Here is a 57,671-nt window from a genome sequence, read left to right on the forward strand (position 1 = left end):
CGACCGAGAAGATTCATATCAACGAATTCTTGCGCGTGTGCCAGAAGAAATAAATGTTCGTGATTCCCGCGCACTGCGAGGAAAAATGGTTGGGAAAGTAGATCTAAGACCTTGTCGGAGTTCTCACCCCTATCAATGAGGTCCCCAACTGATATGAGGAGGTCTTTGCTCTTGTTGAATTCAACAAGGTCGAGTGCTTCGTCAACTAAATCGTAGGCACCATGTATGTCACCCAGTACAAAGACTCTGCGCCCAGGCGGGATGCAAAGCTTTAACACTGGCTGTGGGATGATCTCACATATATTCATGGCAGTAGACTTTTACTCGAGATACTGCCGTCTCATCTTCTCTAATTGGATCATCAGTGAAGTCCCCATCAGCAGTTTCCACGACAAAAGATGTACCGCCCTGTGAGGGGAAGGTCGCTTCAAAGATGTTGAGGACTTTTTTACATTCCTGCTTCGGTTTTTCCTCCTCGTGTGAACAAAACAGGACGTAGAGTTCGTGAGCTTTCCAGATCGGGTCGGTCGCCAGGTTTACCGCATCGGGCAAAGATCGGATTAGGTAGGTTCGCCATATGCTGGAGTGCTCGTCTACAGCTCGTAGTAGAAAACTCCATTGCGATCCCTCAATTTCAACGATCCGGTAGCAGGCACGATTCAGTCCTCTGTTGAAAATTGCGCCTCTAAATTCTGCATCGGCATCACGAAAGGCCTCTAGAACACTAAGGCTCATCAGTCATTACCTCCCTCATTGGGGGCTTTACGGCGAGACGCCCGTTTGGGTAGCCGATCGTCCTGCAATTGACGTCCGTGGTCGTCATTCTGCGCCCACAGGTCGATGTCCCCCGCCAGTCCCAGTACCTCCAACACTCGTGCGTAGCTGCCCAGCGCAACCCCCGGATCGCCGCGCTCGATCTTGTTGAGGGTCTCCCTCGAGACCCCGGCCTCCTCGGCCACGGCCACCATAGATAGGTCCCGTCGCAGGCGGGCTAGACGGATGCGCTCGCCGAATCCGAGCAGCAGGCGCTCCAGCATTGGATACAGGTGAGGACGTTCGCGGCCCATTGCATACTCCGTTCAAAAGTGCTTTTAATGGCTATAGTATTTGGCATTAATCGACTCAAGGCAAGCCTGCCAGCTTGGGAGCTTGGGAGCTTGGGAGCGTAGAGGGGAGTTCGTCGTCATGACAGCAGTGCCATACCCGCCAGAGATCGTCCGAGCATTGCGCCTGTGGCCAGCACTAGACGAGAACCCTCCAACCGCCTACCTCGCCGACGTTGGCGAGGTTTTCGGCTATCTCGTCGGTCGAGTGTATGGCGACATTTATTGCCGATTCCTGGACGGGCGCCAGATAAGCACCTCGCCAGTCGTGAGCCTGAGTAGCCAATTTGGCTATTTAGTTGCACACACGCTTTCGGGAAATCACTACGTAATCGCTACCTACCGGCAGGAGCAGTGCGGGCTATTTGAGGGGTATTTACGGAGGCTGCACGAGGTGGAGCGATGAAAATATTGATCTTGTCGGATCTTCATAATGAGTTTGATATGTACCGGCATGCTGGTTGTGGTGAGGATGTGGTAATTCTTGCAGGTGATATCGATATCGAGACGCGGGGCATTCGTTGGGCTGCAGAAAACTTTAGTTGCCCTGTGATTTATATCTGCGGTAATCACGAATTTTATCATGGTCATCTCGATAAAACGGTCTTGAAAGTAAAAGGCGTGGCGCAGACTAGGGTGCACGCTCTTGATAACGAAGAGATAATTATAAACGGCGTCAGATTTCTGGGTGGGACGGCGTGGACTGACTATAAGGCGACCTCCAATTTGTATGAGGCGCAGGAATTGGCAAGGTGGCGCATGCGCGATTTTCAACTGATCCGGGCTGAGAATTACCGAAAGATACGTCCGCATGATCTGATGCGGCGAGCGGTTGACTTTAAGATTTGGCTAGAAAGTAAACTCAGTGAGCCGTTTCCGGGAAAAACAGTTGTGGTCAGCCACCATGCCCCTTTGCTCGCCTCGCTGAATGGTAGTCCGCACCGTGGAACTCACCTAGATGCGTCATTTGCAAATGATTGGAGCGAGTTGTTCGCGTCAAGAATTGACCTGTGGGTGCATGGGCACACACACCAGTTCTGCGATTACGTTCATGGTGCTACACGGGTTGTATGCAATCCGCGTGGATATCCCGGCGAGTTGACTGGTTTTAGGTCTGACTTCCTGGTGGATTTATAGCGTGTATATGGTGATGGCCTTAAAGATCGGCGACTTGCCTGTGGAGTGATATGGGGCTGTCTTGGCTCAACGAACCCTGTACATGAGCACTTGGGGAGGGCCAGTCGCAGGTGTTTTCACCGTCGTCATAGGAGGGAGAGTTAATGAGCGAAAAAGAGCATCCGCCAGCGGCCAATACAGGTGACATAGATCGGGTCGCCGCGCTTGTTGGGGTTGTATCTGGGGATACGCCCCAGTACGAATCTGTTGCAGGAAGCGGGCTTTCCGATGACGAGGCCGTTGCTCTTGCCAAGGAAGTATCTCCGCTAAAGCGCTACTGCCTGGTTAGGGACTGGGTTCTGGTGGACGTTACATTTTCGCGGGGGGAGAGGCTACCAGAAGGAGTTAAGTCGCGAGTCCTCTATTCCGGATGCATTGTTCGTGATCAGGCCGGCCGATTCCCAACGGGTGGTTGGGTACGAAGTACGTTCGAAGTCAGTTTTACTCGCGGCTGCCTTTTTGAGACGCGAAATACGATTTACGTTTTGTCTGGTGATGGTAGACGGGCTACTTGTGATTGGCAGCATCTTGCTGCGCTGTTCTAGTGGCTGTGGCCAATGCAATCTTTGCTCTGTATGGGAGATTGAAGATGAAAGTTGGTGATGAAGAAGAGCCTGCACAAGCGGTGAAAGCTTATTGTGACGCTTGCTGCAGGACAGCCGCCGCTGACGGGCATGAGCTGCAGCTGGCTGTCCTTCAAGCCACTTGGGGGTTAGGCTCAATCCATGATGGCGAGAGTTATCACATTCGTCTTTGTGAGGAGTGTTTTTTCCGAGTGCTTGGGGATCTTCGGTTTCAGCGAGCGATTCAGGAACCCTTTGATGAGCCGGCAGAAGTCCTAAGAACCTTTGGGCGGGTTATGGATAAAGAGGTGAGAGACAATTAGGAAAGGGCGAATAAAGTGAATAACGCAACTCTGCAACAGGCTATAGAGCATTGGAGTTTCGTCGAGCCGCTACTGGCGCCGCCGCAGTCTGAGTCTCAATACGACAAAGTCGTGGCTATGCTAGATCAGCTGCTGACGTTGATAGGCGATGAAGAAGGCCATCCTCTGTCCACCCTTGCTCAGGCTATAGGAAATTCGATAAGCATCTATGACGCCGAGCGCTTTCCGATCTCAGACGTATTCCCCCATGAGGTGCTGCGCTATCTAATGGAGGAGCACCGAGTCGCCCAAGATGAGCTTCCAGAAATCGGAGGTCGGTCGGTTATATCGGAAGTCCTAGCTGGGATGCGACCACTCAATATGCAGCAGATTCGTGATTTATCGAATCGCTTCAATGTGCCGGTCAAGGTGTTTTTCTAGAGAAATGGCAATAGACCTGCAACGATATCAGCGTGTGGAGCATGCTCTAACCTCCGCACGCCTTTCCAGCGCTCGACCTAGCGCAAAATTCCTAACGCTCGCTGATCAATATCGACGGGGAGAAATTTCCGCCGTTGAAATGGTTCTCAAGTTGAAGAGGCATTACGAACATCTGGTTGACTAGGTTTTGTAAAGAAACTCGAGGGTGAGCGATGGGCTGGAAGCTAACGTGCCGTGATGCTGGTGATGGCAGCGGCGACATGATTGTCGATCTACCCGACGACTTGCTCCAGGCCACGGGATGGGAGGAGGGCGATTCTCTGGAACTGAAGCAAGACCCAAGCGACAGCACGGTGCTTCGGCTGAGCAGGATCGTGATATGCGAAGTATGCGACGCAACTACGACAGAAGCAGGGCACGGTGTCCTGCAAGCAGAGTGGCGCGACGGCGCGACTGAGAGGAAGTGTTTGTGTAAACCTTGCTTTAACTACCTGATGGCCACGCTAAGGAGAGCGCATCAGGTGAACCATCTATTCGACGACGATGGACCGGAACCGTAACGAGAAAGTGCAAATTCTGCGCATGCGTGGCGAGTTCTGATCCTCCCACGTTCAGCTGACGCTACTTGAGGCAATCAGGAGTCTAGGAGCCTCGACCTCGGGTTGCGCTTCGTGATGCGCTGCTTGGTCCGCTTTCATGAGCATGGTTTAGCTAAGACGAACCTTGGTCATGGCCACTGCAAGGGCAGCTATTGGCGGGGAGTCGCCGGCCTTGACCGGCAGAGATCGGCCAGAAGCGGTCCTTCGCATAGCTGATTGGATCTCTTGTGTGCGACGACTTAGTGCCGCTGCCGCATCCATTAGTTCGTAAGCAGTCGCGGGATGGTCAGAGCTCCCCCGAATCTCCCCAAGAGGTAACCAGACTCGATTACCGCTTCACCACGTAGTGGCCTGATCGCGGCCTGATTTAGATCAAAGCCCCCGCTAGCAATAGGTAGAGGATTGCCAAGGAACGCACCGTAGTTTTCAGCCATTCAGGACACGGAGAGAGCTTTCCATGAGAGATCATTCGATTGCCTTGGCAACGGCCTTAGTGTTCAGCCTTGCCCTTGGGCCAGCCATGGCGGCAGACAAGCGCCCCGCCAAGGCCGAAGAGCAGGCTCAGGCGCAGGCGCCAAACCCGGCGGAGTTTGACAAGCAACTGGAACAAATTCAGAAGCAGCTAGCGACCATGCAGGAGCAAATGCAGAAGTTCCAAGGCACTCAAGACCCTAAAGAGCGCCAGAAGCTGCTGGACGAGCACTGGGTCAGCATGCAGAGCGCCATGGCTTCGATGCATTCGCTATGGGGGCCAGGAATGATGGGCTATGGCGGCATGGGACCAGGCATGATGGGCGGCGGAATGATGGGGCCGGGGATGATGGGGGGCGGCTGGGGCCATATGCGTGGCTACTACTCCAACCTTACCCCGGAGCAAATTCGCCAGCGGCAGTACATGATGGATCAGTACCTGAATATGCAGCAGATGATGATGAACAACATGATGTGGAACCAGCAGTATCGCGGTAGCGCGCCAACTCCAAATCCGTAGATGTGAAGCCCCGAGGCCCCGCCAACTGGAGGGGCCTCTTCGTCGCATCGGCCACGCTGCCTTACCCTGTCGTTCGGGTGCATTGAATTGATGGGCAGCACACCCGCACCCACAACCCTCGCCCGTCAGGCCCCGAATGCAGTGACAAGGTCGCGCCATGTTGCTCAGCGATTCTTGCGACGATGGAGAGCCCCAGGCCACTGCCCTGCGCTGACTTCTCGCCGACTCCCCGATAGAAACGTTCCAGCACTCGCGCCCGCTCAATTTCGGGGATGCCTGGACCGTTGTCGCGAACCTCTAGAATGACGGTCTCACCTTCGCGGCGAACCGACAGGTCGATGATGCCGCCCGGGGCATGACGAATAGCATTTTCGACCAGGTTATTGAGCAGAATTCGCAAGGCACTTGGATCGCCCGTGATTTCAACGTCGTCTGCATCGGTCAGGCCGAGGTCAATCCCGTTCGCCTTCGCCGCACGAATGCGGTCAAGGATTACGGATTTGCATAGGTCCAGCAGACGAACCGATTGCCAGGGAGCACTCTGCGCTTCGGGTTCCAGTCGAGCCAATGTCAGCAGTTGCTGCGCCAGATGTGCCAACCGCGTTGCACCTGTCTGCAACTGCCCCAGGGCCAGTGCCCGCTCTTCGTCATCCTCGGCGCGCTGGGCCAGTTCAGCCTGAAGGCTCAGGGCCATGATTGGTGTACGGAGCTCATGTGCTGCATCAGCAATGAAGTCCTTCTGCATCGTGAACGACTGCTGCAGACGCTTGAGCAGATCATTGAGCTCGGTAACCAGCGGCTTTACTTCGCTTGGAAGGCCGGCGTCCTGAATCGGCACCAGGCTATGGACATTGCGCTGGGCCAGCTCTTCGACGATCCGGTGCAAAGGCTTCAGCCCATAGCCAATACCAAACCAGAGGAAGAATGCCAAAAGCGGCAGTAGCGAAAGCACAGGCCAGAGCAGGTGTACAGCCAGGCCGGCCAGAGCCTCCCAGCGCGCATCCTGGGCCTGGGCCACGCGTATCAGACGATCACCGCGCTGCTCGACAAAGGTGTGCCATATCTGATCCCGGTACGGCACGTCCCCCACTCCGGTGTCAGTAGGTGCGGGCAGCCCCAGTGCAGAGTCCGAGCTGTAGTGCAGTTGCCCGCGCCGATCCCAGACCTGCAGCAACACTTCGTCAGCCTTTCCCACGTCCGAAAGACTGAGCTGGTGGTCCTGCACATCAAACGAAACCTGTTCACCTGACAGACTGAGATGCCTGGCAACGTAGCGCATCTGGTCGTTGAGCAGATCATTCAGCTGAAGCACCGCCCCCCAGTAGGTGCCGAGGCTGGCCAACGTCCCAGCCAGGAAGGTGGCCGGCAGCAACCAGAGCAGCAAGCGTCGGCGCAGCGAGCTCACAGGTCTTCCCCAATGTGATAGCCAACCCCACGCACCGAGCAGATGACATCAGCGCCCAATTTCTTGCGCAAGTTGAAGATACGTACCAGCACCGCGTTGCTATTCACTTCCTCACCCCATCCATACAAGCGATCCTCCAACTGCTCGCGAGACAAGACTTTCTCAGGACAGCGCATCAGCTCATGCAGCAAGGCAAACTCCTTGGGCGAAACCGTCACTGGCTCGTCGCGCAACCACAGCAGGTGGCGAGCGGGGTCCAAGCGCAAAGGCCCAACACGCAACTCGCCATGCACCTGCCCGGCTTGCCGGCGGCTAATGGCACGAATGCGGGCAAGCAATTCCTCCATGGCGAAAGGTTTCACCAAGTAGTCGTCAGCACCCGCATCCAGTCCAGCAACTCTTTCGGGCAAGGCGTCACGAGCAGTAATGATGATCACCGGTAGCACCTCACCATTGCGCCGGATGCGCCGCAGCACGTCCATGCCATCCTCCCGGGGCAACCCGAGGTCGAGCAGCAGCAAGGCGTACTCGGTCGTCTCGATGGCCAGCAGCGCGGACTTGCCATCCTGGACCCAATCTACGCTGTAGCCTTCATTGCGCAGCCCGCGCTGCAGTCCCGCGCCGATCATCGCATCGTCTTCCGCCAGTAACAGGCGCATAAGCCTCTCCGTACAATGCCAAGCAGTCTCAAACAATTCGTGCCCGATCAGGCGTGCCACCTCTCAGAAAAGAGGACCTGCCTACCGTGAATCATCCCTTCTCTCGCCTCGAATGCTGCTTGCCTCGAGAGGTGCCGAGCGGAGAGATGTGGGCGGAACCACCGCGTATAATGCGGCGCCATTCATCCGGTAGGCGTTCGGAGGCGATTGGCGGTATGCGTTGCAGAGTTGAATTGCGGAACAGCTCACTTCTTTCCATCGCGCTACTACTCGGCGGTTTGGCGGGTTGGTATGTCGGCCGATTGATTGGTTTAAATGGTGACGAATGGTTTTCAGAGCCTGAATCCAAGTTCGAGATTTTAGCCGCCGCCTGCGGAATTTTGTGCGGGGCATTGTTTTCCTATACGAGCAACAAAGAAATTCTGCCAAGGATGGTAGGTTTTTTTATTGGTGGCGCATTTGTCCTGACCATGATTGGCTACGCCCACTTCTCCACCGACATGCCTTCGTACAAATTTGAGACCGCTGTATACCTGCGCGACTTTGTTCTTCAGACTCTGGGAATCTGGCTTTCACCGATTATCGGTGGAGCAACGATTTCATTGCTTCGCGTAATATTACGCTAGGCTAACATTTCTTTAACGGTGGCTGGTGTAGGATTTCATCATCACCCCGACCGGTAGAGCAAGATGTACGCAAAAGTCAAGCAATGGGCCCGTTCAATCAAGCGACAAACAATGATTTTGTGGTTTTGCTGCAAAAATCCGGAAACACCACGGCTGATTAAATTACTTTGTCTCTTTGTCGTTTCCTACGCACTGAGTCCGATTGACTTGATACCAGACTTCATACCCGTGCTCGGGCTGCTCGATGATTTGATAATCCTGCCGGCATCCATCTGGTTGATCATCCGCCTCATGCCGTCGCATGTATATGCAGCGAGCAAGATTCAGGCGGAAGCCTTCGAGCTAGCCCACACCCAACGCCCCAGCAGCATCTTCGCAGCTGTCGTTATCTTCGGCATTTGGCTCGTGCTGGCCGTACTGTGCTACCGGTGGTTCTGGCACTAAGTCAGACCTTGCAATCGGGCTCCTGCGTGAACTTCCGCCGAACGTCAACGGGCCCGACATGCTCAAGCGTCTTTCGCCCAATCAAGACCGGATAGATCATTTTCTTACGATCCCTAAGAGAAAACTCCTCATCCAGCAACTGCTTGCCAATACAGACTTTCATCAAGACTACTGGTCGATGATCCACTCCCCCGGCGCCTCGAACTTTTACCTTCCTCAGCACGGGCCGCTCAAATTCATGGCTTGTCTCTTCATTTGTATCGCTATTCTTCGCGACGACCTTGAATCTCACCCACCTCTCTGAATCCTTTTCAAAGTATTCGATATCCTTGGCATCCATCGATGATGTCAAGGCGCCAGTGTCAAGTTTGGCTTTAACTGGAAAAGCTTCGGGGTAGATCTTTGCTTCCTCGATCCACCCCTTGATCGGCAGGTCTTCCGAATGGGCTTCCAATGGTGTTGCCAGTGCAAGCAAAAACATAGCAACCGAAAAGGCATTTATTTCCATGAGGGCATCCACTTTAGTTTTTTTAAAGGCATTCATAGCACGTCAAGCTTGTTTCAATTCTGGGTGAGACTCGGCAAATAGTGGACTTTGAATGCTGCCCACCTTGCCTTTCGAGAGAACAACAAAGCACTCCCGCTAAAAGCGGATAGGTACTTTTGATTCATTAGTTTTGTTTGATCACCGAAGTCGTCGACAAGTCTGTCTCCCTATCAATACCCAGAACGTAATAGGCACGCTTACCCACCACCTGTTTCTCAAGCACCTTCAGCGGCGGCGGCGGCGTGCTCAGGCTTTCCATGATCGCCACGTGGCCGGGCGACTGGCGGAGGAACTGCAGCAGCTCGTCCTGGTCGTTCAGCGCGGGCAGGCGACTGCGGCTATAGAAAACGGTCGCGCCGGCGAGCCGCTCGCTGGGTTGATAGAGCATCACGTCCTGCCCTTGCGCCTGGCGCGCCTGGATCTGCGTCACCAGGGACTGCAGCGACTCTTTCCGATCCGCGCGCGGCTGCACCCGGTAACCCACGCCCAGATACGCCAGCAACAGCACGGCAAACACGCCGACCTGCAGATTGCGCACCGGCAGCCCGCGCTCGCGCCAGCGGGCCAGCCAGATGCCGGCGTACTCGGCGGCGATCACCGCGGCCGGCGGGCTCAGCGACATCAGGTAGACCATGCGCTTGCTCGACGCGAGGGTGAGCAGGAGGAACTGCGCCGCCATCCAGACATAGAAGAACAGCAACTGACGGTCGTCGCGCACGCGCTTGCGCAGGTGCCAGAGGCCGAGATAGGTCAGCAGGTTCCAGGGCAGGAAGGCTTCCGGCAGCTTGCCCAGGTAGTAGTACCAGGCCTCGTAGTGCCCGGCCTCGGTGAAGGAGCCGCTGAAGCGGCCGACGCTGTTGGCCCAGAGAATCTCACGCAGCCCTTCCAGGCCTTGCTGGTTGTAGAGCGCGCCCAGCCAGAACAGCAGCGGCAGCACGCCGAGCAGCGTCCAGGCGAACGGGGTCAGCCAGGCCTCCAGGCGGAACCGGCGTTGCTGCCAGGTTTCGACCAGCAGGAAGGCGAAGACCACCACGCCGGGCAGCGCCAACCCCAACAGGCCCTTGCTCAGGCTGGCGATGGCGATGCCCAGGGCGAACAACGGCCAGCCCGGCGAATCGCCCCGCTCATGCAGGTGCGCGCGCAGGAACGACAGCAGCGCCAGGCTAACGCCCAGGCACAGCAGCGCATCCTCGCCGACCTGACGCACGTTGCCCCAGTAGCTGGCCATGGTCGCCAGCATCAATCCGGCCAGCAGCGCCATGGCGGCCGAGCGGCCGAGGTAGCGAAGCATGCCGTACAGCACCATCACGCAGCCCAGCCCGGCCAGCGCCGAAGCCAGGCGCACCGCGAGTTCGGTGGGGCCGAACAGGCGCATGGCGGTCACGTCCAGCCACAGGCTCAGCGGCGGTTTCTCCAGGAAGGGCTGACCATTCACCCGGGGCGTCACCCAGTCGTGATCCAGGTGCATCTCCATGGCGATGCCGGCCACCCGCGGCTCGGTGGAGCCCTGCAGCTGGTGATTGCCCAGGGCCAGGAAGAACAGCACGGCACAGAACAGCAGAAGGAAGAGGGTCGTCCGACTTTGACGCATGGGGTATCTCAAGAGTTGTCCGAGACTCCTGAGTCTTTCACCCTTCGAATTAATAGAGCGTTAGCGGACAGCGCATTGCTACGGTTCGACTTCCGACGATCGCAATTGCCTGCTGAATGGCCGCTACGGGTCGGCAGCTGCCTCCCGTCAGGGGCTGAAAGCGGCCAATAGCTTCCAGTGACCATGGTTGGTCTAGCTAGAGACGAACCATGGTCATGTCCACCGCAAGGCCAGCTATAGGCGGGAAGTCGCCGGCCGTGACCGGCAGAGAACGGCCGATTCTGTTGAAAAAGTAGCTGCCGCCCCATGCCGCCGGCAAAATCACGCGCTCAGTGAGCGTGGGGGCAAGCAGCATGATGGGGCAGTTACCGGGAGGACAGCAGCGGCTGTTCTACTCGTTCAATCTGGAAGACCACGTCCCGCCCCAACACCTCCTGCGCAGCATCGATCAGTGCCTGGATCTCAGCGACCTGCGCGCCCACCTGGCCGACTTCTACAGCCCTATCGGACGCCCCTCGATTGATCCGGAGTTGATGGTGCGCATGCTGGTGGTTGGCTACTGCTACGGCATCCGTTCCGAGCGGCGGCTATGCGAAGAGGTGCATCTGAACCTGGCCTACCGCTGGTTCTGCCGGCTGGGTCTGGAGGACGAAGTCCCCAATCACTCGACCTTCTCGAAGAATCGCCACGGCCGCTTCCGTGACAGCGGCCTGTTCCGCTGGCTGTTCAATGAGGTGCTCCGGCGCTGCATGGCGGCCGGCCTAGTAAAGGGTGCAGGCTTCGCCGTCGACGCCAGCATCATCAAGGCCGATGCCAGCCGGCAACGTGGCGTGGCGGGAGATGAGGTCGACTGGCGCGATCCGGCGCTCAGTACCCGTGCTGTGCGCGAGTACCTCGACGCGCTCGATGAGGAAGCGCTGGCCGAAGCTCTGCCCAAGAAGATTTCGCTTACCGATCCGCAGGCGCGGTGGACAGCAGCACCAGGTGGGCCGGCCTACTTTGCCTACTCCACCAACTACCTGATCGACACCGAGCACGGCGTGATCGTGGATGTGGAAGCGACCCCAGCGCACCGCGCCGCCGAAGTCGAGTCGACCAAAACGATGGTCGAGCGCGTCGAAGCGCAATTCGACCTCACACCTGCACGCCTCATCGGTGATACCGCCTATGGCACGGCCCCGATGCTGGCCTGGATGGTCGAGGAGAAGGACATCGAGCCGCATGTGCCGGTGTGGGACAAGACCGAGCGCAAGGACGACAGCCTCTCCAGCCACGACTTTCACTGGAGTCCGGAAGCGAATGAATACCGCTGACCGGCCGGTAAACCGCTGCGTAGTGAATGGCGTGCCTTCACTCAGAAACGATCGCGGGTAACCAAGGCCAACACCATCATCTACCGCGCCAGCCAAACCGACTGCGTCACCTGTCCGTTGAAAGCAAAGTGCTGCCCCAACACGCCGAACCGGAAAATCGTCCGTAGCATCCATGAGGCTGCCCGTGACGTGGCTCGACGCATCGCCAAGACATCGGAATACCTGGTCTCTCGTTGCGAACGGAAGAAGGTGGAGATGCTCTTCGCCCACCTCAAACGGATCATGAAACTCGACCGTTTACGACTGCGTGGAATGACAGGTGCGGCTGACGAATTCACCTTGGCCGCGACGGTGCAGAACCTGCGGCGCATGGCCAGGCTTTTGCCTCAAGGGCCACCGCTCACGTGATAGGTGCGCCTGCAGCGAGCAAAAACCCTCGAATTAACCCGCAAACCTGAGCCCGATTGCTCAGTGCCACGCCGAAAGGCAATTTGAAGTGGCTTGCAGCCACTTCAAAAGCTGGTGCACCTGGCCAACTGGCTGCCGCAGAACCGCCTTTTTCAACAGAATCGGCCAAAAGCAGCCATTGCAGGCTGCTTCCTACTGAGTTTGCTCAACTGCAGCTAGTGGAAGAAGCCGAGCAGAAGCGTTGCCAGAATTACAGTAGAAGCACCGCCGATACGGGTGTTCGTTCTGTTCACTATGGACGAAAAGCCCCAGGAGCGCGGGCGACTCCTTGAGGGGATGCTCAATGACCTGTTCCGTGCCTACGGCATCCACGTTCAGGATAACTTCGTGCGCAGGTCGCCAGACAGCTCGGCGGCACTGGAACAAATTGACGGGGTGATAGAGCTTAACGGCACGATCCACCTGGTGGAGATGAAATGGTTGAAAGATCCTGTCGGAGTGGGCGACTTCGCATCTCACCTGATAAGGGTAATGAGCCGAGCAGACGCATCAGGAATCTTCATCTCCAGCAGCAGGTACACCGAGGCAGTGATCGAGCAGTGCGCGGACTTCCTGAATCACAGGACAAATTTTCTGTGCACCCTGAAGGAGATTGTCTCCCTACTGAGTCGCCAAGCTGACCTCGCTGATTTTTTGAAAGCAAAATCCCAGGCGGCAATCGTCGGCAAGCAGCCATTCCTGGAGATTTTGAGCTGATCAATGCTCCCCCCGGGACAACCTCAGTTCTGGGCCAATATGGCTCAAAATCGTCGTCGTACGCTCCACATCGACATAGCCTGATCGCCTCTCTGCCGTAAGGCCCGCGCAACAGGATTAGGGACTTTTACAGCGGCCTGGTCAGGCCCGCAGTCAGACGGCAAGGTCATCGTCCATCAGTGAGAGGGCCTTCCGGCCCGCCCTGGTTCAAGGGTTAGGCACGTAGATGTTGATCCAATAATGTGGTCGCACAAATGTTGATGATGGTAGCTTTACGCCATCTAGTGATGCACCTCGCAGCCTGAGCAACACGGGAACGACCGGCATCAGTCATTTTCACAGGTACAAGGAAGTCATGGTTACTACTCCCCGCCCATCAAACAAAGGTGGGCCTGCGGCTCGGCAAGGGTTCAAATACCAGGATCACGTTGCCGTTAGCTTCATATTGAAAATGCTGGCCGACAGCAGCTACGTGCAGATCGAATGCGAGACAGCCGACGACATCGTCGCGGTGAAGCAGTCAGCAGGTAGCACTATCAATGAATACATCCAGGTCAAAACCACCGAAAAGGATGGGAAGTGGAACCTGAAGGAATGCACCCAACTGGAGAACAGGAAACCCGATAGCTCTCTGATCCAAAAGTCGCTCAAATGCGACGTAAGGCCGGGGCCAGCCTGTTTTCGGATCGTCTCCAAACGTGATGTCGCGAAGGTACTGGAGGACTTCACTCAGGAGCTGGACAAGCGTGTCACCCCGGACGGGGCAACGGCTCAGGGCATCAAGCTGGCCAAGCGTTTTCCAAAGTCGATTTCGGCCATGGGCCGGAACCTGTCGTACTGGGCCGACCACTTCGTTTGGCAGGTATGTGGCAAGGTCAACGCTCTGGAATCTATTAACCTGCGCCTGCTTTCCGAAGTGATTGAGTTTTATGGGGAGAACCCCTCCCACCGCCAGTTGAAAGAAATCTACGCGTATTTTCTCGGCTGGGCAGATGACGCAGCAACTGCCGATGTCAAAATAGCACCGCAGGACAAAATCATCCTGCGTGCCGATGCATTGGCCCGATTGAAAGCGCTTCTGGACTCGGCGTCCAAGCAAGCCAACACCTTCGCTAAACCTTACAAATCAAAACCTGATCCGTTTCTCGTGGAGTTTCATACAGCCACCGAGACGGGACTGCTTCGCTCCATTTCTGGCTTCGACGTGGAGTACGATTTTGAGGAGTGGCGCAGCGATCAGTTTGCGGAGCACCTGGTGCAATGGCTTCCCGAATTTTGCTTACGTGCCAGCGAGATTGCCAATTTCCAGATACACCAGCTCTCAAGTTCGCTCGCGAAATCCATCAGCATGCTGGATCAAACGCCTGGCTCTCGCGACCGCTTGATCGCCGAGCTGATTCTCCACGCCATCCTGCGTCACCGAGAAAACAGCGAGCCGATCGCATGCAAAGCGTTTTACACCGTCAACGGCAAACTTTCCGAGTTCGGCAACGCCCACGTAGTCCAATCCGAGGGTGAGGCAGACCAGCTTTGGCTGGGAATATCGCGAATGATCTATACCGGCACGATGGATCAGACGCTGAAAGATATTTGCAATGTGTTGGACGCGACGATTTCCAGAGCCGCTTTGACCGAAGAGCGCGAGATCATCGTGACCCTGCGCGAGCCTCAACATCATCGGCCCAACGCCGAGGCGTTCAACAAGGCGCTACACAAGAATGCACCGACCCAGGACATGCTGAAGGTGCTCTGCTTTCCAGTCCTGTTGGCATACGACAGTGAAGCGTTGGCCGGCGGCTTTCTCGCTGACTACGTGGCGAACCTGAAAACTGAAGTGACGCAGCATTACAAGACCTTGCTCAGCACCTTGCCTTCGAAGATCCAACAGGTTCGGGTGGTCGTGTTTCTGGTACCAATGGAAAGCATTCGGCAGCTTGTCCAGAAATTCAACTCCCTGTGCAGGGCTGCTAGCTAATGAAATACGAGATCATCAAACAGCAGCTGGAATCGCTCGGCGGCAAAGATAGCGACAAGACTGGACTTCTTGCAGGCGTGACCCAGATCGTGAACAGGGGGAAACCTGAGTGGGAGGGTCGCGACCTGGTGATCCGTCTCCTAGATAAATTCGCGTTCTTGGACGAAATAGAACAGTCGCTTTTACTCAGCCTGGTTCGCACTGTTGGTCTGTTCCCCTACATCACAGAGCACGTCGAGCAGGTGTCCGACGCAGACCGCCTGGCCTATGAAATCCACCGGGTCGAGGGCGTGGAGAAAGGCTTGGTCTTCCACCGGCTTCAGGCAAATGTGTTTCACCTACTTATGCAAGGGCGCAACGTCGTGCTCAGCGCGTCGACAAGTGTCGGCAAGAGCCTTGTCATTGATGCGGTGCTGGCGCAAGGCAAATTTCGCAAAGTGGTGGTGATCGTACCAACCATCGCGCTGATTGACGAAACGCGTCGCCGGCTGGTGAAGCGCTTCCGATCGGTTTGCAATGTCATCACTCACCCGAGCCAGGAGGCGAAGACTGGCCTCATCAACGTCTACCTCCTGACTCAGGAGCGGGTGCTGCAGCGCGATGATTTGGACGACATCGATTTCTTCGTCATCGACGAGTTCTACAAGCTTGATCTTGCTAGTGACTCTGAAGAAAAGAACCGCTCCGTTGACCTCAGCCTCGCCTTTCACAAACTAGCGAACCTAGGTGCCCAGTTTTATCTGCTGGGCCCGCACATCCATAACATCCAAGGTCTGGATGGGTATGAATACAATTTTATCCCCTCGAACTTCTCGACGGTGGCAGTGGACGTGACCTACTTTAACCTGCGCACCCGTGGTGAGGAGCGCAAGGAAAAGCTGTTGGAGCTGTGCGAGCAACTCACCTCCCCTACGCTAATCTACTGCCAGTCGCCTGCGAGCGCGAACCGGGTCGCACAGCTTTTGATTGATAGAGGTAATTTCCCTTCGCTTCCCGAGACCAAGGACGTGTCGGACTGGATTTCCAGCAACTACCATCCTGACTGGAACGTGGCCAAAGCCATTTCTCTGGGAATCGGCATTCACCACGGCGGCGTACCCCGAGCGATTCAACAGTACTTCGTGAAGCTGTTCAACGAGAGAACCATCCGCTACATCATCTGCACGTCCACGATGATCGAAGGCGTTAACACCTCGGCTGAGAACGTCATCATCTACGATCGGCGAATCAACAAGAACACCTTTGACTTCTTCACCTTCAAGAACATTTCCGGGCGTGCTGGTCGTATGAACCAGTATTTCATTGGCAAGGTGTTCATGCTGGAGGAGCCGCCCGAGGAGGAGAACCTCACCGTCGAGTACCCGATCGGTTTGCAGGACGGCACCTCCCCCATGGGACTGTTGATGAAGCTGGAACCAGAGTACTTGACCGACCAATCCAGGCAGCGTTTGGAAGTCGTCTATTCAACACCGCAACTGTCCTCCTCAACGCTGATCGAGAACCGGCATATCCCGGTAGACCGTCAAATTGAAGTGGCTGACAGGATTCGTCGCGAGCTCGCAATCAGCCACATATGTCTGACCTGGAAAGGAAATCCTGAGCAGAAGCAGCTCGAATACCTCTGCACCCTCATCTACGATCACCTCCCACACAAACTGCAGGAATTCAATATCCACTCCGGCCCGCAACTGGCGTGGCACATCAATGCGCTCAGGGCACAGAAGGATTTCCAGGCCTACCTCCAACAAGCCATTGATGAAGACCTCACAGATCGCACCCCAAGCGAGTCGATTGGCCAGCGCCTGAAGTTTATTCGGAACGTGATCTCGTACCGCCTTCCACGCGACATCATGGCATTGAGTAAAATTCAAGCTGACGTTTTCACCCGAATAGGTATTGAACCGGGTGATTTCGGCTTCTTGGCTGAGCAGCTTGAAAACCTGTTCAACGACCCTCTTCTCACTGCGCTGGACGAGTACGGGATTCCCACGCAGATTTCGACGAAGTTCAAAAGCGCCATACTGCCCGCCGAGGGCATGACCCAGCTAATGGAAAAGCTCAAGCAATGGGCACCACGACTGGAATACTCACACCTGAGTCGGTTTGAGAAAAGCATCGTCAAGTGGGCGATAGAGGATATGTGAGTCACCCATGGATTCGAACAGCATAAGGCCGGGGAGAAATTGAAATCGATGGCGTGCGGATTCCATCGTAAATGACCGCTCCTGGCCGATGGCTGCCTGTCGTGAGGGCCAGTCACTGATTGAAGGCGGGCTAGGGTTCGTTGTATGCCAACTTCACCTGATCATTGGGCTGTCAGGTCGCGCAGGTCGTCAGTACGGGGCTCGCGCATGTATACAGCCGACTGGTTAGCAGCGCGCGGATTGACGTAGATACCGCTCATGCATTTGGTCTCTAGGCTGTGGTGGAATGGGCCGGAAAACTGAGTTTTGTCGCCCCACTGCCGACAGCTTTTGGGCAGACATAGAATGCCTGGAAGCGGCTAATTACGCGGCTTATCGAGATCCTGTTAACCATTTTTCGACTGTAAACCAATCAACTTTACAGTCGAAAAATAGGTTAACAGGTAGGGGAGCCGAAGCAGAGGCTCACGTTTAGGTCCAATACGACACACAAAAAAAACCGCCCTGCTAATGGAGTAACTGGGCGGTTAAGCATGGATGTGTGCCGTTTCGGGCAGTCTTCAGATTAGCTCGTCGTCGAGAACATTGCAGAAAAGAAAAAGGCCGCATTGCGGGATGCGGCCTTACGCTTTCAGCCTCCGTTCTGAATGGCGCTCGCTAACATAGCAGCTAGATGCAAGGGAAAAAAGGTTCCCACTAGCGCGCAGCCAGCTTTTGGGCGAACTACAGAAGGGGAGTGGGCCAAAGACTGAAGCAAGGTAGGTTTAGGGTAGATATCAGGGGCCGTTGCAGGTCAACGGCCCCTAGTCTCGATTGCCGTAGTTAATTGATGGCGATGCCCTTAGTTGCTTCTGTAGTACTGCTCGTAAGCAACAGCGTCGTCCGCTTCACGCATCAAGTTGTCGAGTTCCTCCTGAGCTGCGCGGGCGCTTCTCGCCTTCAGTCGAATTCCGTGCCAGTCGTAGTTGCGGGGTTCGTAGCATAAGAGGTAGTAGCGCCGCATATGCGAGCTGTACCAAATCCCCCAATCCTCGGAGTGGACGTCGGCGTCATCGCCTACTGATCGCAGATCGGTAGGGAGGCGCAACCCGTATCCGGCATCGCGGTCGGGTCCAACCCAATACCCACGGATATGGCGGATTTGAGTGTTTTCGCCGGTCGGTCCTTGTATGAACTGCATTAGGTCTCCAGTAGGGTTTGCTCACTGAGCAGGCATCCAGATTCGCCATAGCATCCAGCGGTAGGCGAATCGTCACCACCGCGCCCTCTCTACGGGCGTGGCGAACCCCTAGATAAATATCCAGTGATTTCTTGGTCGTCAATAGGCTTGAATGGCCTGCGGCGCGGCCTCCAGGGGCGATTTGGGGACTTCGCGCGATGCCATAGGGGGCTGACTGCTTTTGCCTTAATTGTGACTGATCAGTCACTTGTCAGTCGATGAGGGATTTTCGACCACCTGCTCATCGCCTGGCTCACATGAGCACGGTTCGTTCATCTAGGGTGAACCCTGATCGACCCGACGCATCCGTCGGCGAAGGGCTGCATCCGACCCTAAGCGGACTCTCAGGCACTTCGCATTCGCCTCCGATCCGCTGCGGATAGTAGTCATTCAAACCTGATCTATACGTAATTCGATGAGCGTACGTATGGCAAACCTGAGCCTGCGCCTCGGCCCAAGTGCGGACGACGCTACGCGCGAGCGACTGGACACTCAGCGCAAGCTCAACCAAAAGAGAGCCGCAGCGGGCCAGGGCTCAATCTGCTGCGGTCGTCGATTAGGTCGGCATTTGTGTAGCTGCTCGTAGCTGTGCGCGATTTTCGGAGAATCTAAGACAGGCAAAGGCCAGTCCAAACAGGAGCAGCGAAATGAGCAGCAGCCCTTGGTAGCCGTATTTGGGGTAGACCCAACCCGCTATGGCCGAGCCGACACCGATGCCGCAGAACATGAACGAGGCGGTCAATGCCAGGGCGATGCCGCGTTGCTCGCTCATTAGTTCGACGATTCGTCGCTGCTGTGAGGGCCAGACAATATCGGTAGCCAGTGCCCAGATGACCAAGGCCAGCAACAGGGCGTTCAGATGCCGCGGTATCAAAGCCAGGAAGAAAATATCCAACGTCAGCAGGCCGATGCCCCACATGAGCAGGCGTTCGGCGCTCATCCGCAATGCTAGGCGGGTGACCAGCAGATTACCCAATACGCCGGCTACGCCCAGCACCCCGAGCGCCAGGGTGATGCCATTGGCGCTGCTGTGGAAATCGTTGCTGATGATCGGGGCAAGGAAGGCATAGGTGGTGAATACGCCGGAGGTGATGAGGAACACCACAAAAAAGGCGCTAAGCGACGTGGCTTGCGTGAGTAATACGATCACATCGGTGGGCGAGACGCGTTGTCCCGCTACACGATCCGGCACCCACAACAGGATCATCGCCGCGGTGAGCAGGCCACTGACACCTATGCCTAAAAACAAGTTGCGTGCACCGAACTCATGGGCGATCCAGGCGCTGATCGGCATACCAGCAAGGCCCGCGACACTCAGCCCGAGCAACACGATGGCAATGGCGCTGCCCTGTTGGTCGCGCGCCACAATGTTCGACCCCAGAGCGCCGAGCACAGGTCCGATGAAGCCTGCCCCCAGCCCCATAAGCACCCTCGACAGCACCAACGACTGGTAACTTGTCGCCATTGCAAACAGCAGCGCAGCCGCGCTGAAAATCGACAGTCCCAGCAACACTTGCGAACGACGTCGCAGATGACCCAGGGTCATCTGCAGCACCGGCGCGGCAATCGCGAAGGTCACGCCGAACACGGTTATCAACAGCGCGCTCTGAGCGCTGCTCAATCCCCAGGTGACGGCAATCCTCTCGAGGCTGCCAACCACCGACAAGGCACCGACCGCCTGGACGAAGTAGGCCAGGCTGAGCAGGCGCAAGGCGATACGATCAGGCAAGGAGATGGGGCTATGCATGGTGCTCTCCAGGAGTCCACGAACACGCCCGACGCTCTGGCGAGGTCGGGCTCGGGCTTAGGCAACCGGGATGGGATTGTCGATGATCGACTGGTTGAACTGGTTCACCAGCGCATGCTCGTTCGGTCCGACATTGGCACGCAGCGCGGCGATACCATCGACGATCACCTCGGTCGTTGCGCTCTCCAGCTTGGCCAGGGTCTCAGCGATGAAGGCATCCAGCGGCATGGCGCGCGGATCGCCACTTTTGTGGATCAGGTCGGTATCGACCCATGGCGGCGCGATCTCCAGCACCTTGACACTGGTATCACGCAGCATGAAACGCTGCGACAGGCTGTAGGAATGGATGGCCGCCTTGGTCGCCGAGTACAGCGCGGTGACGGCAATCGGAATGAACGCCAGCACCGAGCTGTTGTTGATGATCGTAGCGTCCGGTTGGCGCTTTAGGTGCTCGACGAAGGCCGCGCTGACGCGCACAGGGCCCAGCAGGTTGGTGGCCAGCAAGCCAACCGCCTGCTCGTCATCAAGATCACCCGAGGCAGCATTATCGAACGGCATGATGCCGGCGTTGTTGATCACCACATTGAGGTCGGGGTGACGCTCAATCACTTGCTCGGCCACCTGCTTTATCTGCTGAGCATCGTTGATGTCCAGCACCACAGTATCGATACCGGGGTTGGCGCGGGCGACCTCCTCCAGCAAGGCCTGACGGCGACCCGCGATGATCACCTTGTTACCGCGTTGATGGAAGGCTTCGGCCAGTCCGCGCCCGATGCCCGAGGTGCCGCCGGTGATGAAGATGGTATTGCCGCTGAGCTTCATGGTTGTGCTCCTGATTTGAGGGTCGATCAACGCTGGGCGCTGTAGCGCGGCGCGGGTTGGTTGTTGGAAAGCAGGTTGAACATGGCCTTGCGCGCCGACTCGTAGGCGTGCCACCGACTGGCGTCATGCAGCGAGGGGATGGAGATCAGTTCGCCGTGATCGAAGTCGATCAGCGCGGCGTCGACTAGGGCGCTGGCCGGCATCACTATCGTCGGGTCGAGGTGTTCCAGCGGCAGGCCGCCGTTGTCCCAGAACTCGGTGGCGGTCGCTCCTGGCAACACGGCCTGGATGCGCACGCCCTTGTCGGCCAGTTCGTGATGCAGCGACTGGCTGAATGCCGTGACGAAGGCCTTGCTGCCGCCGTAAACGCCGTTGAGCACTTCCGGGACGATGCTGACGATGGATGAGATATTGATAATGGCGCCGTTGCCCCGCTCGACGAAGCCGGGAATGGCGGCATAGCTCAGTCGCATCAGCGCGGTCACGTTGAGGTCGATCATGCGCGTCATCAGACCCACGTCGCTCTCGAGCAGAGGCGTATGGGTGCCGATACCGGCATTGTTGACCAGCAGGGTGATGCTCGCGTCTTCCTTGAGCTTGGCCTCGACAGTGGCCAGGCTCTGGGCATCGCCCAGATCGGCTTGCAGCACCTCTACCACGCGTTGGGTGTCGTCGGTTATGCGACGGGCCAGTTCATTCAGGCGCTCGCGATTGCGTGCGACCAGGATCAGATCGTAACCACGGCGGGCCAGCCGTTCGGCGTAGAGGGCACCGATACCCGACGAAGCGCCAGTGACAAGGGCGGTGCCTTTCGTTGCGTTGCTCATGCTGTGTATCCAAGTGGGGTGGGCTTGGGACACATCATGGCGAGGACTGGAGAAGACCTAAATGACGTATATAGTCATGTTTTAGGACATGCTTAGCGCGAGGTTTGATCATGCACAGGATAGGCTACCTGCTTTCCGACGACTTCCAGATGCTGTCGCTAGCCACCCAGACCGTCTTCGAGTACGCCAACGTAGTGGCCGAGGCGCCCTTCTATTCCATCGGGTTCTTCTCCATCGGCGGCGGCATCGTGCGCTCGTCGCTGGGCTTGGGCATCGAAACCCAAGCCCTGAACAATCCCGGTCTGGCCGACACCTGGATGATTGCCGGGGTCAACAAGCCCCTGGAAATGCCCGCGAGCGAAGCTGCCTTGGCGTTCGTGCGACAGGCCGGGCGACAGGCGCGCCGCGTCGCCGGTATCTGCACCGGGGGCTTCGTGCTAGCCCAGGCTGGCCTGCTCGATGGGCGCCGCGCGACCACCCACTGGGCCTACGGTGCCGCTTTGCAACACCTCTATCCGCAAATCAGTGTTGAGGATGACCGTATTTTCATCATCGATGGCAGCGTATGGACGTCCGCCGGCATGACCGCCGGCCTGGATCTGGCACTCGGCATGGTGGAGAAGGATCTGGGCCCGGAAGTGGCACGCTCGGTGGCGCACAAACTGGTCATGCACCAGCGCCGTTCGGGCGGGCAATCACAACACTCGGAGATGCTCACCCTCGCACCGAAATCCGACCGTATTCAGAACGCACTGAACCATGCCCGGCAGAACTTGCACAGGCCACTGAGCGTCGAGGAACTGGCCGAAGCCGTGCATCTCAGTCCGCGTCAGTTCACCCGCGTGTTCACCGCAGAAACCGGACAATCCCCGGCCAAGGCAATCGAGCGCCTCCGCCTGGAGGCCGCGCGGGTAATGATCGAGCAAAGCCGCCATTCAATGGACGTGATCGCCAAGGAAACCGGATTCCGAGATCGCCGCCATATGCGCGAGGTGTTCATTCGCGGCTTCGGCGTTCCTCCTCAGGCGATACGCCGAGAGGTTCGTGGCGTGAGCTGAGCTATTGCCCCAAAGCCAGGCTTCACGAGTCTTTCCGTTGTATCCACTCACTTGGACTGCTTTCCAACCTTGCGACGGAATGTAAACGCCAAAGCCGGAGAGGCTCGCGTAGCCAACCTTCGTGGCAATCAGGGCAGTGGGCCGATTAAATCGGCCCTGGTTTCGCAGGAGCCCCAAAACCTCAAAATCAAGCCTTGGTGAACGTCCGCTTCTGGCCGCTTTCAGCCCCTGACGGGAGGCAGCTGCCGACCCATTGCGGTCGCTCGTGAATGACCTAAGCCGGTCAAAGGCGGCCATCGAGCGTCTACAAACGCAAGGGCAATTCACTCGTGGGCTAGCAGCACGCGACCGTCCCAATCGGGGCTGGAATCTGCTGCACGGCCAATCCTGAGCGGTCCCTCTTCGAGTCCATTGCTCAGCCAATTCAGCGCGTCGTTCACGTTCGCCAGGCGCCACTCCAGCGTGTAGAGCGAGGAATAGTGCACGAGGCGCTCCTCGACGACCGAACCGACCCAGAGCGAGGGCGATTCCGGCTCTTGGAGCCGTGCGTCGGTGGCCCAGAGGCGCAGCACGAATCGCGAGTCCTTGGGGGCGTTCGGATTGGCCAGGGCCAGCGTCAGCTCTGGCAGGCGTCCACCGGCGAAGACGGTAATCAGCGGGCGCTCTGCCGGCGCGGCGCCAGGGGTCAGCCAGGCCAGGGCGCTGCTCGCGCTCCAGGCGGCCGGACGATACCAGCCGTGCCGCTGCAGGCGCTCCCGCAGGGCGTCCGGGTTGCCCGCCCATTGCAGCGCCAGGGGTTCCTCGATTTCCCCGGTGATTTCCACGCGCCGCGCCGGGAGCTGCTGCCAGCCGGTGCTCCACCAGGCCTGCGCGGACAGGCTCTGGGTATGCACGGGCGGGGCGTAGCGGGCGATATCGAACGCGTACTGGCGATGGATATGGAAACTTCCGGCCACGCCCAGCGTGATCAGGGCGACGATGAGCAGCCCAGCCGCGCCCACCGCTTCGGGCGGTTTGCGCCTGTACCAGAGGCCCAGGGCCGTCAGCCAGGCCGTGGCGAAGGCCAACCCGCCGGCCACATCGGAGAACCAGTGGGCACCCAGGTACAACCGCGAGACCGCGATGGCGAGTACGAGCGCGACTGTGCCGATGACCAGCGGCAGGCGCCAGAACGGTCGCAGCGCGGGAATCACCAATACGGCGATAAAGCCATAGAGCAGGGTGTTGACGGTGCTGTGGCCGCTGGGGAAGGAAAAGGCGCTCCAGCCCGCGTACAGCATCTCGCCCGGCCGGGCGCGGTGCAGGGTGAACTTGATGACGCTGTTGAGCGCCGATGCGCCAGCGATCGCGACCAGCCAGTACATCGAGGTGCGCCAAGCCCGCTTCCATACCAGCCACAGCAGCACGGCCAGCGTCACCGCCAGCACCACGGAGGTGTCGCCCAGCTCTGTAACCGCGATCATCCAGGCATCGCCAGGAGCCGTGCGAAGGTCCTGCAGTATCTGGTAGATGGCCGTATCGGCCCGTACCAGAGGGTCGCCCGTGACGACATCTTCGAGAATGCCGAAGAATAGCCAGGCGGAGCCGACCAGCAGCATGGCCAGGCACCCCAGGCCGCGCGCATCGGGGCGCGTCGGGTCCAGGAGGTTCTGCAGGAGCCTTGCCCAGCGGCCATCGCGCGCCAGCGCCCAGCCGTGAAGGCGCTCCAGGCTCGCCACCAGCAGCGGCAGGCCGCGTCCAAGCGCCAGGCGCACGAGATGGATAGCGCCCCAGGCCAGGACGACCAGCAGGACGAGGAGGGAAGCGAGGGGCTTGGCTGCGCTGCCGAGCAGGCCCAGCGAAGCGCCGATCAGCACACCGGGAACTATGTGCGCCGGAGCCCAGGCCAGTGCCGAGATTACGTTGGCGGTGTAGAAGCGGCCGGGCGGCATTTTCAGGATGCCGGCCATGAGGGGGATGAACGCGCGCACGCCTGGCGTGAAGCGCGCCAGGAAGACGCTCTTGCCGCCGTGCCGGTCGAAGAACCGCTCGCTGCGCTCCAGGAAGGCGGAGTAGCGCTTGAGCGGGCGGATCTCCAGGACCTCGCGGTGATAGCGGTGGCCCAGCCAGTACGACAGGCCATCCCCCAGGACCGCGCCGGCCACGGCGGAGGCGAGCAGGGGCCAGAGCGTCACCGCGCCACTGGGCACCAGCGCGGCGATGGCAATGATGATGGCCGTGCCGGGGACGACGGCGCCGATCACCGGAATGGATTCGGAGAGGGCCAACAGCAACACCGCGGCGTAGGTCAGCTGGGGGTGCTCGAAAATGAAGGTGGTGAAGGAAGAGAGCATCCGGCTGTCCTGGTGAATGCCGAAGGGCCCCGTGCCCGTGGGAGTAGGCACCGGCACGGGCAGGGCGGCTATCGTCGCAGCGATTCCGTTTACCGCGACTGAGTCCCTGTCGACGGATCGGCGTCCTGCTCTGAGAGTAGCTCCGTCGTCTTGGCGAACCGGCCGAAGTGCAACGCCAGGGTCGGCAGCACCAGCAGGTTGAGCGCCGTCGAGGTGATCAGGCCGCCGAGGATCACCAGCGCCATGGGGCCCTCGATCTCGTTGCCGGCGGCGCCACTGGCCAGCGCCAGGGGCAGCAGGCCGAGGGCTGTTACCACGGCAGTCATGAGGATCGGCAGCAACCGCTCGGCAGCACCGCGCCGCGCGGCCTCCGGCCCCCAGGGCATGCCTTCGGCGTCGACCAGGTGCTGGTAGTGCGAGACCAGCATGATGGAGTTGCGCAGGGTGATGCCGAACAGGGTGACGAACCCCACCAACGAGCCGAGCGACAGGTCGCCGCCGCTGGCCAGTACCGTGAGCACGCCGCCGACCAGGGCGAAGGGCAGGTTGATGAGCACCAGCAGCAACGCGCGGGTGTTCTTCAGCGCGAGGAACAGCAGGAGCACCACGCCCAGGGTGGCGAGCAGGCTGTACACGAGCAGGTCGTTTTCCGACTGACTGCGGGCCTGGTCTTCGCCGGCGAACAGCACGTAGACGCCGTCGGGCAGCTTGACCTGGCTGGCGATGCGCTGCCGCGCCTCGCTGACGAAGTCGCTCACCGCGCGGCCGCGCACGGCGGACGACACCGTCTGCATGCGCTGGCCGTCGCTGTGCATGATCTGGTAGCGGCTGCTGGTCTGGCCGATCTGCGCCAGTTGCCCCAGCGGCACCGTGATGCCGGCCGGGCTGCGCAACGGCAGGTCGGCGATTCGCGCCAGGTCCTGGCGCGCCACCGGGGCGAGGGACACGTTGACGTCGTAGGCCTGGTTGCCTTCGTACACCTGGGCGACGTTGACACCTTCATAGGCCGCCTGGATGGCCTCCAGCACGTCCAGCGGGGCGAAGCCGTAGCGCGTGAGTTGCTCCGGAATCAGCCGCAGGGTCAGCTGCGGGGCGTACTGCGCGGCCTCCACCCGCACGCCGATGGCGCCGGGGATGGCGCCGACCAGCATGGCGATTTCATTGGCCTTGTGTTCGATCACGTCGAGGTCGGGGCCGAAGACGTTGATCACTACCGGCGCGGTGACGCCGGAAATGCTCTCGTCGATGCGCTCGGCGAGGAAGGTGTTCACAGATGCGGTAATGCCGGGGAAGCTCGCCAGCATCTGCTGGATGCCGATCAGCGCCTGGCGTTGCTCGGTCGGTGAGCCAGGCTTGAGGTCCACTTCGAACTCGCTGATGTTCACCCCGGTGGGGTCGACCACCTCGCTGGCCCGCCCGGCGCGCTGGGCGACCAGGCGTACGCCGGGCACGGCGTCCAGCGCCTTGCTCAGTTGCTGGCCCACGCGCATGGATTCCTGCAGGGACGACCCCGGTGCCAGGGCCATGTGCACCAGGTAGTGCCCTTCGTTGAGCTGCGGGATGAAGTTGCCGTTCATGAACGGCAGGCTGGAGATGGCGCCGCCGCAGAGCAGGGCTACGGCGACGAGAATGGCCCGATGGTGCGACTCGATCCGCGCAAGCAGGGCCAGGTAGCGTGCCTTCATGCGGCTGAGCAGTGCTGGCTCGGATTCCCGCAGCGGGCGCCGGGTCAGCAGCAGGTAGGCGAGGGCCGGCGTCACCGTCAAGGCCACCAACAGGGAGGCCAGGATGGCCAGGATGTAGGCGATGCCTAGGGGCGCGAAGAGCTTGCCGGCGATGCCGCTCAGGCTCAGCACCGGGAGGAAGGCCACGGCCACGATCAGGGTCGCGTAGACCACCGCGCCGCGGACCTCCAGGGAGGCGCCGAGCACCACGCTGGCGGCCGAGCGCGGGGTGTCGAGCGCCTGGTTCTGGCGCAGGCGGCGGAAGATGTTCTCGACGTCGACCACGGCATCGTCCACCACTTCGCCCAAGGCGATAGCCAGGCCGCCGAGGGTCATGGTGTTCAGGCTGACGCCAAAGCGCTGCAGGAGGATCACCGCGGTCAGCAGCGACAGCGGGATGGCGGTGGCGGAGATGACCGCCGTGCGCGCGTCGAGCAGGAACAGGAAGAGCACCGCTATCACCAGCACGCCACCCAGCAGCAGGGCGTTGCGCAGGTGGCCCATGGCGCTTTCGATGAAACTGGCCGGGCGGAACACGTCAGCGTGCAGCTCGACCTGCTCCCGTTGCAGCTGCGGCTTCAGCGCCGCCAGGGCCTGCTCGACACCGTTGGACACACTCATCATGTCGACGCCGTACTGGCTCTCGATCATCAGCGACACCGCCGGCGCGCCATCCACCGCCGCCGCGCCCACCGCCGGTCCCGCGCCGATCTCGACGCTGGCGACATCGCCCAGGCGTAGCGGCTGGCCGTTCTGGTAGCGCAGCACCACCTGGGCCAGTTGCTCCGGACGCAGCGCCTGCCCCTCGCTGCTCAGCACGATGCGTTGGTTGGCACTCTCGATGAAGCCGCCGCCGCGCACGCCGGTCGCTCGCTGGGCGGCGCTCAGCACGTCCTGCAGGGACAGGCCGTATTGCACCAGGCGATCCGGAAGCACGTGGATCTGCAGCTGCCGTGCATCGCCGCCGAACACGATCACATCGGCCACCCCCGGGACGCGCAGCAGCTGCGGCCGCACCGTCCACTCGGCGAGGGTGTGCAGGTCCATCTGCGAGCGGTGCGCCGAGGTCAGGGCGGCGACCAGAGTGACGCTGGTAGACGAGGTCAGCGGCAGCAGCGCCGGTGCCCCGGCCTCGCGCGGCAGGTTGCCGGCGAGCGCGGCCAGGCGCTCGGCGGTGAGTTGCCGCGCCTGGTAGATATCTGTGCCGTCCTTGAAGGTGAGTGTCACCAGGGATAGCCCCTGCAGGGACTTCGAGCGCAGGCTGGCCACACCTAGGGTTCCGGCCATGGCGTTCTCCACGGGCTGGCTGACTAGCGCCTCCACCTGCTCTGAGGTGAGGCCGGGGGCTTCGGTCTGGATCACCGCCTGGGGCGGGGCGAACTCGGGGAACACGTCCTCGCGGGCTTGGGTCAGGCTGTAGAGGCCATAGCCGGCGAGCAGGCAGGCGAGGGCGATCACCACGCCGCGCAGGCGGATGGCGAAGCGAATGACGGAGTTCAGCATGGTTTATTCGCTACCGGCGGGTCAGTCGTCACATTCGGGGTCTTTGCAGGCGGAGGCGGCGATCTGCGGGCGCTGCTCTTCCGAGAGCAGTAGCTGCGCGCCACGCACGACCACCTGTTCGCCGGCCTTGAAGCCGTTGCCGACGAAGTAGCCCTCCGCCACGGAAACCGCGTCGCTCAGCGGCCGCCGCACGAAGCGCCCGGCCTCGACCTGCGCGTAGGCCCAGGGCATGCCGCCGAACCAGAGCACCGCGCTCTGCGGAATCAGCACCCCCTCGGTCGCCGGTTGCGCCGTCGGCAGGTGGGCCAGCAGGCGGGCGCCGAAGGGCAGGGACGCCGGGCTGCGGTACAGGTAGACGGTGCCGGCCAGGTTCGCATCGCCTTGGGGCGCGGCGGAGAGCAGTTCGGCCGTGGCGCGTTGCCGGGACTCGTCCTCGACGCTGATTCGGGGCGGCGGCGCATCCTTGTCCAGCGTCGGGATGGCGATGCGCAGCAGGCTGTCTTGGTGGTTCAGCAGGCGGCTCAGTTCGGCCGAGGGCTGTGCCGCGACCAGTTGCGCCAGGCGCTCGCCGAACTGCTGCGCGAGCCCAGCGCGCAGGGCTTGCAGGTTGGTTCGGGCGCTTTCCACCCGGGCCTGGTCGGCGGTGGCCGTCGCCTCCGCTGCCTGCAGGTTCTTCTGCGAAACGTTGCCGGCGTCGCGGGCCAGCGCGCGGCTGCGCTGCAACTCCTTGTTCGAAGCGCTGGCGGCGGCCTGGGCCGCCGCTACCTCGCCCTGGGCGGCGCGGTAGCGGTTGCTCAAGTCGGTGAGCGCCTGCAGGTCCGGCACGCTGCCGTAGGCGAGGCGTTCGTCCCGATGCTGGATCGGCGCCAGCGCGGCGGTTTGGATGCCGGTGCGGGCCAGGGTCGCGGGGTCGAGCGTGACCAGCGTGAGGCCGGCTTCGTTGGTCAGCCAGGTGGGCGTGACCGAGACCGGGGCCGGCGGCTGCGCAGGCTGGAAATAGATCCAGGCGGCCAGCGAGGCCGAGGCCACTGCGGCAGCCGTGATCAGCAGGGCCTCCAAGGTGGGGCGTCGTTTCATGGTTGGCGCTCTCCCAGGGTGATGGCGTCTGTGGTGTCGGTGCCCTGCAATGGTCGCTGCAGGGCGTTCTCCAGCTGCAGAAGGGCTTGCTGCACCTGAACCTGCGCATCCAGGTGCGCAAGGTTGTCGAGGCTGGCGGCCAGATCGGCCTGGCGCAGCGCCAGGCGATCCATTTCGCCGGCGGCGAAGGCGCGCTGGTTCGCCTCGTGCGCGGCGGCCTGGCTGTCCTGCAGGCGGTCGAGCAGGGCCAGTCGCTGCCGCGCCGCGTCGAAGTTGCGCAGGGTCGAGGCGCTGTCATTGATCGCCTGCTCCTGCAGCATCTCCACCTTGGCGGCGGCTTCCTTGCGATGGGCTTCGGCCTGGGCGATCGCGCCCTGGTTGTGGTTGAACAGCGGCAGGCTGATGACGCCGGGGGTGAGGCTGTATTTCTCGGCGCCCTGGTCGAATGAATAGCCGATACCGAGCGAGAGGTCGGGGTATTGTCGGGCCACTTCCAGTTGCAGGGCGGCCTGGCTTGCCTCGTACTCGTCCAGCGCCGCGAGCAGGTCGCCGCGATTGAGGATGGCCGCGCGCCGCGCGCTGCCGGGTGGAATTGTTGGCGGTGTGCGCTCGAAGGCGCTCAGATCGGGATCGACGGCTTGCAACGCGGAAAGCGGGACGCCGATGGCGGCGGCGGCCCGGCTAAGAGCGTCCTGGCCGGCCTGACGGGCGATGGCGAGGTCGCCTTCGGTTCGCTGCATGGCTATGCGTTGCTGGATGGCGTCTGCCGTGGCCATTTCGCCGAGCTGGACGCGCTGCTCGGACAATTGCAGCAGCTCCTGCTGCACGGCCGACTGACGCTGCAGGATGGCCTCGCGCTGGCGGCTGGCGAAGAGGTCGAGCAGGGCAGCCCGTAGCCGGCCGCGAATCTGCCAGGCGGTCTGCCCGATGGCCAGTTTCGCCGCGTCGGACAGCTGCTGCGCCTGGGCCACCCGGTAGCCGCGCTTGCCGGCAGTTTCGATGGGAATGTCCAGGGCCAGGCCGTACGTCCAGGGCTTGCTCGCCGCGGCGGTGTACTGCAGCGGCAGGGTCAAGGTCGGGTTTGGCCGCTCGCCGGCACTGTCGACGGCCGCCTGGCTGGCCGAGTAGTGGGCGCGCGCGGCATCCAGCTCGGCGCTGTAGTAGAAGGCGGCGAGGGTCAGCTTGTCGGGCGTCCAGGCGGCCAGGGGCGAGTCCGAGTGGGCCGCGACGTAGTGGAGCAGTTGCCGGTCGTTCAAGTCGCGCGTCTCGTAGACCGCAAGCATCTGCGCCGGTGCGATGGGCTCCGGTTGGTAGGTCGCGCAGCCGGCCAGTAAGGCCAGGCCGGTTAGTAGGGCTTTGTGCATGCTCGTGACGGTGGCTGAGGCTGTTGGGTGTTGCCCGGGACGGCGGAGGCCGTTCGACGGGGCATGCAGACGGTAGACAACGCTGACTTAAAACCATCTTAAAAATCGCCGTGCGAGCATGTGCCTACTGACCGCCGTCGCTGCCCGGCTGCGATACTTACCCGGTAGCCGGGTACACGCCGGTTCTGATGGATTGGGCCGTTCGGAGAGAGCTATGCGCCTGTTGCTGGCCGAAGACGATGCGATGATTGGCGAAGCCCTTCAGCAGGGGCTGCGCAAAGAGGGTTACAGCGTGGATTGGGTGCAGGACGGCAAGTCCGCCCTGCTGGCCCTGGAAACCACCGAATACGCCCTGCTCTTGCTCGACCTGGGCTTGCCGCGCAGCGATGGAATGGAAGTGCTGCGGCGCATCCGTCGCGGCGAAACGGCGCTGCCGGTAATCATCATCACGGCGCGCGACACCTTGCCCGACCGCGTGGCGGGGCTGGACTGCGGCGCCGACGACTACCTGGTGAAGCCGTTCGCCATGGAGGAGTTACTGGCGCGCATGCGGGCGGTCAGCCGGCGCCAGGTCGGGCGCGTGCAGGTCGAACTGAACGTCGGCCCATTGCGCATGGACCCGGCCGGCCATCTGCTATGGCTGCGAGGCGAGCCGGTTAGCGTATCGGCCAAGGAGTTCGCCTTGCTGCACGTGCTGATGCAGGGGCCCGAGCGCATCTTGTCCCGCGAGCAGCTGGAAGACCGCCTCTACGGCTGGGGCGAGGAAATCGGCAGCAATGCGGTGCAGGTGCATATCTTCAACCTGCGCAAGAAGCTCGGTGCGGACGTTATTCGCTCGGTGCGTGGCGTTGGCTATCACGTTGGAGAGGATCAATGAACTCGCTGCGCCGCCGCTTGCTCCTGTGGCTGTTGCCGGCGACCTTCGCCGCGGGCGCCCTGGCCAGTATCGGTACGTACTGGGGGGCGTTCCTCGAACTGGACGACCTGCTCAATGACCAGATGCGCTACATCGCCAGGCACGTGAGCCTGTCGGGAGAAGGGGTTTCTCTCAACGAGCGCGACAACCGGCTCAGCGCCGCCGATGAGGACAAGGCCGACGAGGTGCTGCTGCAGGTCTGGGACGGCAATGGGCAATTGCACTACAGCTCGGACCCGGCCCTGCAGCTGCCGGCGCCCTCGTCGGCGGGGCTCAGCGACTTGTCCTATGGCGAACAGACTTGGCATACCTTCGTCGAGAAGCGCGGAGACCGCCTGATTCGCGTGGCCCAGGCCCAGGATGCGCGCTGGGAGGCCCTGGCCGGGCTGGCGGTGCACCTGCTCTGGCCGGTGCTGTCGCTGCTGCCGCTGCTGGCGTTGTTCCTCTGGTTCGGCATCGGCTATGGGCTCAAGCCGCTGCACAGGATCGTCGCCGAGCTTGCGCAGCGTAACGCCAGCAGCATGGTGCCGATTCCGGACAGTGACCTGCCCATGGAAGTGCGGCCCCTGGTGACCGAGCTCAACTCCTTGCTCAAGCGGCTGGACCAGGCCTTCGTCCAGCAGAAGGATTTCATCGCCGATGCCGCCCATGAGCTGCGCACGCCGATCATGGCCCTGGGGTTGCAGGCCGACCTGGCCCAGCGTGCCGAAAGCGAAGGCGAGCGCAGCGCAACGCTCGTGCAGCTGCAGGCAGGGGTTGCTCGACTGGCGCACCTGTCGCAGCAGTTGCTCACGCTCGCCCGTCTCGAGCCGCAGGCGCAGGACGCGCCTTGGCAGCCGGTGTCGCTGCTGGGCCTGTGCAAAACCGTGATCGCCGATCAGATCCGCCAGGCGGAGGCGAAGGGCATCGACCTTGGCCTGGCAGGTCAGGACGACGTCGAGGTGCAGGGCGACCCGGAGGCCTTGCGCATCCTGCTCAACAACCTGGTCGACAACGCCATCCGCCACGCACCGGGAGGCACCATCGACCTGGCGGTGCGCCGCGATGGCGATGGGGCGATTCTCGAGGTCACCGACAACGGCCCGGGGATTCCGGATGAGGAACGCGCGCGGGTGGTGGAGCGCTTCTATCGCGGTGCCGGCGAGAAGGCTCCCCAGGGCAGTGGGCTAGGGCTGTCCATCGTGGCGAGGATCGCCGAGCGGCATGGCGCGAGGCTGGCGTTGGGGGCGGGGGCCGACGGTCATGGTTTGCAGGTGCGCGTGTACTTTCCTTTGAGCGCGAGTGATCGATTGGACGGCAGAGCCTGTATTTCGGAAGGATGAACCCGCCGCGCTCGACGGTTAGAGCGGGGACACGGGGGTCGTCTGCGAAAGGCTGCTATTGGCCGGTTGCTGCGTGTAGTGGAGGGTCAGATTCTGGCAGGAGGAAACCACTGACGCGGGTTCATGATCTAGCTACGAAGCCTTGTCAGCGTCGGCTCCGACCTCAGGCTGGCTTGTGCCCAGGAGGGTGTCTATTTAGAGGGCTGCGGGTGCTCTGCTTTGGCTACACACCGAGGTTTGCATAGACTGTGGGCATGATCACCTAGGAGGGAATGCAATGTTCTCCGTCTACGACCCTCATGCCTCCAAACGGACAGTCAACCTCAGCGTCAATGGCGACTTGCTTAACAAAGCTAGGGACTTGGATATCAACGTCTCTGAGGCACTGGAGCGGGCATTGATCGAAGCCCTGAAGGAAAGGCAGCGCGAAAGGTGGTTGGAAGAGAACCGCCAATCGATCAAAGCCTACAACGAGCATGTAGACGCTCGCGGGGTGTTCAGCGACGGCCTACGAAATTTCTGAGGCTTAAGCTCGTCGTTCCCAAGATAGAGACCGGTAGACCAGGGAGCGTCGTTATCCAACGCTTCCTGATCATCGGGGGAACTCAACACCAGCGACTCCACTCGCCAAAAAAGCAAAGGGGCCACGAGGGCCCCTTCAGCAGTTAGATTCGATTAGCGCAGAGCGCTCTGCTCGGCACTGGAGACCCGCTTGATCGGGAACTGATTCTGGCGTTTGCAGGACACAGCCTGGAGCGTATTGGCGTCGGCCATGTTGCCCTCGATAGGACCCATCATGAAGTCTTCTCGGCTACGCTGGATCAGCTGTTTCGGCTTGAGTACCACGTGACCGCCGATGTTCGAGCCAACCACGGTGTACTTTAGGTACTGCGGTTGGCCAGCGTAGATCAGATGGTTCTCAACGACACCATTCACGGCGCCCGGCAGATTGCCGTCCTGCAGAGTTATGGTTATCGACTGCTTGCTCATCTGCAGCTGCGGGCAGATGAAATCGCCTTTCCAAACGCCTGCCATGGGCTTCTGTCCCATATCGAGACCCAGCGGAGCGCCTGCGCAACCTGTTAGAAGCAGCGATGCGGCGCCGGTGATGAGAAGGCTCTTGAGTGCGTAAATTCTTTTCAGACTCACTTATTGCATCCTTGTTTTTGCAACCAATAACTGCCTGTGGTTGGATTTTTCTTAGTAAAAGCTCGGCTCTAGCTGTTCATCCAGTTATCGGGCGAATTTCGCTTTGGACTTGAAAATAGAGGCTCAACTTCTTGTGTGAAGTTGTCTATGCTTCCCTGCTGCCAGTTTTCGGGAGTGGAGATTTTGGCAAGGGCTTTTCCGCCTCGAAGCATAAAGAATACGGCGGTAATTATCCAAATCCAGAAAGATGCGGAGTCTTGGTTCCTATGTCCGACCAGAGCAGGCAAGAAAAAGTAAGTGGCGGCCCATGCAATTGAGGCGTTTAGGATGCTGCCGAGTAGAACGCCGAGGCCATCTTTCGCTTGAGACTTTGGTTTGTGAATCTCACCAGCCTCATTCTGTACGGAGATGATCATTATCGGATCTTTCTTCTTCGCCACTACAAACCAGACGCGATGCTCTTTTCCATTGCCCGCACCTTGGAAGTAGTTGTACATCTCTGAACTGAACATGACCTTTGAGGCAGATCTTCCGTTGATCTTCGCACTTGCTGTCACTGTATTTGTTTGAAATGGGGTCTGTGGTTTGCCAATGCCCGTTATGACGCAGTTGCTATAAAAGTATTTGGCCACGTTATCTTCCCTTTAGGTTTATTCGCCTACCAAGGCTGGGCTCATGCAGCTGGAAACGGCTGGTTTGAGTGGGTCCAAACGCCATTGGCAACATCGGCTTTCCCGTAAGCGCCGCAGGTAGAACGCCTGCATGGCGTGTGCTTGTGGCAAAGCGCTACCACGTAAAATATCCGAAAATCAGATATTTGAAAATCAGATATAGGTTGCTGGGCTGACCCTCAAAGGCCGGCCCTATGACGAAAGCGATTTACCGGGAGGAGTACGGCGTCTTCCTCGCTGTCCTGAAGCGACGCCGCCTAGAGGCGGGCCTTACGCAGGAGACTTGCTCGACTGCCTTGGGCCGACCTCAGTCTTTTATGAGCGATGTTGAGCGGGGTGTCCGTCGGCTGGACATCATCCAAATTCGGGATCTGTGCAAGGTAATGGGCTGCGATCTACCCGAGCTAATAGCCGAGTTTGAGTCCGAGCTGCGTAGGGGCTGAGATTACTCTGCGCCCCGGGTTGAGGTCGTCCTAGCGAGTTACGCAGTGCCTTGTCGCTCGAACACCGGCTGGGGCAAAGGACCATGGTTCGTCCTGGTTAAGACGAACCATGGTCACCGACAGCCATCGTCCCCAAACGGCCGGTTGCGACTGGCAACTCCAGCCAGGAGCGGACTCGCCAGCCATGAATTCTGTAGGGCCATCAAGGCGTCTATTTTTCTAGTATGCATTTTTATAGTTCATAGCGCAGGTCCTGAAGTACTAGCGAGAACGCCGGGGATAGTTGTCGTCGGCTGGGGAAATAGAAGTAGTCGGCACATAGGGGCACGCCAATCTTCCACGAGGCGGGGCAACCATCCTTCTTTCAAGTGTGACGCAAACTCTTCCTGGCAACCATGCGACTCCAGATATTTCTCACTTCACGCTCAAAGTCGCCTCGGAATGCATGATGCTATTCCTCATGGACCTCAAAGAATGACGCTGCGCTGATCAGGCGATAAGGACAGATTCAGTCTGACCCTGCCTGATTCAGACCGCGCTGCTTCATGCCATAGGGAAGTGGCTGGTACTCCCAAATGCGGGGACTTTCAAGCAGCTGCCGCGCACGTACAACCTGAATCGGATGCTTTCAAAGGCTGCATGGAATAACCTTGCGCCACGAATTAATCTTGAAACTGTGAATTGAACTATGAGTTTTGAATAACTTGCTATGGTCTGTCCCGGAGCCGGTGTAAAGGTGTCTAGAACTACTGCTCGTATTATGCCGCTTAAATGCGCCGCTTCTCTTCCGTCAGCACTTTGCTATGCGCAGGTGCGAATTGCATTCGACTTGACCAGTAGTTGCATCACACTTGACCACCCATGCCCGCATGCAGGGTGGTTCGGATCAGTCACTGGAACGATAAGTTGGCCTGCGGCGACTACAAGGCGAAATTCGAGCAAAGCATTAATGAAATTACCTGCACGGCCCACTCCCGACGCAAGTTCTTCGACCTGCACACAGCGGGTAAAAACCAATTAGCCGATATGGAACTGTGCTTGATCGCTGGTCTGTACAAAATTGAACGGCAAGCCCGCGACATAAGCAACGAAGATCGACGGCGAAAACGCCAGGAGCAGGCGGCACCAATTCTCGAAGCGCTGCCCACCTGGATGCTCGCCCAACGCCAGTCGTCGCCCTAAGGCTCCGCCATCGCCGGGGCGCTGGACGGTACTGCAAACGCGACTGCCGATGCAGCGGCCTAGTGAGATCGCCCATCTTCCGGCACATCAATGGATGCCTACCTGATTAACGCAAGGTGACTTGGCCCCCGCATACGGGGAGACGGCTTTTGAGCAAAGTCATTCGTAACAAACAGCCCTCTTGTGTTAGTTGCCCCCTCCAACTCTCTGGGCAAGCTCCGAATGAATAATTCACCGAAAGATAATAGCTATCTAGCCGGCGTCCTAGCACGCGCCGTCGAGCACCAAGAAGCTGCCGGGGTACAGGGCTGTGGGACCGCCTGACGCATCACCGCAGCCCAAGGCAAGGGCGAGTTCGTAGTCACGAAGAGGGGCCTGCAGTACTGCACGCAAAGGCAACTCGATGTCCTTCGCCCAGTAGAAGATTTCCAGGCGCTGCATGGAATTTACATCGGCAACAACAACGAACTCATTGATCGCTTCAAACCAAGCGAGTTCATTGAGAAGCTGTGCGTAAGAACCGAGATCAAATCCATCAAAGACCAGAAAGCGAAATCTCTTTCCTGCCTCTAAAAGTTCGGTCACTTCAGTCGCTGAACTACAAAGACTCAGCCGGTAATGACCCAGCGCATTAAGCCGAGTGGAGTAGCCGATCAAAGAGCAAGCATTTCGGCAGTAAACCATCACGCCCACATCTTCTTTAAACACAGTATGTCCCTCACGAAAAACTTGCAAACCTGTGAATCTCGAAGTTCGGCGAATATAGCATCTCTCAGCTCGTTACGTTCCCATGGCTCACACACCACATAGCTCATCCGCCCATGCCAGCTCCTCCACCACTAGCATTTCGCCAGGAGCGCGAATGACGAGCTTTACCGAGCTAGCTCGGACCTCGCCGATCTCGATTTCGATGCCTTGCGTCAGCAGAAGTCGCATTAAACGTTCCCCTGCATGACCGTTCAATATATTCAGCGTCAGCACATCACCAGCGCGCCCCTCACCCTCATGCACCTGCATGTCGATCTCCCAGTTATTCCCGACAAATACGGGCGATAGCCTCGCAACATTCCAAACGATGCGACATAGGACTTGTCTCATTAACCACATGTGACGTTCACGTTCGTGATTCGCCGCGACAGATTGCGACACCCTGCCTGGCCCGCGATGCATTTGAGACAACTCCTGTTCAAGGGGCGCTTCGCCACCAGCAGAATTTCTGCAAGTCAATCCGGACAGCCGACAAGGAGTTGTTCAACCGGACTCCAAGCCTGCCTTATCCGTCAAGGGAGGCCTCATACAGGAAACAGCCATGAAGACCGCAAGTGCACCATCTATTGCCACCGAAGCCTTCGCACTCGCCCGAGAACAGACAACCATCGACGACACGCTGCTTCAATGTGTGTCCTGGATCTGCAATCACTACAACTTGGGCAAGAGCGAGGAGGCCTTGGTCTCGGGACTGCCTCGCGCAGGCATCCTCACCCCGTCTCTCGCCATCGCAGCCTTGGATAATGCAGGTCTAGCAGGTGGCCTGATAAAGCGTAACGCACGCAGCCTACCCGGACAGGTCATGCCCATGATCCTTCTACGGCAAGGGCAGGGCGGCTGCATCCTTCTCCACCGTCGTGAAGAGACGGATGCCGAGGGTAAGCGCCAACTTCGCTACAGCGTGATCCTGCCGGAAGTCTCTGCAGAAGCCGTCGATCTCTCTCAGGAAGAAATCGAAGAGCAGTATGCCGGTTACGCAATTCTGGTGAAGCCTCGCGCCAAGGCTGACAATCGTGCTGGCGAAACCCTTCCCACACCCAAGGGGCACTGGTTGTTCAGCACCCTCTGGCGGTACCGACGCTACTATCGCAGCGCAGCTATAGCCGCTGTGTTGGCGAACGTTCTAGCCCTGTCTGGTATCTTCTTCACCATGAACGTCTACGACCGCGTGGTGCCCAACCAAGCATTCGTGACGCTCTGGTCGCTGGGTATCGGCGTTGTCGTAGCTATGATCTTTGAGGCGCTGATTCGTTACGTCCGCGCTCACTTGCTGGACGTTGCTGCCAAGAAAGCCGATCTGATTCTCGGCTCTATGCTATTCCGCCAGGCGCTATCGGTGCAGATGGAATATAAGCCGGCCTCATCTGGCAGCTTCGCCAACCAGCTGCGCGAATTCGAATCGGTACGGGATTTCGTCACCTCAGCTACACTGGCGACCATCTCCGATCTACCCTTCGTAATGCTGTTCATCGCAGTAATCTTCCTTATCGGCGGGCCGTTAGGCTGGATACCTCTGGCGGTGCTGCCGCTAATTTTAATCATATCTGTCTGCATTCAGTGGCCTCTCGCTCGCACCATGCAGGAGAACCTGCGCGAGTCCTCGCTCAAGCAAGGCGTACTGGTCGAGTCGATAGAAGGCTTGGAAACTCTCAAGGCCACCGGTGGCCAGGCGCATATGCAGCGCCGCTGGCAGCACTTCAGTGCCCTTCAAGCCAGCAGTTCGATGAAGTCGCGTCAACTGTCGAGCGCCGCAACCGGCACTGTGGCATTTCTACAACAGGTGCAGACCGTCGCTCTGGTGATAACCGGCGTCTACCTAATCGACGCGGGAGACCTGACCTTGGGCGCCCTAATCGGTAGCGTGATGCTCGCTGGACGCGCCACCGCTCCCCTGGGCCAAGTGATCGGCCTGGCTGTACGCTTCCAGCAGGCTAAAGCAGCACTGACCTCGCTAAACAAACTAATGGCCTTGCCGGTAGATCGCGATACCGAGCGCGACTATCTAGCCAACCCAACACTGAGCGGACAACTGACTTTGAAGGAGGTTGGCTTTGTCTATCCGGCACCGCCCACGCAACCCAATCCTCCGGTGCTCAGCAATATCAACCTGTCCATATCCCCCGGTGAGCGCGTAGCGATCCTGGGCCGAATCGGCAGCGGCAAGTCGAGCTTGCTGCGGGTCATGTCACGCCTCTACGCTCCGGTCGGAGGCCAGATGTTTAGCGACGGGCTTGATGTTAACCAGATCGATCCAGCTGACTGGCGTCGCATCGTCGGCTATGTGTCCCAAGACGCTCGCCTCTTCTATGGCACCTTGCGCGAGAACATTATGCTCGGGAAGCCCGACGCCAGCGCCGAAGAGCTCCTGCGAGTACTGCGCCTGACCGGCCTGGATCAGATCGCTGCAGCCCACCCACGAGGCATCAACCTGCCAATCGGCGAAATGGGTGATGGCGTTTCCGGCGGCCAGCGACAGCTGATATCGCTAGCCCGCACTCTATTGGCGCGCCCCAAACTTCTGCTGATGGATGAACCAACAAGCGCAATGGATAGCCAGACAGAAGCGCTCTTCCTCGAGCATTTGAAGCGCGCTACCGCAGATCAGACGCTGGTAGTGGTTACCCATCGTCCGGCACTACTAAGTTTGGTCGACCGGATCGTCGTGGTTGACGGCGGCAAAATCGTCGCCGACGGCCCTAAAGACGCCGTGCTGGCGGCACTATCAGGCTCCGGACAGGACTCAGTAGATAGAGCCAGGCAGGCGGTTATCGGGACGCTACAGAAGCAAGCAACGCAACGCCCATTGAAGGAGAACCAGTGATGTTTGGCTGGATGAGTAAACGCAAGTGTACCGAGCGAATTTCCGCTGTCGACGCCGCTTTTATGAATGACGTGCAGGAGTCCCTTCTCTCGCAAACTACGCCTGGCTCGCGTCTGGTGCTCTATATGATCCTGACGACTATTTGCGCCGGTCTAATATGGGCCCATTTCGCCCGCGTCGAGGAAATCACCCACGGCGAGGCAAAGATCATCTCAATGAGCCGGGAGCAGGTTATTCAGAGCCTGGAGGGCGGCATCCTCGAGGAAATGAATGTGCGCGAAGGGGACGTAGTGGACAGCGGCCAAGTGCTCCTTAGAATTGATCCGACTCGTGCCCAGGCCAGCTACAGAGAAACCCTCAGAAAGGTCATTGCCCTCAAGGCAACCATCTTCCGCTTGCGTGCCGAAGCCTTCGGTCTTCCTCTCGAGTTTGACGAGGAGGTTCGCCAGTTCCCCGCGGAGATCGAGCAAGAAACCAAGGCATTCCAAACGCGCAAGCGCGCACTGGATGAAAGTGTCGCAGCCCTACAACATAGCTATGCGCTGTCGACCAAGGAAATTGCATATTCCGAACCGCTGGCTGTCAAAGGCTTGCTCTCGGAAGTAGAGCTACTGCGAATGCGCCGTCAGGCCAACGATATCAAGTCGCAGATCGTTGAGCGCCAGAACAGATATAGGGCGGACGCAAACGCCGAACTCGTAAAGCTGGAGATGGAGCTGTCGCAAACCCAGGAAAATCTGGTTGGACGAGCCGATGTAATGAAGCGCACCACGATCACTGCACCGGTACGTGGGACCGTGAAGAATGTTCGGGTCAACACCATTGGCGGTGTAATTCAACCGGGCGAACACATTCTAGAAATCGTCCCCCTGGAAGACCAGCTGCTTGTAGAGACAAAAATTCGTCCCTCGGACGTAGCATTCCTGCGTCCTGATCTACCAGCCACGGTGAAGATCACTGCTTATGATTACGCAATTTATGGCGGCTTAGATGGTAAAGTGATGCATATCAGCCCAGACACTTTGAAAGACGAGCAGAAGGCGGCCGCTGGTCGTCCGGACGACACCTATTATCGGGTGCTGGTACTCACCGACAAGAATGCACTCACAGCCGGCGGCAAGGACCTGCCAATTATTCCAGGTATGATCGCCTCAGTGGATATTCGTACCGGCGAAAAGACCATCCTTGACTACCTTCTCAAGCCTGTCCTTAAAGCTCGCGAAGCCTTCCGCGAGCGCTAACAAGAAAGGCACGAGAACAAGCATATATCACGAACAGGTGCGTGCTCGCAGCTAGAGAAAGAGTACAAAAGATGCAGTACCTAATATCCGTGAGCGTTATCCGCCAAAAATGGTGCGCTGCCATATTCCTCGTCAGCAGCGCACTTCTGCTCTGTTCGCTGAGCCTCGAACTTCTCGTCGACAATCTGCTGGTTGGCCTGTCGTCTTGCGCATCTGCGCTAGCCAGCCTGGGAGAAGGCTTGCGCCACTCCATTTGCTTCAAGTATCGACCAGTCCCCTACTGGATTGGCGGCTTAGAACAGAGTTTGCCACCACACGAAAACTCCAGATGCTCTGTGATTCTGTTCTGGGTATCGGGCGCTTTCATGCTGACTGCCGGCCTTCGTCTTTTGTGGCTGGCAAATCCATGGGCGATCATTACGCTCATGGCCTGCTGAAAATGAAGACTGGCTTCGCCCACTGCTCCGGCAGTGATCACTGCTTGCTCTTGTAGCAACCTTGCTCAGATATCCGGGAATTTATTAATGAGCGGGAGCTCTCGTTAGCGCTTCGCCCCGATGCGTTGTTCTCACAGTTGGATCAGCCAAGTTAGGTTCAGAGAAGAGCGTGTCAATCGGATTGAACCGCTCCAGTGCTTTGATTGCATGCGGTAGATGTGTGACCAGCCGAATTACGCGGCGTTACGCTGCGTCAGATTCGGCTTCCCTTAGGTATTCCTGCGGCGCCAGCGAAATTGAGGCGACATGACAGTGGATAAAATGCTTAAGGATTGATGCTTATCTCGATTGACGCGTTGAGCTGGCTCACGGATGGGATGCGGGATAGATAGAGGGTGCTCGCATCTTTGAGACGATTCTTGTATTTCGCCGGGTCATTTTAGCGTTCAATAGCGCCACCTTACACGTTGTGTCGAGTTTGGGGAGGCTCTGCCGGGGTGGCCAGGATCGGCTGTTGTAAGGAGGCATCCTCCCACCTATTCGTCTGCCTCGGTACCTTAACTGATGCGAGGAGGCTTTTATCGTCCTCATGCGCCGCAGATACACGCCGACCGCCCGGCTTGATTGCTGAAAGCCATTTTGTGCGTTGATCAAAGGAGTGCTCATCATGCTCAGCTTGACCAGAAACGTTGGTCAGTCCATTCGGGTTGGTGATGATATCCAGGTGAAGATTCTGAGGGTGAAAGGGAGATCAGTCGTGCTCGGCATCCAGGCGGGCGACGACGTTGCAGTGCACCACCTGGAGATTTGTCGTAGCCAAAAGGACTTGGCGCCAGATGCGCCGACCGAACCAGTAGGAAAGCCCTCTCTTCGCTCATTGCTGGCGAAGTTTCTCCGCCGCCGAAAAAACAGGCCGCAATAGGCGCGTTTATGGGGGCTAAGTTGCGCTTGCTATCGATCCCTTCAGGTATACTCAAATACCTGGTTATACGGAGTCGCTTCAATTTCTTCGCCCTCACCTATCAAGGACGTTCAGCTCGATTGCAGCCCATCTGTATCCTGTTAATGGTTATGGACAGCTATACAACCCCGTCAATTCGACACTGGGTAGTCGCGAGATGCAGCGTGATCGCCGGGAGCAAATTCTGCGTGAGCAGTAGTGTTACCTAGAAGAACTGCAGCCACTTCCCGGCAAAGCCCCTGCTGAAAACGTCCAGCCGGCGGTACCGGCTAAGCTCTGCTTCACCATTCGCATTATTGCTCTAGGGAATGATGTGCTCCCTATGGAGGCGGTGCGCAATCGACTTCTTCAGCCGTACCTGAAGGAAGTCCGCCAGGGCTTGGCAAGCACCATTTGCCAGGAACGGCGAAGGCGAAGCCACCGACAGTCCGGTGACCAAGCAATACCGGGTGCACGGGTAGCAATGTTGATGCGCAGTATCGCCTCATCCGCGCCCAGAAGAGATTGAGGGATAGGCTGGACGGCGTAGCGTGGCTTTCTTCTGATCAGCTATATGAAATCCTCGGTGAAAAAGCCTATATCGTATATAGGTGCTAAGTATGGTCTGAAATAGCCCCATATTTCTGACTAGCCTCAGTGTCCGCTAATTTTTGAAAGCGGCCAAACGATCCGAGATATTCAGATCAACCGCTTTTTCCCATGTTTTTGCCATCGCGAGCACCGCGCGGCGGCCATTTCCCTTATTACAGGCGCACCTCGCCTGCGCTGGCCAGCAAATGCCGGCGTGCCATCCACAGGTTCGACAGGGCGAACAACGTGATCATTTGCGCCGTATTCTTGGCCAGTCCACGAAAGCGCACCTTGGTATAGCCGAACTGCCGCTTGATCACCCGAAACGTGTGCTAAACCTTGGCCCGTACCTGCGCCTTGGCCTTCTCGATCCTGCGGATCGCCTTGTACAAGACACTGCGCTTGCCATGCTTCTTGTAGGTGCTGCGCCGAGCCGCGATCTGCCAGATGACTTGACGGCCTTCATGTTCCGGGCGCTTCTCGACCCCGGTATAGCCGGCGTCGGCGCACACTACGTTTTCCTCGCCGTGCAGCAGCTTGTCGATCTGAGTGATGTCTGCAACATTTGCCGCAGTAACCACCACGCTATGGACCAGGCCGGAATCCGCGTCGGCACCAATGTGTGCTTACGCGCCAAAGTAGTATTGGTTGCCCTTCTTGGTCTGGTGCATTTCCGGGTCACGCTTGCCGTCGTTGTTCTTGGTCGAACTGGGCGCATGGATCAACGTCGCATCGACGATAGTGCTTTGGCGCAGCGACAGACCGCGGTCACCCAGGTAGCCATTGATCACCGCCAGAATCCCAGCCGCCAGCTCGTGTTTCTCCAGCAGACGCCGGAAGTTGAGGAGGGTGGTTTCGTCGGGGATGCGCTCCAGACCCAGGCCGGCGAACTGGTGCAAAAAGGTCGTCTCATAGAGCGCTTACTCCATGGCCGGATCGCTGTAGCCGAACCCGTTCTGCATCAGATGCATGCGCAACATCGCCATCAGCGGGTACGCCGGACGGCCCCCTTCACCCTTGGGGTAGTGTGGCTCGATCAGGGCGATCAAACCCTGCCACGGCACCACCTGATCCATCTCGATCAGGAGCAACTCCTTGCGGGTCTGCTTGCGCTTGCCGGCGTACTCGGCGTCGACAAAGGTCATCTGTTTCATCGGATAACTCGGGCAACGGGATCGACGTATTTCAACAAATTCAGGAAGTCTTCTTCAGAGTTTTCCTAAAAGGCGTAGAGTGCTGCACTTGGAAGCGTGGCGAAGAAGCTAAAAACTTGTGTGGATCAATAAGTTTTCCGAACAAAATTAAACCAGCGAGCTAGGGTTTGTGTTGTCTGGCGGGCTGCTAGTGCTTCCACTTCTGCTCATGATCGACCCGACTGGCTAAGCCGCGAGCGGCGCACTCGCGCAGGCGGTACCAGGCGACTGCCTCGCTGCAGGTGTTAACTCCTACTTTAGGGGTGGACTCCCCTGATTATCAATTTCAACGGCGCTTCGAGCGATATCAATAGCTTCGTTTCCGTTTATGTGCGGGAATTGTAAAAGCTCATTTAGTGCAAGTTTGAATCTGAGAGTGCGATCTTCCATATTTGTCTGATGCCAGAAATTCATACGACTATCTCGTCATGTGGGTATGATTGAAGACAATCGTACTTGACTCGGGCTTCACTGAAGATAAGAATTGTCTTGTACTTACACTGTACGGGCTACCCTTGCGAGGCTGGAAGTGGGGGCTATGGCAATGGACGGTATGCCTGTGGGACTGATCAAGAAAAAACAGGCAGGGCATTTGAGATAGCTTTCATGTTGGCTACTTTCTTGACATGAGCACAAGGAACGGTATCACGCCGGGTTTTAATGAAATTTTTATGCAAAAATTAAAGATCTAAATATCTTTAGAGTCATTCCCTTGCGCCTCTCGCAGGGCTTTGGGGGTGGCAGATTCGCTCTTGTGGGATTGTACCGAGCGTTTGGCTCCGCCGCCCATGGCCTGAGCAGGCTGCAAGCTTCCTCGCAACTTTGGTACTGGTTATGGTGGGTTTGCTTATTTTTAGTAATCACTGATTTGGCGTGGCGTGTCGACTAAGCTCTGTGAGTTTGCCAGCCTACTGCCGCTACCTTAGAAATCAACCAACAGAGCACTTGGTATGAGTCCAGCGACTAGGTAGTGCTTGCTGAACATGATTCACTCCTCACCGATATGGATTTTTACAGCGTCGTAGAGTTTGGAGATGTTTTGGATTGCTCGATAACCAAACATTGTGGCGGACATGATCGGCTGTATTGGCGGCAGTGCTCGGTCCATAGCTTTTAGGAAGCCGATGATTTGGTTTGAATGAGCCTGGACAATCTCGACTGCCCTACAGTCGTAATGGTCGGCGGCTCTATAAACTGCGGTCGGAATGATGCAGGATGCATGTGGGAGATTTTCAGTATTGCCAATCCCAGCCTTGTGAGTAGGTCTGCTGCCTCAATGCTCACCGCCTCTTCTAGCTCCTTGAGACTGATCTTTCCAGTGGTGTAGTTACCTACCGAGGCTAAAGCCTCGTCAAGATCTGCAATTGTGATAGCTGAAGTTTTTTTCATGGCGCTCCTTAATTTGTGCGCGATATTGAGTAGTGCAATCTACCGTAGATACTTTCTCAGATAAAATCATTGAGAATCCTCTTGAAGATACTGAGTGGCATTCAGAGGCGGTATTGAGTTCCGTTGCGATGATGTTGCATCACATGACGAGTCGGCGTACCGGCTACACCTAGTCTACTGCTTCGCGTTTGAATAATTCGGGAAAGTGTCGCCTGGCTCGGGAAATGGACACTCTTGGAAGTGGACACAATCCACCTTTAGTAAGTTTCCACTCAGCCCGTGACAGACCATCTGCCAACTCTCGCATGGATCTGTACGTGCGAAATCACAGCATACAGATTTTTCCTTGGGTGCGTGACGCGAATTGTTCCTCAGTGGCTCTGCCAACTTCAGCATAATAAGGGATGACGGGCTACACCTCCTTCATCAAAATATCTGTCGCGACGATGGTGATGGCGATACGCTAAAAAGTTCACCCTTGCCGGTTCTCGCACTTTGCGTGAAGCGCAGACCATTCATTTCGAATCGGCCGCCTTCGGTGGGTAGCGTAAGCAGCCCGAGCAAAAGATCACTTCTGTCCTGCTTAGCCACCGCTGCGGCTAGTCCCGCAGCACCGGCGATCGAAACGGCTTCAGCCGAACGCTCGCTTCTGTCATGAATCCCACTCACGACTAGACTGACCACCTTCTCCGAATGACTTGAGGTGACGATTAACAAGTAGGCGTACCGCCCCATAGGCGCGGAATAGATACAATAATCGCTGAATTTATTCAATGCACGGAACTTTCGAATCTGATACCCTGCTTTTATCTCTGTCAGAATTATATCCAGGCGAGCGCGGTACTCACTAATGGTAAATCCAAGATCAACAATTCGGTCGATTCTTGATTTTTTTAGATATTGATCTGCCTTGCATGGAAGTATTGCAAGAACAAAAGCTAAGGCGCCGATTAAGAGCTTCATCTATTTTTCTATTTAAGGTGCACAGTCTTTGGGTGGGCTGCTTGGCGGAGGATTAAATATTCTTTTGTCAAAGCAACTATGCGCGAGTATTCTGATAGGTCGAATTGAGTATTTCTAGCCAAGAGAAGATTCCTGCAGTATAGCTTCGCATCCTATTAAACTGCGCTGCGCTATATATTCAGCCTGGATGATCTTCGGGCTATAAGGGCTCTGCCGGTGAGCGATGCGTCTGGCTTTGATACTCCCGGACTAGATAATCCAACTGCTCACGAAGGAGGTCTTTGGGGGCATCGTGCCTCAACTCGCCAATGATCATTGGTCTCATAGTCTTCGGCAGCTGATTAGGCGCATCTTGAAACGAAATTACGCCCCCGTCACAAATGGCTTCTCTGTTCGACTCCAATATCCTTAGTACGCGGCGTACTGCCTGCCAGACATTCTGAGGAGTTGTTTGGTGAGCTCTGGCTACCTTCGTCTTACTTTCACCCTCGATGATGACCATGTAGGTCATCCTGATCGTTCGGTCGGAGAGTTTGTTCAGATTAGGCTGCAATGCGTTCCATTGTTCGCGTGTGTACTGCGGCGACTTCATATAGGTAACCTTGCTACTAGGCGAGAGATTCGGGCGCAAACTGCGCCCGAGTGTTTACGACATCTGCTTGGATGATAATGCGGGCAAGTTGCAGATCGAGCGGAATGCCAGGCCGCCGAATATGCCGCCGACGATAGGTGCGAGCCAGAAAACCCATATCTGCTTCAAGAACAGCGAATCGGCAAACAGAGCGACACCAAGGCTGCGGGCTGGATTCACTGAAGTATTGTCGATCGGAATGCTGATCAAGTGGATAAGGGTCAGACAAAGACCGATGGCTAGTGGAGCAAAGCCTGGTGTCGACAACTTCTCGGTGGCCCCCATGATGACAAACAAGAAAACTGCACTGAGAAGCACTTCGGTAATTACCACCGCCTCCAGGCTGTAGCCGTTGGGCGAGCCCTGCTCTCCGAAGCCATTAGCAGCGAAGCCAGCCAGGGCATCGAATCCGGGCTTGCCGCCGGCGATTAGCAGCAGCGTGGCGCCGGCGAGCACAGCCCCTGTCACTTGAGCGCAGATGTAGGGCAGCAATTGACGTGCCTCGAAACGCCCGCCGGCCCAGAGGCCGAGGCTCACGGCCGGGTTTAAGTGACAGCCTGAAATTGGGCCAATTGCGTAGGCCATGGTCACTATGGACAGCCCGAAAGCCAAGGACACGCCAAGCGGGCCGACACCCTGGGCGGCGAATATGGCGCTGCCGCAGCCTGCGAAGACCAGCCAGAAAGTGCCGATCGACTCGGCCGTCAGTTTGCGAAACATGCTTGCTCCTATTGGTTATGAGTATGCTGCCCTCAATCAGGCAGCGCGCATGCTAGGAAGGGCCTGACGCCGAGGACATGGGACTCGTCCCAAAGTAGAGGCATATAGAGCGAGCTCAGCAGAAGCTGAGGTGGTATATCGTCTTGGCTCGGGTTCTGCCCCGTTAGCAAAGACACTTTCGAGTAAGCTCACACTGAACTACGCGAATCGCTGCGCGTGATGGCCCGTATGCAGCTCTTCGGTACGTTGGTGCACGGCGTCTGAATCTCTCCGACTATCGGAGTATCATTTCGGCGCACCGGATTACCTTGAAGTCCTTGGGGCGCCGCTATCTGGAGTTGGACGATGAGATCGCCGATCTCGACGAAATGTTCGCGGCCCAGATCGATGGGCTTGCCCTCGACCTCCTTTCGCGTAACTGCATTGGCTGGGAGTCTGCGTCACAGCTGCTACTGACTGCCGGCGACAACAGCAATTGACTCCGATTCGAAGCCAGCTTCGCTGCCTTGTCTGGTGGTCTGTCCCGGGCTGAGTGGACACTGACTTAAGGTGGATAATGCCCACCGCAAGGAGTGTTCATGACCCAGACCAGACGACGTTTTCCCGAATCCTTCAAACGCGAGGCGGTAGACCAGGTACTTGCCGGTACGCCGCTTCGTCATGTCGCCGAGTCGCTGGGCATCGCTGAAAGCCTGTTGGGCAAATGGAAGCGCCAGTACGAGCAGCAAGGTGACGGTGCCTTTCCGGGCAATGGCAAGCAGCGGGGCGAGAGCGCGGAGCTGCGTCGCTTACGCCAGCAACTGGCTCAGGTCACCATGGAGCGCGATGTTTTAAAAAAGGCGCTCGCCATCTTCTCGCAGCTCACGAAGTGAAGTTCCGCGCCATCGAGGCGTTGGCCGGTCGCTATCCCGTAGCGCCGATGCGCCGGCTGCTGCGGGTATCCCGCAGCGGCTTCTATGCCTGGCAGCAGCGGCCACCTTCGGCGAGAGTGATGGCGAATCGGCGTCTGAGCAAGGAGATCCGCACCATCCACCATGAGGTGAGTGGGATCTATGGCCATCGCCGAATCAAGGCCGAGTTGGCGGCCATGGGGCATGCCTGTGGTCGACACCGGGTTGCTCGACTGATGCGCGAAGCCGGATTGCGAGTTCGCTCGCGCAAGCGCTGGCGGCTGGTTTCCAGCAGTCGTCACGCTCTGCCGATTGCCCCAAATCATCTGGATCGCCAGTTCGCCTCGGATCGCGCCAACCGGCATTGGGTCTCGGACATGACCTACGTGCGGACGGCCCAGGGCTGGTTGTACTTGGCCGTCGTGCTCGATCTCTATTCACGCGCCGTCGTCGGTTGGGCGATGCACCACCGCATCCAGCAGGCCCTGGTACACGCCGCACTGGAGATGGCCGTGGCACGCCGACAGCCGCAGGAAGAGGTACTGCTGCACTCGGATCGCGGCAGCCAATACTGCGCGTACGACTACCAAGCCTTGCTACGGCGGCATCGCATCGTGCCCAGCCACTCGCGGCGGGGAAACTGTTGGGACAATGCGGCGATGGAGAGCTTCTTCCGTTCGCTGAAAGCCGAACGGGTATACCTGACGCGCTATGCCAGCTACCAAGAGGCGAAAGCCGACCTGTTCGACTACATCCGCTTCTACAATCACCGCCGTCGCCACTCGACGCTGGGCTATCTCAGTCCGATGGAGTTTGAGCGGCGAAATACGAGCAGTAGCTCTTAACTACCTGTCCACCAGTTCCGGGACAGACCAGTGGCAGTGTCTATGACGTATTGACGCCGCGCTTACTCGGCTTGGCCAAAATGGTGCCGGCACCAGGAGTCGAACCCGGGACCTACTGATTACAAGTCAGTTGCTCTACCTGCTGAGCTATACCGGCAAAAAGAGTGAGACATGCTGGCAGGCGTGCCCCACTAAAGTGCGTGGGTGTCCGTTAAGTGGACTGCTCTATTAAAACCGCTGAATGGCGCGAATTGCGATGGGATTCGTCTGGAAATGGCTTTCTTGTTCTCCAGAGCCTTGCCTCTGGTCTACCGCCAGGCCGACATCTGATCGCCAGTAGTCCTGACTATAGTATTGAACTCGGGCCTGGCGGTAGCTGCCGATCTGAGACAGTGAATGTTCAACATTGTTGTCTGGAGGGTTCGGCAGAAGAGTTGGAAGCCTTGGCTTTCCAAACGTTCAAAGAGTCCTGGCTGTGGCCTGTGGTGGAGACTTTGCGCACTGGTGTGCCATCGGAGGCCAGAACACTCTCGAGTTGCCTCTCTCGCTCATCTGTCTCGCAAGGAGGGCCTCTGCGTTTTACAGGCGTACCTTCCTCGCAGCAGCCAGCAACTGTCGACGCGCCATCCATAGAGTCGACAGGGTGAACAAGGTGATCAGTTGCGCAGTGTTCTTGGCGAGACCTCCGGAAGCGCACCTTCACGTAACCTAGCTGGCGCTTGATCACTCGGAACGTGTGTTCGACCCTGGTCCGCACCTGCGCTTTTGACTTCTCGATCTTGCGCCTCACCTTGTACAGGGCACTGCGTTCGCTCAACTGTTTGTAGGTGCTGTGCCGGGCGGCGCTCTGCCAGATGATCTCACGCCCTGCATGCATGGAACGTTTCGACGAGCCGGACTGTTGACCTCTGCGAATTTGCAAAGCTTTCAAGGCCCGTGCCGCCTGGAACTTGCTCGGCAAGTTGAAACGGTTCAGGTCAGCCTTGGCTGCGTGTTTTCAGTATGCAAGCGAGTGTGCGATGTTTTGGGACAAGTCTTGTATTTCCCGGGGCCGAAAAGGCTTTTCATGGCCGCCACTTTGCTTGTGCCAAGTTTAGGGGGCTCTGCCAGGGTGACTAGGATCGGTCGCTGTGAGTATGGGATGGCATCCCCCACCTCTTCCGACCAGCAGGTTTTCCGGGCTGGAGGTGCCGCCATTGCTCTCTCTCTGATCCATGGCGGGTTGGCTGGTTGTGCCGTTCGCGGCAGGGTTTGTCCCTGCGTCACTCAAAGGAACTTTCATCATGCTCAGTCTGACCAGATGCGCGGGCCAGTCTATTCAAATCGGTGACAACACTCGTGTGAAGGTTCTGAGGATTGAGGGAGGCACGGTAGTACTGGGGATTCAAGCAAGCGACGATGTAGCCGTGCATCGACTGGAACTCTACCGTCGTCTAAAAGAGCCGGTGCCCAGCGTCACAGTTGTCGATCCTACAGGCAAGCCATCTCTTCGATCATCATTGGCTCGATTTTTCCGCCCGCGAAAAACGGCATCGCAGTAGCCAGGGGTATGGCCTCTGGTCGGCAGGCTTCTTCAAGACAAATCCTAAAGACCCAAACGAGCTAAGCCGCTTAAATCTCGTCGCTATTGCCGATCAAGGACGAAGGAATGCGCGCTTTAGCCCGGTTATTTTCCGCCTGCATCGTGTTGCTGGCTGCGGGCAGTCACGCAGCCCCTGTTATTTCAACACTGGCTGATCGCGAGATGCAGCGTGAGCGGCAGGAGCAACTCCTGCGCGAGCAGCGCCAGCGTCTGGAAGAACTCCAGCAACTCCCCGGCAAGGCCCCCACCGAGGCGCCGCCCCCTCCCGCGCCGGATACCCGCTGTTTCACCATCCGCACCATCACTCTCGAAGGTGCCGAGCACCTCGTCGAGCACGCCCGCGAAGCCCTGCTGGCGCCGTACCGCAACCACTGCCTGGGGGTGAATCAGCTCAACGAGCTGCTCAAGAGCATCACCGACCTCTACCTGCGCCATGGCTTTGTCACCACCCGCGCCTACTTGCCACAGCAGGACCTCTCCGGCGGCGAGCTGAAGATCATCGTGGTCGAGGGCCGCCTCGAAGGCTTCGACGAATCCGCGCTGGCCAGCTCCCGCGAAGTGGCCATGGGGTTCCCCGGCCAAACCGGCGAGATCCTCAATCTGCGTGAGCTGGAGCAACTGATCGATCAGCTCAACCGCTTGCCCTCGCGCCAGGCGCAAATGGAGCTGGTGCCCGGAACCGAGGTGGGGGGCAGCCGCGTGCAGCTCAAGGGCGAGCGCAGCAAGCCGTGGCGTGTTTCTGCCAGCCGCGACAACAACGGCGACGCCAGTTCCGGCGAGCAGCAGGCCGGTGTCGGGCTGGATTGGGACAGCCCGCTGGGGTTGGGCGATCAGGTGGGGCTGCGCTATGGCGAGGACGTGGTCAGCGACCACTGGAAGCACTCCGACAGCCAGAGCCTGTGGTACAGCCTGCCGTACGGGTGGTGGACCTTCACCTACAGCTACAGCCAGAGCTACTACCGCACCCGTAACGAGGGCACGGGCTTCGCCTTCGTCTTCGATGGTGAAAGCCGTAGCCATCAACTGCGCGCCGAGCGTGTTCTGCACCGCGACGACGTCAGCAAGACCGCGCTCAATGCCGGCCTCTCGCACCAGCGCTCGCAAAATTTCATCGACGACACCCTGATCGATGTTTCCAGCACGCACCTGAGCGAAGCCCAACTGGGGATCAACCACGGTCGCCGGGTCGGCTCGGCCTTCGTCAACCTCGATGCCGGTTGGCAACGCGGTGTCGGCGCCTTTGGCGCGCAGGACGACGACGATCCGCAGCCGGGCGACCCACGTGCGCGCTACGACAAATACAGCCTGACCCTCAGCTACCTGCAGCCATTCCGGCTCGGGGACGAGGCCTTCAGTTTCGAAAGCCTCGCCACCGGCCAGCACAGTGAAGACGTGCTCTATAGCCCGCAGCGAATCAGCCTCGGCGGCCTCGGTTCGATCCGCGGCTTCAAGGAGCAGAGCCTGTCCGGCGACTCCGGCTACTACTGGCGCAACCAACTGCGCTGGCGCCGACCGGTGACCTGGGCCGCGCTGCAGCCTTGGGTGCAGGAGTACGGCGTGGCTTACGCCTACGACTTCGGCGCCATCCGGCACGGCAGCTACAACCCCGACCTGCATGGCCGCTTGAGTGGTCATGGCATCGAGCTCAATGCCCGCGGCCAATACGCTTCGGCGTCGGTGACCTGGGCGCGCTCTCTGGAACGCCCGGACGTTCTCGATAAGCGCGAGCACCCGCTGTATTTCCGCGTTGACCTGTACTACTGACCCGTCGCTCTTTACACCGCTCGAGATTTCCCATGGACCTTCGCCACCCCCTGCACCAAGCCATCGCCAGCGCCCTGGCGGGCATTCTTTTCCTCAATCCTCTCGTGGCGGCGGCAGCGCAGTTGACGGTGGACGCAGCGGCGGGGGGCAACACCCAGATCGGTGCGGCGGGCAATGGCGTGCCGGTGGTGAACATCGCCACGCCCAACGGTGCGGGGCTCTCGCACAACAAGTTCAGCGACTACAACGTCGGCCAGCAGGGGGTGATCCTCAACAACGCCACCGGCAAGACGCAGGACACCCAGCTGGGCGGCATCGTCGTCGGCAACCCCAACCTCAAGGGGCAGGCGGCGCAGAAGATCCTCAACGAAGTCACCGGCGGCAGCCGCTCGCAGCTGCAGGGCTACACCGAGGTGGCGGGGCAGGGCGCGCATGTCATCGTCGCCAACCCCAACGGCGTGACCTGCAACGGCTGCGGCTTCATCAACACCCCGCGCGCCACCCTCAGCACCGGCACGCCGATCGTCAACGGCGGGCGGCTGCAGGGCTATGACGTCAACGGCGGCGACATCGCCATCGAAGGCGCCGGGCTGAACGCGAGCAACATCGATCAATTCGAGCTGATCACACGCAGCGCCAAGCTCAATGCCGACCTGCATGCCAAGCAGCTGACCGTGGTGACCGGGCGCAACCAGGTGGATGCGCAAACCCTGAACGCCACCGCCAAGCCCGACGACGGCAGCGGCAAGCCGCAGCTGGCCATCGACAGCTCGGCGCTGGGCGGCATGTACGCCGGCGCGATCCGCCTGGTGGGCACCGAACAGGGCGTGGGGGTGAAGCTGGCCGGCAACCTGGCGGCCAACGCCGGCGATATCCAGATCGACGCCAACGGCCAACTGAGCCTGGCGCAAACCGCCAGCGCCGGCAGCCTGCGCGCCAACGCCCAGGACATCGCCCTGCAGGGGCCGGCTTATGCCGCCGGCAGCGTGGCGCTGAACGCCGCCGGGCAACTGAGCAACAGCCACAGCCTGGCCGCCGGCCAGCGCATCGACCTGCGTGCCGCGCAGCTGAACAACAGCGGCATCGTCGAGGCCGGGGTCAATCCGGACAACAGCCGCAACGTCCAGGGCGACGTGGCCATCGCCAGCCAGACCCTGCGCAACAGCGGCAGCGTGGTCGCCAGCCGCAACCTCGATGTCACCGCCAGCGCCACCCTGGACAACCAGGGCGGCGCGCTCAAGGGCAACGCCGCCCGCGTGGCCGCCGGCACCCTCGACAACCGCCAGGGGCGGGTCATCGCCGACACCCAGCTGAGCCTGTCGGCGGCCCGCCTGGACAACCGCAGCGGCCAGGTCGTCGCCCGCGATCTGCAAGTGGGCGGCGGTCATCTGGATAACCGCCTGGGTCTGTTCTCCGCCGAGCAGGCGCTGAGCCTGGACCTCGACAGCCTCGACAACAGCGGCAAAGGCACGCTGGTCAGCAATGGCACGCTCCAGGCGCGGGTGAAGCAGACGCTCGACAACCGTGGCGAGGGCGTGCTCTCGGCCAAGGGCGACCTGGCCGTGCAGGCCGGCAGCCTGGACAACCGCGGCGGCGCGCTGGTCAGCGACGGCGCCGTGGGCCTGTCCGGTGGCCGCGTCGACAACAGCGCGGGTGGCACCGTCAGCGGTAAGCAGGGCCTGAGCCTGGCGGTAAACGAACTCGCCAATGGCGTGGGCGGCACCCTGGCCACCCAAGGTGAGCTGCGCGCTCGCGTGCAGGGCGCGCTGGACAACCACGGCGACGGCGCCCTGGTTGCCGGCAGCAAACTGGACGTCAGCGCCGGCAGCCTGAATAACCAAGGCGGCCTGCTCTCCAGCAACGGCCAACTGGTGCTCGCCAGCGGTGCGAGCGACAACCGCAACGGCAAGGTCCTCGCCCAGGGCCGCCTCGATGCCAGCACCGGCCACCTCGACAACCGCGGCGGCGTGCTCAGCGGCCAGCAGGGCCTGGTTCTGCGCGCCGGCGATATCCGCAACGGCCGCAACGGCGCCGGGCAAGCCGGCGGGTTGATCACCAGCCAGGGCGCGCTCGATTTGCGCGTCGGGCAGTTCGAAGCCCTCGGCGGCGGCGAAGTCTCCGCCAAGGGCGACCTGCAACTGACGGTCGCCACGCTGATCCAGCAGCAGGCGCTGCTGATCGGCGAAGGCAACGTCCGTATCGACCTGGGCCAGGCCGGCCAGCGCGGCGACTTCGACAACCGTGGCGGCCTGCTCAGCGCCGGCGGCCTGCTGCAGATCAACGGCCTCGGCCACCTCGACAACCGCGGCGGGGAAATCTCCAGCGCGCAGAGCTTCGCGCTGAAGGCCGGCGGCACCCTCGACAACGGCGACCAGGGGCGCCTCATCAGCGGCGGCCAACTGAGCCTGGACGCTGCCGCCCTGCGCAACGCCAACCAGGGCCTGCTCTCGGGCTGGCAAGGCCTGAGCGTCAACGCCGCGAGCCTCGACAACAGCGCCGGCGGCACCCTCTCCAGCCGCAACGGCGCCCTCGATGTGACACTCAGTGGCGCGCTGGACAACCGCGACCAGGGCGCGCTGGTCAGCCAGGGCAAACTGACCCTCGCGGCCGGCAGCCTGAACAACGCCGGCGGCATCGTCTCCACCCAGGGCGACCTCGGCCTGAGCCTGGCCGGCAACCTCGACAACCGCACCGGCGGTCTGCTCAGCGCCCAGGGCGCGCTGACCGGCAGCGGCGCCGCGCTGGACAACCGAGGCGGGCAGATCAACGGCCACGCCGTACAACTGACCGGCAGCAGCCTGGACAACAGCGGCGGCAGCCTCTCCAGCCAGGGCGCCTTGCGCCTGAGCCTGCTCGGCGCGCTGCTCAACGTCGGGCCGAATGCCAAGCTGGCCAGTGCCGGCCCGCTGCACATCAGCGCCGGCAGCGTCGACAACCGCGGTGGGCAACTGGTCAGCCAGAGCCTGCTGCAGGTGCTCGCCGGGCGTTTCGACAACAGCGCCGGCGGCACCCTCGCCAGCCAGGACGCCCTCGTCCTCAGCCTGAGCGGCGCGCTGCTCAACCGCCAGGACGGCCTGATCTTCAGCAAGGCCGGCACGCTCGACATCGGCGCGGTCAGCCTGGACAACGCCGCCGGCACCCTGCAGGGCCAGCTCGACAGCACCCTGCGCATCCAGGGCGCGGCCGGCAACCAGGGCGGGCACATCGTCAGCCAGGCCGGCAACCTCGACCTGCACAGCGCGAGCCTCGACAACGGCAGCGGCGGCATCCTCAACAGCGCCGCCGGCTGGCTGAAACTGGTCACCGGCTGGTTCGGCAACCACGGCGGCACCACCCAGGCGCAGGCGCTGGACGTGCAGGCCAGCGGCGGCATCGACAACCGCAACGGCCACCTCTCGGCGGTCAGCGGCGACAACCGCATCGTCACCAGCGACCTGAATAACCAGGGCGGCGGCCTGTATGCCGGCGGCCGGCTCAGCGTCAGCGGCAACCAGCTGTTCAACCAGGGCGGCAAGGTCGGCGCCGGCAGCCTCGACTTCAGCCTGGCCGGCGCGTTGAACAACCAGGCGGGCCTGATCGAAAGCAGCGGCTCGCTGAACATCCGCGCGGCCAGCCTCGACAACCGCGGCGGCGCCATTCGTGCCCTCGGCCAGGCGCCGACGCGCAGCCCGAGCCTGATGCAGATCGCCACCAGCGGCCTGCTGGACAACAGCCAGGGGCGCATCGAAGGCGCCACCCAGGACTTCGGCCTGTACAGCGCCGCGCTGCAGAACGCCGGCGGCAGCGTACTGCACGTTGGCAGCGGTGCCTTCGCCCTGGACCTGGCCCAGGCGGGCCTGGCCGGCGGCAGCTTCACCACCAACGGCGGCCTGAGCTACCAGGCGGCCAGCTGGACCAACCACGCGGTGATCCAGGCACGCGATTTCACCCTCAACGTCGGCACCCTGGTCCAGGGCAGCGGCGGCCAGTTGCTCGCCGTGCAGAACTTCAGCGGCAGCGGCGGCAACTGGAACAACGACGGCCTGATCGCCAGCGACGGCAGCCTCGGCCTGACCCTGGGCGGCAGCTACACCGGCAACGGTCGCCTGAGCAGCCTGGGCAACCTCGCCCTGGGCGCCGGCTACATCGGCCTGGGGGCGAACACCAGCATCGCCGGCGGCGCGACGACGACGGTCAACAGCAGCGGCAGCCTGGACAACCACGGCCGCCTCACCTCGGCAGGCGACCTGCAGGTGGGCGCCGGCACCCTGAACAACTACGGCACCCTCGGCAGCGCCGACCGCCTGCGCGTGGTGGCGGGCAACCTGCTCAACCAGGGCGGGTTGCTGTTCAGCGGTGGCGACATGGCGCTGCGCGTGGGCAGCTTCACCAACCGTTATGCCGACGTGTACAGCCTCGGGTCGCTGGATGTGGCGGCGGACGATGCAGGTAATTGGGCGGCGCGCCTGGACAACCTCTCCGGCACCCTGACCAGCGAAGGCGACATGCGCCTGAAT

The 57,671-nt window shown here is 59.5% G+C and carries 43 protein-coding genes, 1 tRNA gene and 6 pseudogenes (2 of these 50 only partly in view); 24 read left to right on the plus strand and 26 right to left on the minus strand.

Going from position 1 to position 57,671, the window contains the following annotated elements:
- The 3 genes in view from ACA097_RS19455 to ACA097_RS19465 are tightly spaced (each overlapping or abutting the next) and all read right to left on the minus strand, a layout consistent with a single transcriptional unit that may run on beyond the window.
- On the minus strand, positions 1-308 hold the start of the coding sequence (locus ACA097_RS19455) for a metallophosphoesterase (RefSeq protein WP_371365336.1). The gene continues 484 nt to the left of window position 1, outside the view; 308 of the gene's 792 nt are visible here — the first part of the coding sequence; the start codon lies at positions 306-308; its stop codon lies beyond the left edge, outside the window.
- Positions 295-735: a hypothetical protein gene (locus ACA097_RS19460; protein ID WP_156958061.1), complete on the minus strand. Its 441-nt coding sequence runs from the start codon at positions 733-735 to the stop codon at positions 295-297. Before ACA097_RS19460 ends, ACA097_RS19455 begins: the two co-directional genes overlap by 14 nt.
- Positions 735-1,067, minus strand: a complete 333-nt coding sequence (locus ACA097_RS19465) for a helix-turn-helix domain-containing protein (protein ID WP_084166693.1) — start codon at positions 1,065-1,067, stop codon at positions 735-737. The genes ACA097_RS19460 and ACA097_RS19465 overlap by 1 nt, the downstream gene beginning before the upstream one ends.
- Before the next feature lie 438 nt (positions 1,068-1,505).
- Here ACA097_RS19465 and ACA097_RS19470 point away from each other — a divergent pair, with 438 nt between their 5' ends.
- The 4 genes from ACA097_RS19470 to ACA097_RS19485 all read left to right on the plus strand — a co-directional run bounded on the left by ACA097_RS19470 (position 1,506) and on the right by ACA097_RS19485 (position 5,175).
- Positions 1,506-2,240: a metallophosphoesterase gene (locus ACA097_RS19470; protein WP_371365338.1), complete on the plus strand. Its 735-nt coding sequence runs from the start codon at positions 1,506-1,508 to the stop codon at positions 2,238-2,240.
- Positions 2,241-2,383: 143 nt separating this feature from the next.
- Positions 2,384-2,824 carry a hypothetical protein gene (locus tag ACA097_RS19475; protein ID WP_371365340.1) on the plus strand — a complete coding sequence of 147 codons (441 nt, stop codon included), beginning with the start codon at positions 2,384-2,386 and terminating at the stop codon, positions 2,822-2,824.
- A 356-nt stretch (positions 2,825-3,180) separates the two neighbouring features.
- Positions 3,181-3,585 (plus strand): transcriptional regulator, encoded by a 405-nt coding sequence (locus ACA097_RS19480; RefSeq protein ID WP_371365342.1) that lies wholly within the window; start codon positions 3,181-3,183, stop codon positions 3,583-3,585.
- Between the two features lie 1,056 nt (positions 3,586-4,641).
- Positions 4,642-5,175, plus strand: coding sequence for a hypothetical protein (locus ACA097_RS19485; RefSeq protein WP_371365344.1), 534 nt, complete (start codon positions 4,642-4,644; stop codon positions 5,173-5,175).
- A 61-nt stretch (positions 5,176-5,236) separates the two neighbouring features.
- Here ACA097_RS19485 and ACA097_RS19490 read toward each other — a convergent pair whose 3' ends face one another.
- Positions 5,237-6,580: an ATP-binding protein gene (locus ACA097_RS19490; RefSeq protein WP_371365346.1), complete on the minus strand. Its 1,344-nt coding sequence runs from the start codon at positions 6,578-6,580 to the stop codon at positions 5,237-5,239.
- Complete coding sequence (locus tag ACA097_RS19495; RefSeq protein ID WP_371365348.1) at positions 6,577-7,239, minus strand: response regulator; 663 nt, start codon at positions 7,237-7,239, stop codon at positions 6,577-6,579. Before ACA097_RS19495 ends, ACA097_RS19490 begins: the two co-directional genes overlap by 4 nt.
- A gap of 215 nt (positions 7,240-7,454) precedes the next feature.
- Between ACA097_RS19495 and ACA097_RS19500 the strand changes: the two genes are divergently transcribed.
- Both ACA097_RS19500 and ACA097_RS19505 read left to right on the plus strand, forming a co-directional pair.
- Entirely contained in the window at positions 7,455-7,865 is a 411-nt protein-coding gene (locus ACA097_RS19500; protein WP_371365350.1) for a hypothetical protein, read from the plus strand.
- Between the two features lie 63 nt (positions 7,866-7,928).
- Positions 7,929-8,309 carry a YkvA family protein gene (locus ACA097_RS19505; protein WP_371365352.1) on the plus strand — a complete coding sequence of 127 codons (381 nt, stop codon included), beginning with the start codon at positions 7,929-7,931 and terminating at the stop codon, positions 8,307-8,309.
- Position 8,310: 1 nt separating this feature from the next.
- On the opposite strand, the gene ACA097_RS19510 is transcribed toward ACA097_RS19505, so the two are convergent.
- Together ACA097_RS19510 and ACA097_RS19515 are read right to left on the minus strand one after the other, a co-directional pair.
- Entirely contained in the window at positions 8,311-8,853 is a 543-nt protein-coding gene (locus ACA097_RS19510) for an ATP-dependent zinc protease (RefSeq protein ID WP_371365354.1), read from the minus strand.
- Between the two features lie 127 nt (positions 8,854-8,980).
- Positions 8,981-10,447 carry an ArnT family glycosyltransferase gene (locus ACA097_RS19515; RefSeq protein WP_371365357.1) on the minus strand — a complete coding sequence of 489 codons (1,467 nt, stop codon included), beginning with the start codon at positions 10,445-10,447 and terminating at the stop codon, positions 8,981-8,983.
- A 353-nt stretch (positions 10,448-10,800) separates the two neighbouring features.
- Between ACA097_RS19515 and ACA097_RS19520 the strand changes: the two are divergent.
- The 4 genes and pseudogenes from ACA097_RS19520 (at position 10,801) to ACA097_RS19535 (ending at position 17,043) form a co-directional block, all read left to right on the plus strand.
- A pseudogene (locus ACA097_RS19520) lies at positions 10,801-12,168 on the plus strand (transposase).
- A gap of 276 nt (positions 12,169-12,444) precedes the next feature.
- Positions 12,445-12,924, plus strand: coding sequence for a hypothetical protein (locus ACA097_RS19525; RefSeq protein WP_371365359.1), 480 nt, complete (start codon positions 12,445-12,447; stop codon positions 12,922-12,924).
- Positions 12,925-13,279: 355 nt separating this feature from the next.
- On the plus strand, positions 13,280-14,899 hold the full coding sequence (locus tag ACA097_RS19530) for a dsDNA nuclease domain-containing protein (protein ID WP_371365361.1): 1,620 nt from the start codon (positions 13,280-13,282) through the stop codon (positions 14,897-14,899).
- Positions 14,899-17,043, plus strand: coding sequence for a DEAD/DEAH box helicase (locus tag ACA097_RS19535; protein WP_371365363.1), 2,145 nt, complete (start codon positions 14,899-14,901; stop codon positions 17,041-17,043). The genes ACA097_RS19530 and ACA097_RS19535 overlap by 1 nt, the downstream gene beginning before the upstream one ends.
- A gap of 841 nt (positions 17,044-17,884) precedes the next feature.
- Here ACA097_RS19535 and ACA097_RS19540 read toward each other — a convergent pair.
- The 4 genes from ACA097_RS19540 to ACA097_RS19555 form a co-directional block, all read right to left on the minus strand.
- A complete protein-coding gene (locus ACA097_RS19540; protein WP_371365365.1) occupies positions 17,885-18,223 on the minus strand; it encodes a hypothetical protein in 339 nt (112 codons plus the stop codon).
- A 595-nt stretch (positions 18,224-18,818) separates the two neighbouring features.
- The gene (locus tag ACA097_RS19545) at positions 18,819-20,009 is read right to left on the minus strand and encodes an MFS transporter (protein WP_371365367.1); all 1,191 of its coding nucleotides are present in this window, start codon (positions 20,007-20,009) and stop codon (positions 18,819-18,821) included.
- 57 nt (positions 20,010-20,066) lie between these two features.
- Positions 20,067-20,831 carry an SDR family oxidoreductase gene (locus tag ACA097_RS19550; RefSeq protein ID WP_371365369.1) on the minus strand — a complete coding sequence of 255 codons (765 nt, stop codon included), beginning with the start codon at positions 20,829-20,831 and terminating at the stop codon, positions 20,067-20,069.
- A gap of 26 nt (positions 20,832-20,857) precedes the next feature.
- Entirely contained in the window at positions 20,858-21,658 is an 801-nt protein-coding gene (locus ACA097_RS19555; RefSeq protein ID WP_371365371.1) for an SDR family NAD(P)-dependent oxidoreductase, read from the minus strand.
- 110 nt (positions 21,659-21,768) lie between these two features.
- Between ACA097_RS19555 and ACA097_RS19560 the strand changes: the two genes are divergently transcribed.
- Positions 21,769-22,716: a GlxA family transcriptional regulator gene (locus ACA097_RS19560; protein ID WP_371365373.1), complete on the plus strand. Its 948-nt coding sequence runs from the start codon at positions 21,769-21,771 to the stop codon at positions 22,714-22,716.
- Between the two features lie 323 nt (positions 22,717-23,039).
- On the opposite strand, the gene ACA097_RS19565 is transcribed toward ACA097_RS19560, so the two are convergent.
- From ACA097_RS19565 to ACA097_RS19580, 4 genes are all read right to left on the minus strand, one after another.
- Complete coding sequence (locus ACA097_RS19565) at positions 23,040-25,049, minus strand: VTT domain-containing protein (RefSeq protein ID WP_371365375.1); 2,010 nt, start codon at positions 25,047-25,049, stop codon at positions 23,040-23,042.
- 89 nt (positions 25,050-25,138) lie between these two features.
- Positions 25,139-28,276: an efflux RND transporter permease subunit gene (locus ACA097_RS19570; RefSeq protein WP_371365377.1), complete on the minus strand. Its 3,138-nt coding sequence runs from the start codon at positions 28,274-28,276 to the stop codon at positions 25,139-25,141.
- 21 nt (positions 28,277-28,297) lie between these two features.
- Positions 28,298-29,353, minus strand: coding sequence for a hypothetical protein (locus ACA097_RS19575; protein WP_371365379.1), 1,056 nt, complete (start codon positions 29,351-29,353; stop codon positions 28,298-28,300).
- A complete protein-coding gene (locus ACA097_RS19580; protein ID WP_371365381.1) occupies positions 29,350-30,717 on the minus strand; it encodes a TolC family protein in 1,368 nt (455 codons plus the stop codon). Before ACA097_RS19580 ends, ACA097_RS19575 begins: the two co-directional genes overlap by 4 nt.
- Positions 30,718-30,931: 214 nt before the next feature.
- On the opposite strand from ACA097_RS19580, the gene ACA097_RS19585 reads away from it, so the two are divergent.
- The 3 genes from ACA097_RS19585 to ACA097_RS19595 all read left to right on the plus strand — a co-directional run bounded on the left by ACA097_RS19585 (position 30,932) and on the right by ACA097_RS19595 (position 33,478).
- On the plus strand, positions 30,932-31,594 hold the full coding sequence (locus tag ACA097_RS19585; protein ID WP_371365383.1) for a response regulator: 663 nt from the start codon (positions 30,932-30,934) through the stop codon (positions 31,592-31,594).
- On the plus strand, positions 31,591-32,955 hold the full coding sequence (locus tag ACA097_RS19590) for an ATP-binding protein (RefSeq protein WP_371365386.1): 1,365 nt from the start codon (positions 31,591-31,593) through the stop codon (positions 32,953-32,955). Before ACA097_RS19585 ends, ACA097_RS19590 begins: the two co-directional genes overlap by 4 nt.
- Positions 32,956-33,232: 277 nt before the next feature.
- A complete protein-coding gene (locus tag ACA097_RS19595) occupies positions 33,233-33,478 on the plus strand; it encodes a type II toxin-antitoxin system CcdA family antitoxin (RefSeq protein ID WP_371365388.1) in 246 nt (81 codons plus the stop codon).
- A gap of 152 nt (positions 33,479-33,630) precedes the next feature.
- On the opposite strand, the gene ACA097_RS19600 is transcribed toward ACA097_RS19595, so the two are convergent.
- The gene (locus tag ACA097_RS19600; protein WP_090265913.1) at positions 33,631-34,104 is read right to left on the minus strand and encodes a hypothetical protein; all 474 of its coding nucleotides are present in this window, start codon (positions 34,102-34,104) and stop codon (positions 33,631-33,633) included.
- A gap of 68 nt (positions 34,105-34,172) precedes the next feature.
- Positions 34,173-34,736, minus strand: a complete 564-nt coding sequence (locus ACA097_RS19605; protein ID WP_371365390.1) for a hypothetical protein — start codon at positions 34,734-34,736, stop codon at positions 34,173-34,175.
- A gap of 233 nt (positions 34,737-34,969) precedes the next feature.
- Between ACA097_RS19605 and ACA097_RS19610 the strand changes: the two genes are divergently transcribed.
- The gene (locus ACA097_RS19610) at positions 34,970-35,218 is read left to right on the plus strand and encodes a helix-turn-helix domain-containing protein (protein WP_090265915.1); all 249 of its coding nucleotides are present in this window, start codon (positions 34,970-34,972) and stop codon (positions 35,216-35,218) included.
- Between the two features lie 885 nt (positions 35,219-36,103).
- Positions 36,104-36,397, plus strand: a pseudogene (locus ACA097_RS19615) (transposase); the annotation flags it as partial.
- A 267-nt stretch (positions 36,398-36,664) separates the two neighbouring features.
- On the opposite strand, the gene ACA097_RS19620 reads toward ACA097_RS19615, so the two are convergent.
- Positions 36,665-37,108, minus strand: a complete 444-nt coding sequence (locus ACA097_RS19620) for a hypothetical protein (protein WP_371365392.1) — start codon at positions 37,106-37,108, stop codon at positions 36,665-36,667.
- 87 nt (positions 37,109-37,195) lie between these two features.
- Positions 37,196-37,417 carry a hypothetical protein gene (locus ACA097_RS19625; protein WP_371365394.1) on the minus strand — a complete coding sequence of 74 codons (222 nt, stop codon included), beginning with the start codon at positions 37,415-37,417 and terminating at the stop codon, positions 37,196-37,198.
- Between the two features lie 292 nt (positions 37,418-37,709).
- Here ACA097_RS19625 and ACA097_RS19630 point away from each other — a divergent pair, with 292 nt between their 5' ends.
- The 3 genes from ACA097_RS19630 to ACA097_RS19640 all read left to right on the plus strand — a co-directional run bounded on the left by ACA097_RS19630 (position 37,710) and on the right by ACA097_RS19640 (position 42,589).
- Complete coding sequence (locus tag ACA097_RS19630) at positions 37,710-39,989, plus strand: type I secretion system permease/ATPase (RefSeq protein WP_371365396.1); 2,280 nt, start codon at positions 37,710-37,712, stop codon at positions 39,987-39,989.
- Positions 39,989-41,230, plus strand: coding sequence for an HlyD family type I secretion periplasmic adaptor subunit (locus tag ACA097_RS19635; RefSeq protein WP_371365399.1), 1,242 nt, complete (start codon positions 39,989-39,991; stop codon positions 41,228-41,230). Before ACA097_RS19630 ends, ACA097_RS19635 begins: the two co-directional genes overlap by 1 nt.
- A gap of 1,104 nt (positions 41,231-42,334) precedes the next feature.
- Positions 42,335-42,589, plus strand: coding sequence for a carbon storage regulator (locus tag ACA097_RS19640; protein WP_371365401.1), 255 nt, complete (start codon positions 42,335-42,337; stop codon positions 42,587-42,589).
- Between the two features lie 782 nt (positions 42,590-43,371).
- Here the strand turns inward: ACA097_RS19640 and ACA097_RS19645 are convergent.
- The 5 genes and pseudogenes from ACA097_RS19645 to aqpZ form a co-directional block, all read right to left on the minus strand.
- Positions 43,372-44,352: pseudogene (locus tag ACA097_RS19645) on the minus strand (IS5 family transposase).
- Between the two features lie 1,152 nt (positions 44,353-45,504).
- Positions 45,505-45,780: a hypothetical protein gene (locus tag ACA097_RS19650; protein WP_371365403.1), complete on the minus strand. Its 276-nt coding sequence runs from the start codon at positions 45,778-45,780 to the stop codon at positions 45,505-45,507.
- Between the two features lie 426 nt (positions 45,781-46,206).
- A complete protein-coding gene (locus ACA097_RS19655) occupies positions 46,207-46,743 on the minus strand; it encodes a hypothetical protein (RefSeq protein WP_371365405.1) in 537 nt (178 codons plus the stop codon).
- Positions 46,744-46,942: 199 nt separating this feature from the next.
- On the minus strand, positions 46,943-47,335 hold the full coding sequence (locus ACA097_RS19660) for a TrfB-related DNA-binding protein (protein ID WP_371365407.1): 393 nt from the start codon (positions 47,333-47,335) through the stop codon (positions 46,943-46,945).
- A 54-nt stretch (positions 47,336-47,389) separates the two neighbouring features.
- A complete protein-coding gene (aqpZ, locus tag ACA097_RS19665; RefSeq protein ID WP_371365409.1) occupies positions 47,390-48,094 on the minus strand; it encodes an aquaporin Z in 705 nt (234 codons plus the stop codon).
- Positions 48,095-48,280: 186 nt separating this feature from the next.
- On the opposite strand from aqpZ, the pseudogene ACA097_RS19670 reads away from it, so the two are divergent.
- Both ACA097_RS19670 and ACA097_RS19675 read left to right on the plus strand, forming a co-directional pair.
- Positions 48,281-48,570: pseudogene (locus tag ACA097_RS19670) on the plus strand (IS110 family transposase); the annotation flags it as partial.
- 102 nt (positions 48,571-48,672) lie between these two features.
- Positions 48,673-49,829, plus strand: a pseudogene (locus tag ACA097_RS19675) (IS3 family transposase).
- Positions 49,830-49,910: 81 nt separating this feature from the next.
- Here the strand turns inward: ACA097_RS19675 and ACA097_RS19680 are convergent.
- Both ACA097_RS19680 and ACA097_RS19685 read right to left on the minus strand, forming a co-directional pair.
- A tRNA-Thr gene (locus tag ACA097_RS19680) sits at positions 49,911-49,986 on the minus strand.
- Between the two features lie 422 nt (positions 49,987-50,408).
- Positions 50,409-50,727, minus strand: a pseudogene (locus ACA097_RS19685) (transposase); the annotation flags it as partial.
- 385 nt (positions 50,728-51,112) lie between these two features.
- On the opposite strand from ACA097_RS19685, the gene ACA097_RS19690 reads away from it, so the two are divergent.
- From ACA097_RS19690 to ACA097_RS19700, 3 genes are all read left to right on the plus strand, one after another.
- Positions 51,113-51,370 (plus strand): carbon storage regulator, encoded by a 258-nt coding sequence (locus tag ACA097_RS19690; protein WP_371365411.1) that lies wholly within the window; start codon positions 51,113-51,115, stop codon positions 51,368-51,370.
- 107 nt (positions 51,371-51,477) lie between these two features.
- Entirely contained in the window at positions 51,478-53,175 is a 1,698-nt protein-coding gene (locus tag ACA097_RS19695; RefSeq protein WP_371365413.1) for a ShlB/FhaC/HecB family hemolysin secretion/activation protein, read from the plus strand.
- Between the two features lie 32 nt (positions 53,176-53,207).
- A protein-coding gene (locus ACA097_RS19700) for a hemagglutinin repeat-containing protein (protein ID WP_371365415.1) crosses the window boundary here: on the plus strand, positions 53,208-57,671 show its 5' end (the start). It continues 5,475 nt past the right edge of the window; only the first 4,464 of its 9,939 coding nucleotides appear in the window; its start codon is at positions 53,208-53,210; its stop codon lies beyond the right edge, outside the window.

The sequence above is a fragment of the Pseudomonas sp. QL9 genome (genome assembly GCF_041409665.1).
GTDB lineage: Bacteria > Pseudomonadota > Gammaproteobacteria > Pseudomonadales > Pseudomonadaceae > Pseudomonas > Pseudomonas knackmussii.

Coding starts and splice junctions, on each gene's coding strand:
- ACA097_RS19575 (WP_371365379.1), bottom strand. CDS start 29,353: ATGAAACGACGCCCCACCTTGGAGGCCCTGCTGATCACGGCTGCCGCA.
- ACA097_RS19540 (WP_371365365.1), bottom strand. CDS start 18,223: ATGCAGTTCATACAAGGACCGACCGGCGAAAACACTCAAATCCGCCAT.
- ACA097_RS19475 (WP_371365340.1), top strand. CDS start 2,384: ATGAGCGAAAAAGAGCATCCGCCAGCGGCCAATACAGGTGACATAGAT.
- ACA097_RS19650 (WP_371365403.1), bottom strand. CDS start 45,780: ATGAAAAAAACTTCAGCTATCACAATTGCAGATCTTGACGAGGCTTTA.
- ACA097_RS19630 (WP_371365396.1), top strand. CDS start 37,710: ATGAAGACCGCAAGTGCACCATCTATTGCCACCGAAGCCTTCGCACTC.
- ACA097_RS19470 (WP_371365338.1), top strand. CDS start 1,506: ATGAAAATATTGATCTTGTCGGATCTTCATAATGAGTTTGATATGTAC.
- ACA097_RS19655 (WP_371365405.1), bottom strand. CDS start 46,743: ATGAAGCTCTTAATCGGCGCCTTAGCTTTTGTTCTTGCAATACTTCCA.
- aqpZ (WP_371365409.1), bottom strand. CDS start 48,094: ATGTTTCGCAAACTGACGGCCGAGTCGATCGGCACTTTCTGGCTGGTC.
- ACA097_RS19545 (WP_371365367.1), bottom strand. CDS start 20,009: ATGCATAGCCCCATCTCCTTGCCTGATCGTATCGCCTTGCGCCTGCTC.
- ACA097_RS19555 (WP_371365371.1), bottom strand. CDS start 21,658: ATGAGCAACGCAACGAAAGGCACCGCCCTTGTCACTGGCGCTTCGTCG.
- ACA097_RS19495 (WP_371365348.1), bottom strand. CDS start 7,239: ATGCGCCTGTTACTGGCGGAAGACGATGCGATGATCGGCGCGGGACTG.
- ACA097_RS19510 (WP_371365354.1), bottom strand. CDS start 8,853: ATGAATGCCTTTAAAAAAACTAAAGTGGATGCCCTCATGGAAATAAAT.
- ACA097_RS19585 (WP_371365383.1), top strand. CDS start 30,932: ATGCGCCTGTTGCTGGCCGAAGACGATGCGATGATTGGCGAAGCCCTT.
- ACA097_RS19595 (WP_371365388.1), top strand. CDS start 33,233: ATGTTCTCCGTCTACGACCCTCATGCCTCCAAACGGACAGTCAACCTC.
- ACA097_RS19695 (WP_371365413.1), top strand. CDS start 51,478: ATGCGCGCTTTAGCCCGGTTATTTTCCGCCTGCATCGTGTTGCTGGCT.
- ACA097_RS19640 (WP_371365401.1), top strand. CDS start 42,335: ATGCTCAGCTTGACCAGAAACGTTGGTCAGTCCATTCGGGTTGGTGAT.
- ACA097_RS19565 (WP_371365375.1), bottom strand. CDS start 25,049: ATGCTCTCTTCCTTCACCACCTTCATTTTCGAGCACCCCCAGCTGACC.
- ACA097_RS19690 (WP_371365411.1), top strand. CDS start 51,113: ATGCTCAGTCTGACCAGATGCGCGGGCCAGTCTATTCAAATCGGTGAC.
- ACA097_RS19500 (WP_371365350.1), top strand. CDS start 7,455: ATGCGTTGCAGAGTTGAATTGCGGAACAGCTCACTTCTTTCCATCGCG.
- ACA097_RS19465 (WP_084166693.1), bottom strand. CDS start 1,067: ATGGGCCGCGAACGTCCTCACCTGTATCCAATGCTGGAGCGCCTGCTG.
- ACA097_RS19560 (WP_371365373.1), top strand. CDS start 21,769: ATGCACAGGATAGGCTACCTGCTTTCCGACGACTTCCAGATGCTGTCG.
- ACA097_RS19485 (WP_371365344.1), top strand. CDS start 4,642: ATGAGAGATCATTCGATTGCCTTGGCAACGGCCTTAGTGTTCAGCCTT.
- ACA097_RS19535 (WP_371365363.1), top strand. CDS start 14,899: ATGAAATACGAGATCATCAAACAGCAGCTGGAATCGCTCGGCGGCAAA.
- ACA097_RS19635 (WP_371365399.1), top strand. CDS start 39,989: ATGTTTGGCTGGATGAGTAAACGCAAGTGTACCGAGCGAATTTCCGCT.
- ACA097_RS19660 (WP_371365407.1), bottom strand. CDS start 47,335: ATGAAGTCGCCGCAGTACACACGCGAACAATGGAACGCATTGCAGCCT.
- ACA097_RS19550 (WP_371365369.1), bottom strand. CDS start 20,831: ATGAAGCTCAGCGGCAATACCATCTTCATCACCGGCGGCACCTCGGGC.
- ACA097_RS19610 (WP_090265915.1), top strand. CDS start 34,970: ATGACGAAAGCGATTTACCGGGAGGAGTACGGCGTCTTCCTCGCTGTC.
- ACA097_RS19590 (WP_371365386.1), top strand. CDS start 31,591: ATGAACTCGCTGCGCCGCCGCTTGCTCCTGTGGCTGTTGCCGGCGACC.
- ACA097_RS19505 (WP_371365352.1), top strand. CDS start 7,929: ATGTACGCAAAAGTCAAGCAATGGGCCCGTTCAATCAAGCGACAAACA.
- ACA097_RS19515 (WP_371365357.1), bottom strand. CDS start 10,447: ATGCGTCAAAGTCGGACGACCCTCTTCCTTCTGCTGTTCTGTGCCGTG.
- ACA097_RS19625 (WP_371365394.1), bottom strand. CDS start 37,417: ATGCAGGTGCATGAGGGTGAGGGGCGCGCTGGTGATGTGCTGACGCTG.
- ACA097_RS19580 (WP_371365381.1), bottom strand. CDS start 30,717: ATGCACAAAGCCCTACTAACCGGCCTGGCCTTACTGGCCGGCTGCGCG.
- ACA097_RS19570 (WP_371365377.1), bottom strand. CDS start 28,276: ATGCTGAACTCCGTCATTCGCTTCGCCATCCGCCTGCGCGGCGTGGTG.
- ACA097_RS19530 (WP_371365361.1), top strand. CDS start 13,280: ATGGTTACTACTCCCCGCCCATCAAACAAAGGTGGGCCTGCGGCTCGG.
- ACA097_RS19460 (WP_156958061.1), bottom strand. CDS start 735: ATGAGCCTTAGTGTTCTAGAGGCCTTTCGTGATGCCGATGCAGAATTT.